Source organism: Shewanella sp. BJSY2023SW001 (assembly GCF_047314685.1).
Classification (GTDB): Bacteria; Pseudomonadota; Gammaproteobacteria; order Enterobacterales; family Shewanellaceae; genus Shewanella; species Shewanella indica.
The window spans coordinates 1-51,611 of the sequence record NZ_JBKORF010000038.1 but is presented as its reverse complement, the minus strand read 5'-3'; the positions used below and the strand labels follow the sequence as shown (position 1 = coordinate 51,611).

Annotated in this window: 46 protein-coding genes; 27 read left to right on the top strand and 19 right to left on the bottom strand. The window is 51.8% G+C overall.

From position 1 onward, the window contains the following. Positions 1–477: 477 nt before the first annotated feature. The gene (gene fabR / locus ACMHXH_RS09245) at positions 478–1,092 is read right to left on the bottom strand and encodes an HTH-type transcriptional repressor FabR (RefSeq protein ID WP_025010659.1); all 615 of its coding nucleotides are present in this window, start codon (positions 1,090–1,092) and stop codon (positions 478–480) included. Between the two features lie 143 nt (positions 1,093–1,235). Between fabR and ACMHXH_RS09240 the strand changes: the two genes are divergently transcribed. The 3 genes from ACMHXH_RS09240 (at position 1,236) to mnmH (ending at position 4,630) form a co-directional block, all read left to right on the top strand. Beyond that, complete coding sequence (locus tag ACMHXH_RS09240) at positions 1,236–2,342, top strand: acyl-CoA desaturase (RefSeq protein ID WP_039035978.1); 1,107 nt, start codon at positions 1,236–1,238, stop codon at positions 2,340–2,342. A gap of 132 nt (positions 2,343–2,474) precedes the next feature. Beyond that, positions 2,475–3,518, top strand: coding sequence for a selenide, water dikinase SelD (gene selD / locus ACMHXH_RS09235; protein WP_071475699.1), 1,044 nt, complete (start codon positions 2,475–2,477; stop codon positions 3,516–3,518). Then, on the top strand, positions 3,515–4,630 hold the full coding sequence (gene mnmH, locus ACMHXH_RS09230) for a tRNA 2-selenouridine(34) synthase MnmH (protein ID WP_071475700.1): 1,116 nt from the start codon (positions 3,515–3,517) through the stop codon (positions 4,628–4,630). The genes selD and mnmH overlap by 4 nt, the downstream gene beginning before the upstream one ends. A gap of 86 nt (positions 4,631–4,716) precedes the next feature. Here the strand turns inward: mnmH and ACMHXH_RS09225 are convergent, their stop codons facing one another. From ACMHXH_RS09225 to ACMHXH_RS09205, 5 genes are all read right to left on the bottom strand, one after another. Then, positions 4,717–6,588 (bottom strand): MFS transporter, encoded by a 1,872-nt coding sequence (locus ACMHXH_RS09225; RefSeq protein WP_335912231.1) that lies wholly within the window; start codon positions 6,586–6,588, stop codon positions 4,717–4,719. Beyond that, positions 6,579–7,193 carry a TetR/AcrR family transcriptional regulator gene (locus tag ACMHXH_RS09220; protein WP_071475701.1) on the bottom strand — a complete coding sequence of 205 codons (615 nt, stop codon included), beginning with the start codon at positions 7,191–7,193 and terminating at the stop codon, positions 6,579–6,581. Before ACMHXH_RS09220 ends, ACMHXH_RS09225 begins: the two co-directional genes overlap by 10 nt. A 248-nt stretch (positions 7,194–7,441) precedes the next feature. After that, complete coding sequence (gorA, locus tag ACMHXH_RS09215; RefSeq protein ID WP_045283799.1) at positions 7,442–8,797, bottom strand: glutathione-disulfide reductase; 1,356 nt, start codon at positions 8,795–8,797, stop codon at positions 7,442–7,444. A 128-nt stretch (positions 8,798–8,925) separates the two neighbouring features. Next, positions 8,926–9,462, bottom strand: a complete 537-nt coding sequence (locus ACMHXH_RS09210) for a hypothetical protein (RefSeq protein ID WP_162206839.1) — start codon at positions 9,460–9,462, stop codon at positions 8,926–8,928. Positions 9,463–9,542: 80 nt separating this feature from the next. Continuing rightward, the gene (locus tag ACMHXH_RS09205; protein ID WP_162206838.1) at positions 9,543–10,250 is read right to left on the bottom strand and encodes a hypothetical protein; all 708 of its coding nucleotides are present in this window, start codon (positions 10,248–10,250) and stop codon (positions 9,543–9,545) included. Positions 10,251–10,640: 390 nt separating this feature from the next. Here ACMHXH_RS09205 and prlC point away from each other — a divergent pair, with 390 nt between their 5' ends. Together prlC and ACMHXH_RS09195 are read left to right on the top strand one after the other, a co-directional pair. Continuing rightward, complete coding sequence (gene prlC, locus ACMHXH_RS09200; RefSeq protein WP_234501408.1) at positions 10,641–12,680, top strand: oligopeptidase A; 2,040 nt, start codon at positions 10,641–10,643, stop codon at positions 12,678–12,680. 114 nt (positions 12,681–12,794) lie between these two features. Next, on the top strand, positions 12,795–13,325 hold the full coding sequence (locus ACMHXH_RS09195) for a thioesterase family protein (RefSeq protein ID WP_025009092.1): 531 nt from the start codon (positions 12,795–12,797) through the stop codon (positions 13,323–13,325). An 8-nt stretch (positions 13,326–13,333) separates the two neighbouring features. On the opposite strand, the gene ACMHXH_RS09190 is transcribed toward ACMHXH_RS09195, so the two are convergent. Beyond that, on the bottom strand, positions 13,334–13,987 hold the full coding sequence (locus tag ACMHXH_RS09190) for a glutathione S-transferase family protein (RefSeq protein ID WP_039035965.1): 654 nt from the start codon (positions 13,985–13,987) through the stop codon (positions 13,334–13,336). A 385-nt stretch (positions 13,988–14,372) separates the two neighbouring features. Here ACMHXH_RS09190 and ACMHXH_RS09185 point away from each other — a divergent pair, with 385 nt between their 5' ends. Further along, positions 14,373–15,062 (top strand): DNA-3-methyladenine glycosylase I, encoded by a 690-nt coding sequence (locus ACMHXH_RS09185; protein WP_162206836.1) that lies wholly within the window; start codon positions 14,373–14,375, stop codon positions 15,060–15,062. A 695-nt stretch (positions 15,063–15,757) separates the two neighbouring features. On the opposite strand, the gene ACMHXH_RS09180 is transcribed toward ACMHXH_RS09185, so the two are convergent. Continuing rightward, complete coding sequence (locus ACMHXH_RS09180) at positions 15,758–17,866, bottom strand: ATP-binding protein (RefSeq protein ID WP_039035394.1); 2,109 nt, start codon at positions 17,864–17,866, stop codon at positions 15,758–15,760. A 2-nt stretch (positions 17,867–17,868) separates the two neighbouring features. Then, positions 17,869–19,251 (bottom strand): sigma-54-dependent transcriptional regulator, encoded by a 1,383-nt coding sequence (locus tag ACMHXH_RS09175; RefSeq protein WP_039035395.1) that lies wholly within the window; start codon positions 19,249–19,251, stop codon positions 17,869–17,871. Positions 19,252–19,531: 280 nt separating this feature from the next. Between ACMHXH_RS09175 and ACMHXH_RS09170 the strand changes: the two genes are divergently transcribed. The 8 genes from ACMHXH_RS09170 to mutM are packed head-to-tail and all read left to right on the top strand — an operon-like array spanning position 19,532 to position 26,496. Next, positions 19,532–20,344 (top strand): substrate-binding domain-containing protein, encoded by an 813-nt coding sequence (locus ACMHXH_RS09170; RefSeq protein WP_039035396.1) that lies wholly within the window; start codon positions 19,532–19,534, stop codon positions 20,342–20,344. Further along, positions 20,341–21,048 carry an ABC transporter permease gene (locus tag ACMHXH_RS09165; RefSeq protein ID WP_039035397.1) on the top strand — a complete coding sequence of 236 codons (708 nt, stop codon included), beginning with the start codon at positions 20,341–20,343 and terminating at the stop codon, positions 21,046–21,048. The genes ACMHXH_RS09170 and ACMHXH_RS09165 overlap by 4 nt, the downstream gene beginning before the upstream one ends. Positions 21,049–21,056: 8 nt before the next feature. Next, positions 21,057–21,764 (top strand): ATP-binding cassette domain-containing protein, encoded by a 708-nt coding sequence (locus tag ACMHXH_RS09160; protein ID WP_039035398.1) that lies wholly within the window; start codon positions 21,057–21,059, stop codon positions 21,762–21,764. Then, positions 21,748–22,341 carry a molybdenum cofactor guanylyltransferase MobA gene (gene mobA / locus ACMHXH_RS09155; protein ID WP_039035399.1) on the top strand — a complete coding sequence of 198 codons (594 nt, stop codon included), beginning with the start codon at positions 21,748–21,750 and terminating at the stop codon, positions 22,339–22,341. Before ACMHXH_RS09160 ends, mobA begins: the two co-directional genes overlap by 17 nt. 9 nt (positions 22,342–22,350) lie before the next feature. After that, complete coding sequence (locus tag ACMHXH_RS09150) at positions 22,351–24,156, top strand: bifunctional molybdopterin-guanine dinucleotide biosynthesis adaptor protein MobB/molybdopterin molybdotransferase MoeA (protein ID WP_335912233.1); 1,806 nt, start codon at positions 22,351–22,353, stop codon at positions 24,154–24,156. 8 nt (positions 24,157–24,164) lie between these two features. Further along, positions 24,165–25,151 (top strand): GTP 3',8-cyclase MoaA, encoded by a 987-nt coding sequence (gene moaA / locus ACMHXH_RS09145; protein ID WP_335912235.1) that lies wholly within the window; start codon positions 24,165–24,167, stop codon positions 25,149–25,151. Positions 25,152–25,205: 54 nt separating this feature from the next. Continuing rightward, positions 25,206–25,664 (top strand): hypothetical protein, encoded by a 459-nt coding sequence (locus tag ACMHXH_RS09140; protein WP_039035402.1) that lies wholly within the window; start codon positions 25,206–25,208, stop codon positions 25,662–25,664. 16 nt (positions 25,665–25,680) lie between these two features. After that, positions 25,681–26,496, top strand: coding sequence for a bifunctional DNA-formamidopyrimidine glycosylase/DNA-(apurinic or apyrimidinic site) lyase (gene mutM, locus ACMHXH_RS09135; RefSeq protein WP_101096235.1), 816 nt, complete (start codon positions 25,681–25,683; stop codon positions 26,494–26,496). A 7-nt stretch (positions 26,497–26,503) separates the two neighbouring features. Here mutM and ACMHXH_RS09130 read toward each other — a convergent pair whose 3' ends face one another. The 5 genes from ACMHXH_RS09130 to coaD form a co-directional block, all read right to left on the bottom strand. Next, entirely contained in the window at positions 26,504–28,225 is a 1,722-nt protein-coding gene (locus tag ACMHXH_RS09130; protein ID WP_101096236.1) for an ArnT family glycosyltransferase, read from the bottom strand. Beyond that, on the bottom strand, positions 28,225–28,899 hold the full coding sequence (locus ACMHXH_RS09125; protein WP_335912239.1) for a VTT domain-containing protein: 675 nt from the start codon (positions 28,897–28,899) through the stop codon (positions 28,225–28,227). The genes ACMHXH_RS09130 and ACMHXH_RS09125 overlap by 1 nt, the downstream gene beginning before the upstream one ends. A gap of 1 nt (position 28,900) precedes the next feature. Continuing rightward, entirely contained in the window at positions 28,901–29,632 is a 732-nt protein-coding gene (locus tag ACMHXH_RS09120; protein WP_101096319.1) for a glycosyltransferase family 2 protein, read from the bottom strand. A gap of 198 nt (positions 29,633–29,830) precedes the next feature. Next, positions 29,831–31,324, bottom strand: a complete 1,494-nt coding sequence (locus ACMHXH_RS09115) for a capsule assembly Wzi family protein (protein ID WP_413737981.1) — start codon at positions 31,322–31,324, stop codon at positions 29,831–29,833. Between the two features lie 5 nt (positions 31,325–31,329). Further along, complete coding sequence (coaD, locus tag ACMHXH_RS09110; RefSeq protein ID WP_039035407.1) at positions 31,330–31,821, bottom strand: pantetheine-phosphate adenylyltransferase; 492 nt, start codon at positions 31,819–31,821, stop codon at positions 31,330–31,332. Between the two features lie 315 nt (positions 31,822–32,136). On the opposite strand from coaD, the gene ACMHXH_RS09105 reads away from it, so the two are divergent. The 5 genes from ACMHXH_RS09105 to ACMHXH_RS09085 are packed head-to-tail and all read left to right on the top strand — an operon-like array spanning position 32,137 to position 37,010. Beyond that, entirely contained in the window at positions 32,137–33,171 is a 1,035-nt protein-coding gene (locus tag ACMHXH_RS09105; RefSeq protein WP_144361650.1) for a glycosyltransferase family 9 protein, read from the top strand. A gap of 51 nt (positions 33,172–33,222) precedes the next feature. Further along, positions 33,223–34,176, top strand: a complete 954-nt coding sequence (gene rfaD, locus ACMHXH_RS09100) for an ADP-glyceromanno-heptose 6-epimerase (RefSeq protein ID WP_144361649.1) — start codon at positions 33,223–33,225, stop codon at positions 34,174–34,176. Positions 34,177–34,201: 25 nt separating this feature from the next. Continuing rightward, the gene (locus ACMHXH_RS09095; protein ID WP_226684949.1) at positions 34,202–35,062 is read left to right on the top strand and encodes a glycosyltransferase; all 861 of its coding nucleotides are present in this window, start codon (positions 34,202–34,204) and stop codon (positions 35,060–35,062) included. Positions 35,063–35,079: 17 nt separating this feature from the next. Beyond that, positions 35,080–35,856 (top strand): glycosyltransferase family 25 protein, encoded by a 777-nt coding sequence (locus ACMHXH_RS09090; RefSeq protein WP_413737979.1) that lies wholly within the window; start codon positions 35,080–35,082, stop codon positions 35,854–35,856. A gap of 8 nt (positions 35,857–35,864) precedes the next feature. Further along, positions 35,865–37,010, top strand: a complete 1,146-nt coding sequence (locus tag ACMHXH_RS09085) for a glycosyltransferase family 9 protein (protein ID WP_039035410.1) — start codon at positions 35,865–35,867, stop codon at positions 37,008–37,010. Between the two features lie 181 nt (positions 37,011–37,191). Here the strand turns inward: ACMHXH_RS09085 and ACMHXH_RS09080 are convergent, their stop codons facing one another. The 3 genes from ACMHXH_RS09080 to ACMHXH_RS09070 form a co-directional block, all read right to left on the bottom strand. After that, positions 37,192–38,292, bottom strand: a complete 1,101-nt coding sequence (locus ACMHXH_RS09080; RefSeq protein ID WP_039035411.1) for a glycosyltransferase — start codon at positions 38,290–38,292, stop codon at positions 37,192–37,194. Then, positions 38,285–39,358 carry a glycosyltransferase family 9 protein gene (locus ACMHXH_RS09075; protein WP_082014341.1) on the bottom strand — a complete coding sequence of 358 codons (1,074 nt, stop codon included), beginning with the start codon at positions 39,356–39,358 and terminating at the stop codon, positions 38,285–38,287. Before ACMHXH_RS09075 ends, ACMHXH_RS09080 begins: the two co-directional genes overlap by 8 nt. Before the next feature lie 154 nt (positions 39,359–39,512). Next, positions 39,513–40,559 (bottom strand): glycosyltransferase family 9 protein, encoded by a 1,047-nt coding sequence (locus ACMHXH_RS09070; protein WP_039035413.1) that lies wholly within the window; start codon positions 40,557–40,559, stop codon positions 39,513–39,515. Between the two features lie 85 nt (positions 40,560–40,644). Here ACMHXH_RS09070 and ACMHXH_RS09065 point away from each other — a divergent pair, with 85 nt between their 5' ends. After that, positions 40,645–41,361: a 3-deoxy-D-manno-octulosonic acid kinase gene (locus ACMHXH_RS09065; RefSeq protein ID WP_039035414.1), complete on the top strand. Its 717-nt coding sequence runs from the start codon at positions 40,645–40,647 to the stop codon at positions 41,359–41,361. On the opposite strand, the gene waaA is transcribed toward ACMHXH_RS09065, so the two are convergent. Next, complete coding sequence (gene waaA / locus ACMHXH_RS09060) at positions 41,347–42,618, bottom strand: lipid IV(A) 3-deoxy-D-manno-octulosonic acid transferase (RefSeq protein ID WP_144361648.1); 1,272 nt, start codon at positions 42,616–42,618, stop codon at positions 41,347–41,349. The genes ACMHXH_RS09065 and waaA overlap by 15 nt on opposite strands. A gap of 119 nt (positions 42,619–42,737) precedes the next feature. Between waaA and ACMHXH_RS09055 the strand changes: the two genes are divergently transcribed. The 5 genes from ACMHXH_RS09055 (at position 42,738) to glpG (ending at position 47,039) form a co-directional block, all read left to right on the top strand. After that, complete coding sequence (locus tag ACMHXH_RS09055; protein ID WP_039035416.1) at positions 42,738–43,382, top strand: TetR/AcrR family transcriptional regulator; 645 nt, start codon at positions 42,738–42,740, stop codon at positions 43,380–43,382. 196 nt (positions 43,383–43,578) lie between these two features. After that, positions 43,579–44,772, top strand: coding sequence for a glycine C-acetyltransferase (locus ACMHXH_RS09050; protein WP_039035417.1), 1,194 nt, complete (start codon positions 43,579–43,581; stop codon positions 44,770–44,772). A gap of 23 nt (positions 44,773–44,795) precedes the next feature. Then, positions 44,796–45,821, top strand: coding sequence for an L-threonine 3-dehydrogenase (gene tdh, locus ACMHXH_RS09045; protein ID WP_039035418.1), 1,026 nt, complete (start codon positions 44,796–44,798; stop codon positions 45,819–45,821). A gap of 78 nt (positions 45,822–45,899) precedes the next feature. Next, entirely contained in the window at positions 45,900–46,202 is a 303-nt protein-coding gene (gene glpE, locus ACMHXH_RS09040) for a thiosulfate sulfurtransferase GlpE (RefSeq protein ID WP_039035419.1), read from the top strand. A gap of 3 nt (positions 46,203–46,205) precedes the next feature. Further along, a complete protein-coding gene (gene glpG / locus ACMHXH_RS09035; RefSeq protein WP_039035420.1) occupies positions 46,206–47,039 on the top strand; it encodes a rhomboid family intramembrane serine protease GlpG in 834 nt (277 codons plus the stop codon). A gap of 111 nt (positions 47,040–47,150) precedes the next feature. On the opposite strand, the gene elbB is transcribed toward glpG, so the two are convergent. Next, a complete protein-coding gene (gene elbB, locus ACMHXH_RS09030; protein ID WP_039035421.1) occupies positions 47,151–47,804 on the bottom strand; it encodes an isoprenoid biosynthesis glyoxalase ElbB in 654 nt (217 codons plus the stop codon). A gap of 385 nt (positions 47,805–48,189) precedes the next feature. Here elbB and polA point away from each other — a divergent pair, with 385 nt between their 5' ends. Beyond that, positions 48,190–50,958 (top strand): DNA polymerase I, encoded by a 2,769-nt coding sequence (gene polA, locus ACMHXH_RS09025; protein WP_162206833.1) that lies wholly within the window; start codon positions 48,190–48,192, stop codon positions 50,956–50,958. 120 nt (positions 50,959–51,078) lie between these two features. Continuing rightward, a partial coding sequence (locus ACMHXH_RS09020; RefSeq protein ID WP_413737976.1) for an IS4 family transposase occupies positions 51,079–51,611 on the top strand: 533 nt, incomplete at its 3' end.

Below are 51,611 nucleotides of genomic sequence, written 5' to 3'. Positions count from 1 at the left end.
AAGACTGGGTATGCCTGTTCGCCAGAAAATCTCGTAAAGCAGCTGAAAGCCTAGGGGTAGTTGCGTTCAAGCGAATGATTTGATCAACAACGCCTTTCTAGACTGTTACTAATGCAGTCTCCGAGTATGACGGAAAATAATCCTCTGCATTGAGAGCTGTGGAGCACTGCGTTATCCGATTTCGACAGACTCCGGCATACCTTCAGGCAGATGCCTTGAATGCCAATTGCTGTGCAAGCCACTCTCTACAAAAGAGAAGGCCACAAGGACTTATTCTCACCTTCCTTAAACGCTTACATTCAAAAGGTCTCTATCTACTAATAAGCACTTGCTGCAAAAATTAAAAGTATCAGGAATTTAGAAACCGATGTAATTGGGGAAAGGCACGATAAGGTTCACCAAATCTAAATAGGTCAGATTGATCTATTTAGATTTGGTTGACCGTTATTTTTTACCAGAAAAATTTACATCATCAACTTAGCGGCTATCGCGCTTTTGCTGCAACGCTTCGGCGCCCGTTGCCACCATTCGCAGTTGAGTCACCAGTCGGTCGGCCAGAATCTTGCGATCGGCCCGTTTCATATCCAGGGCGGCGGCGCCGGCATTGAACACCAGAGTCACCAATGCTTCGGCCTGTGCCCTGGCCAACTCAGGGCTGCGGCCGGCGGTGTCCTCGGTGTAGTGCGCCAGTTCCGAGATAAAGTGTTCAATCTCCCGCGCCACAGCGGCACGAAAGGCGGCCGAGGTGCCTGAGCGTTCATGCAGCAGGATCCTGAATACGTTGGGGTTGGATTCCAGTACTTCCATAAAGGTGTCGACCGAGATGCGGATAACACTGCCGCCGGCCTCGGCGCGCTGACGTCCCTTACGCATCATCTGTCTCAGCGTCAGGCCACCTTCATCGACCATGGTCAGCCCTAGCTCATTCATATCCTTGAAATGACGGTAGAAAGAGGTTGGCGCTATATTGGCTTCCCTGGCCACTTCCCTAAGACTCAGGCTGGAAAAGCTACGCTCGGCACTCAGTTGATTGAATGCTGCATCCACCAAGGCGCGGCGGGTTTTCTCTTTCTGCTGTGCTCTGATACCCATCTTTATTCCATTCACTGGATCTGTTGCGCAAATAATACAGGCTTTACTCAATAATCACATCCTCGGCTGGTGTCACTGTGATTGTGCTCCAATAGCAACTTAGCATACACTTGTTAGCTTAAAGCGTTTTGGAAGTCATCATAATGAAAAAACCTCCCCTCATCTGGACCAACCTGATCCTCTTCCTGCTGACGTTTGCCGGTGCCTGTATTCTGGTGCCTTGGCGAGGCATCAGTCATGGTTTTGAGCTCAGCGAGTGGCTCACCTTCGTACTGTTGGCCTTCGCCAGTGGTTTGTCTATCACCGCCGGTTACCACAGGCTGTGGTCACATAAGGCTTATAAGTCTCACCCTGCCGTGCGTTTCCTGTTTGCCCTGGGCGGTGCGCTGGCTTTGCAGAACAGTGCCTTGCATTGGGCTTCGGATCATCGTATCCATCACAAGCATGTGGATGACAATGACAAGGATCCCTATTCAGCGAACATGGGTTTCTGGTATAGCCATATTGGTTGGATGCTCAGGGAATATCAGGCACAGCGTTATCACGACTATAACAACGTCAGAGACCTGCAAAACGATACCATAGTCATGTGGCAGCATAAGCATTATCTGCTGCTGGCACTATTGATGAATGTGGGCCTCCCCGCTCTGCTTGGTTGGTTGAACGGCGATATCCTGTCGATGTTGCTGCTGGCCGGTCTGCTGCGCCTGGTAGTAGTGCATCACTGCACCTTTTTTATCAACTCGTTGGCGCATATCTGGGGCAAACAACCCTATACAGATCGCAACAGTGCCCGAGACAACGGCGTGCTGGCACTGTTTACTTATGGTGAGGGTTACCATAACTTCCACCATATCTTTGAAAACGATTACCGCAATGGTATCCATTGGTGGCATTACGACCCTACCAAGTGGCTGATCCGTTTCCTGTCCTGGTTTGGCCTGACCAAAGATCTGCGCAAGAGCCCCCAGGAGCGCATCGAAGCCGCCAAACTGCAGATGCAACTCAAGCGCGCCCAGCATAAGGTGGCCCATCTGCCCAATTGCGAGGAAATCCTGGAAAAGCTGCAGGCAGAATACGAGGAATTGAAGAGCCACTTGCTGGCCTACTTTGAAGCCAAGAAGGCGCTGCTTGAAGCACGCAAGCAGCAATTGGCCGATAAGCATCTGCTGTCTCAGGTGACGGAAATGCGCTTACGTTTTCGCGCCCAACGAAAACAATGGCGCCAACTGCAAGCCAGCATAGCCTAAAACCTTGTCGTAGCCACCCAAGGCCTGGCGATCGGCTTAACAGAATTTACCTGAGTTGTGAAACGGTCGGCTTGTACTGCGGCCGTTTCTGTTTATGATCAGGGGTTATTTCAATCACTCAGGGACCCGGCTATGTCAGATCAGTCAGTCAAACTCACGGAGTACAGCCACGGCGCAGGTTGCGGTTGCAAGATTTCTCCCAAAGTCCTCAGCACCATTTTGGCCTCTCAATTGCCGGACTTTAAAGATCCCCGCCTGTTGGTCGGCAACCAGAGCCGGGATGATGCGGCCGTGTATCAGTTGGATGATCACACGGGCATTATCAGCACCACAGACTTCTTTATGCCGATAGTCGATGACCCTTTCACTTTCGGCCGTATCGCAGCCACCAATGCCATCAGCGATATCTATGCCATGGGCGGCAAGCCTATTATGGCGATTGCTATTCTGGGCTGGCCGGTGAACAAGCTGTCACCCGAGATTGCCCAGCAGGTAGTGGATGGCGGACGCCAAGCCTGCATGGATGCCGGGATCATGTTGGCAGGAGGCCATAGCATAGATGCACCCGAGCCTATTTTCGGCCTGGCAGTAACCGGCACAGTGGCACTGGAGCACCTCAAGCAGAACGATACCGCCAAGGCGGGTGACAAGCTCTATCTCACCAAACCTCTGGGAATTGGCATACTGACTACGGCACAAAAGCAGAAAAAGCTGGCACCGCAGGACGTCAATATCGCCCCCGAAGCCATGTGCCAACTCAATAAAATAGGTGCCGAAGTCGCCAAGATAAGCGCGGTTCACGCCATGACAGATGTGACGGGCTTTGGTCTGGCGGGCCACCTGCTGGAAATGTGTCAGGGCTCCAACCTCAAGGCCAGCATAGATACCGCCAAACTACCACTGCTGGAAAAAGCCTCCGAGTATCTGGCTGTGGGTTGTATCCCGGGCGGCACCCACAGAAACTTTGACAGCTACGGTGAGCACCTTCCCGAGGTTTCCGAGCAACAAAAGGCCTTACTGTGCGATCCGCAAACCAGCGGCGGCTTACTTATCGCTGTCGGCGCCGAGGGTGAGGCAGAACTGCAGCAACTGCTGACCAGCCAAGGGCTGGAGCTACACTGTATAGGTGCGCTCGACTGCCGCGACGACAGTCAGCAGTGGGTGGAGCTTATATGAGTCGACAGATAATCGCGCCTGCAGAATACCGGGAGATCTTCCTATCCGATCGTCCCCTGGTCGATCTGCGGGCGCCGGTTGAGTTTGCCAAGGGTGCCTTTCCTGCCAGCACTAACCTGCCATTGATGAACGACAGCGAAAGGCAGAAGGTAGGCACCTGTTATAAAGAGCATGGGCAGGCCGCCGCCATAGAGCTCGGCCATTCGCTGGTCAAAGGCAAGATCAAGGCCGCGCGTATTCAAGCCTGGCTGGATTTCTTCAGCGCCCACCCAGATGCCAACCTCTACTGTTTTCGGGGTGGTCTGCGCTCTCAACTGACCCAGCAATGGATCCGCGAGGCTGGTCTTGAAGTGCCCTATATTCAGGGCGGCTACAAGGCGATGCGCCAATACCTTATCGATACCATAGATAACACCCCGCAGCAGCAACAGCTGTTGATCCTCAGCGGTATTACCGGCTCAGGCAAGACAGAGTTTATTCTCAGTCGCAGCGAGTCTGTGGATCTGGAAGGTACAGCCAATCACCGAGGCTCAAGCTTTGGCAAAAATGTTACTCCGCAGCCCAGTCAGATCAATTTTGAAAACAGCTTGGCTCGGGAGCTGTTGAGGCATCAAGAGAGGCAAGAGTCCTGCCTGCTGCTGGAAGACGAAAGCTTCCTGATAGGACGCCGCGCCATACCCAAAGTCTTTTTCAGTGCCATGCAGCAGGCGCAGGTTTTGGTGTTGGAAGAGCCACTGGAGGCCAGGCTCCCCCGCCTTCTGGATGAGTATGTGCACAAGATGCAGCGAGGTTTTGAACAGCATTATGGCGCCGAAGAAGGCATGGCGGCGTTCGGTGCCTATCTGCGTCAGAGTGTCGAGGGCATACGCAAGCGTATGGGGCACCAACAAACTGAGCAACTGCTGGAGCTGGTCGACGCAAGCTTGCAGACACAGCAGCAACGCAACACTACAGAACAACATCTGGAGTGGATCTCACTGCTGCTGGAGAAGTATTACGACCCCATGTATCAGTACCAGCTGGAGAAAAAGGCCGAGCGGATCATCTTCCGCGGTGACCGTCAGGCCATTCATCAGTGGCTGGATGAGAGGCGATCAAACCGCCAGCAATGAGTGTAACGACGGGCCATCAAGCTTAATTGGCTCTTCGGCAAACAAAATGAGCCCGGCTGCGACCGGGCTCTTTCGTTGACATGACCTTAGCTATCAGATTTAGCCAGCAGATCGGCTACCCGCTGCTGCAACGAGTGACGGCTCTCTTCTGCGCCGGGTACCTGAGCTGCGATATTGACCTTAAGCCTGGACCAGAAACGTCTTGGCCGGGTCGTCAGGGCATGGCCATCTTTGTGGCTGAAATAAGATCCCCACAAACCTTTGAGCGCCATTGGCACCACAGGCACAGGATCCTTTGCCAGTATCTGTTCGATACCGGGCCGGAACTGATGCAATTCACCGTCGGGAGACAACCTACCCTCAGGGAAAATACACACTAACTCTTCATTGGTCAGCGCCTGGTGGATACGCTCAAAGGCCCGGGTATAGGTATCAATGCACTTTTTCGGTGAGCAGATAGGGATCACCCCGGCGTGGCGGAACAGATACTTGAGCAAGGGCATTTCACTTATGCTCTTATCCATCACAAAGCGCACCGGGCGAGTGGATGCTCCCAGCAGCACCAAGGCATCGACGTAACTGACATGGTTACACACCAGCACGGCAGCCCCCTGCTTGGGGATGTTTTCCCGGCCTTCCACCTTGAGACGATACAACAAATGGCTCAGCAGATAACTGATAAACCTCAGCGTAAACTCAGGCACCTGGCTATAGACATACAACGCTACCACGGCGTTGAATACCGCCAGCAGAGTAAATAACTGAGGAATCGACAGGCCCACCAGCTCCAGCAATATTATCGACAATATCGCCGAGCACACCATAAACAGAGCATTGATGATATTGTTGGCGGCTATGGCTTGGGCACATTCACCCGGGGCCGAGCGCGACTGAATAAAGGCATACAGAGGCACAATAAACAGGCCGCCACTGACCCCCACCATAAACAGTGCCAACATCAGCCTGAAGTGTTCACTGCGGCCGACAAACTCACTTATGTCGTAGAGATATCCCGCCGGCAGTTGGCTGTAGTCAGGAATGGCCCACAGCAGATCCAGGCCAAAGAAGGTTAACCCGGCGACCCCGAAAGGCAGCAGCCCCAGCTCTACATGACCAAAGGAGAAGCGCTCACAAACAAAGGAGCCGACCGCAATACCTATGGAAAACAGCGCCAGCAGCAGTGACACCACAGTGGCGTCCGAATGCAGCGAGCCTCTGGCAAAATTGGGGAACTGGGTCAGGTAGGTGGCACCCAAAAACCAGAACCAACTGATCGCCAGAATCGCCATCCAGATTGACGGCGTTTGCCGTACCCGCTTGATACTGGCCAAAGTACCGGACAAGGGTGCAAAGCGTACCTTGTCTATCGGCAGCGGCGCCGGCAATGATGGAATCGCCCGGCTGGAGAGGAAACCGGCCAAGGCCAGCACACATACGGTTATTGCGGCCCACATCAGGCCGTTATCACTGGTTACCAACAGCCCGGCACTCAGGGTGCCTATCAAAATAGACAGAAAGGTGCCCATTTCCACCCAGGCGTTACCGGTGACCAACTCATCTTCTCTAAGCGCCTGCGGCAAGAGCGAGTATTTTACCGGGCCAAAGTAGGCCGATTGGGTGCCAGTGAGAAACAGCAGCAGCAACATCAACAGATAGCTTTGCGCCATAATCGCCGCGGCGGCGCAGGACATGATGATAAGCTCCAGCAGCTTTAATCTGCGGATCATCAGCGCCTTGTCCATATTGTCGGCCACCATGCCCGCATGGGCAGAAAACAGAAAGAAAGGCAGAATGAAAATCCCCGCCGCCAGATTGACAAACAGATCCACACTCATCGGCAGGTTCTCGACCTGGCTGTAGGTCACCAGCAGCAGCAACACATTTTTGTAGATGTTGTCGTTAAGCGCCCCCAGACACTGAGTGGCGAAATAGGGTAAAAATCGTTTGCTCAGGAACATACGCCATCCTCCTGTTGCATTGCTGTCCACCACAAGTGCACCTGAAATGTCAGTAACTGCAACCAAGAAGCCTGACTGAAGAGCTTATCGTCCAGCGCCAGGCCGGTCAGCCCATGGATACTGCTCCAGAAGCTGCGACTGGCGAGTGCCAGCTTGGATGAGGGCAAGTTTGGCAACAAGTCACCGAGTTGCAGCTCGAGCAAGCCTATCAGCTCGGCAATCAGCTGTTGTTGCGATTCCGGCAGAGGTTCTTCCGGCCCCAGATGTAAGGCAAACACCAAACGAAATGCCTGGGGTTGGCTATGGGCAAACTCGGCATAAGCCTTGGCCAGTGCCAACAGCTTCTGCTCGCCGGTTGCGAATTTTTGTTCACACACCAGCTGTATTTGCTCAAGCAGACGCTCCAAGACCCTGGCGGATACGCTCAGGAGCAGATAGTTGTAGCTACCAAAGAGGTTGATTAGGGTACTGGGGGCATAGCCCACTTGGGAGGCGATCCGCCTAAGACTCAGGCTGGTATATTCCTCCTGCGTCAACAACTGCTCGACGACATCCAGTGCCATGAGGCGGATCTCTTGATGACTGTGTTCCTTACGTCTTGCCATAGTGTCCATTCCTGAAAAGAGATGGCAGCAGACTAACAGCCTTTAAAATAAAAAACAATGTTCACAATGTGACATTTTTTAATCAGAATTACGAAAGGCAATTGATATCTTCTAAGGTAATCACTACCTAAAAGTACACCAAATAATATGACTTCAGCTTACTGCCTCTAGTTCTAATAGGGTCAAAACGACAATAGGCCAGAAGCACTGCTTCTGGCCTATTTTACCTGTGATATGCATCCACTTGTTTAACGCATGGTAACAAACTCTTCTGCGCCTGTTGGATGGATAGCAACTACGGCATCGAAGTCAGCCTTGGTGGCGCCCATCTTGATGGCAACGCCAAAGCCTTGAAGGATTTCATCCATGCCAAAGCCGATACCGTGGATCCCGACAACTTTTTCATCGGCGCCGGCACAAACCAGCTTCATCTTACAGGCTTGACGGTGCGCAGTAACCGCTGTGTACATGGAGGTAAAGGATGAAGTGTAGACTTTCACCTGATCCTCACCGAAACGTTCTTTGGCCTCAGGCTCTGTCAGCCCCATGGTGCCAATTGGCGGGTGGCTGAAGACCACTGTCGGGATGCAGTCATAGTCCATCTTGGCATCCGGCAAGGCGCCAAAGAGACGCTCTGACAGCAAGCGACCCGCCTTGACGGCAACCGGTGTCAGCTCTACTCCGCCAGCCATGATGTCACCGACACAGTAAACCCCTTTGGCGCTGGTGTTTTGCTGGGCATCTGTTATCACATATCCCTTGGGATCCAACTGCACATCGGTATTTTCAAGGCCGATATTGCCTGTGGCCGGTGCCCGACCTATGGCCCAGATCAGGCAGTCCACTGTGTACTCTTCAGCGTTTTCCAGCACCAGAGTCAGGCTGCCATCGGCGTTTTTACGCACTTCCTTGGGAATGCTCTGGGTATGCAGCGAAGGCCCTTCGCTGGCCATGGACTCCATCAGTGTTTCATAGAGCATGGGGTCGAAGTTACGCAGCGGCGCATGTTTGCGTACAAACAGATGGGTTTCACTGCCCAGGGCATGCAATACACCGGCAATTTCCACCGCGATATAACCGGCACCCACTACGGCTACCCGCTTGGGCTGTTCACGCAGGGCAAAGAAACCGTCCGAGTCTATGCCATATTCAGCCCCGGGAATGTCGGGAATGCTGGGCGCGCCGCCGGTAGCGATCAAAATATGCTCGGCACTGTAGTGTTCGCCGTCAACCTCAATGGTGTGGTTATCAACAAAGCGGCCATAGCCGTTAACCACTGTCACCTTGTTGTTGGCCAGACCGCGTTCGTAAGAGCCATGGATCCGTTCGATATAGGCTTCACGACTGGCCACCAAAGTGTTCCAGTCAAACTGGTTGACGCTGACATCAAAACCGTAATCTTTGGCATAGAGATGCATGGCTTCGGCCACTTGGGCGCCATACCACATGACCTTCTTGGGCACACAGCCGACGTTGACGCAGGTACCACCCAGGTGTTTGGCTTCAATCAGCAAGACCTTGGCGCCACGCATAGCGGCTCTGTTGGCTGACGCAATACCACCGCTGCCCGCACCCAGGCAGATATAGTCAAAATGTTGTGCCATGTTTATCTCCGTAGATTGATACTGACTCACTCGCCCAACAGGGCGACCTCCCGTCTGGCGGGATACTTGTGAGCCATTGTAGGGGGATTCAGATCAAGTGACCAGACCAGAGTCTGCCGGTAAAAATTTCAGTGGTACAAGCTGCAGCGGGAATAATCCTGGGTCTCTGGCCCTGAGCCTGAGCACTTGAGGCAACGAAACTGCTGTTGATGCTCGCCGAGTTCAGCCTGCAAATATCTGGCAGTGTGGGAATCTTTCTGCCTGAGGCGCCGCTCCAGCTCTGTCATTCGCTTATCCAACCAGCGACAACCGGGATCATCGGCGATTTGGCGGCGAGGCTTGGATGGCTTCTTTTTTCGGGATTTGGTTGGTTTACTGTCGCGCGAGGCCTTGGGCAGGGGCGCAGACTCATATTCAAGTGCGGCTTCAAACTGCTGTGGAATGGCAATAGGATTGCCCTCGCTGTCGAGCACCCACCCCAGAGGGAGCGAACCAGGCTCTTTGCCCGGGTCGCTGAGTTGCTTATCTATTGAGGGCTCTGAACCCGACACTGGATTCAGGTCTGGATTCAGGTCTGAGCTTGATTCGGCCTGGGATTCAACCAATGGGGCGACTCCCAACCAAAGGAGCAGGCAGCAAAGCCCACCGATTCTGTAGGTTAACATTCCCTGTCCCTCCGCATCGATCCGTCGACGCTGTTTGTCTTCACATCAGAGTCTAGAAGCTGCGGTGAATGTTAGCCAATTTAAAACTGCCACTCTAGATGCAAGCCGGCATAAGACTGAGCCAGATCGCCATGCCAACCCTCCTCTTGCGCCTGCTGCTTGATATCGTCCTGCGCTATGCTGTGGCTCAAATGCAAGGAAGCCACCAAAGAAGGGGTTAATGAGTAGCATGCCTCTACACCAAACTGCAGATGATTGGGGCCATCATGAGTCTGGCTGGCATAGCCAAAGTCGAATCCCTGGGTCACATAAGGGGTCAGAGTCAATTGCTCGTTCACTTGCCAGTGGCTGTGCAGGCTCAACTCAACAAAATAACCAGAGGCTTCAGTAGCATAGGTATAGTTAATCGATGGCGTCAGCCAGCTCAGCCCCTGATAGGCGAGATAGGCGTACACCTCATTGTCATGGCCGCGCTCATCACCGTAAAACTCCAACCGCTGCATGCCGACACCGGCTTCCACTGATTCGAGTGGGTTGAAACAGTATTCCACCCCGGCATTGAGCTCGGCGTAGTTCACACTGTCGGCTCGGCCAAACAACACGAAGGCCCCCAGGCCATCACGGCTATGGTGAATGCCACTCCAGGCAATCCCGCCCGCAGACAAGTTGTCACGCCCCTCGGAAATATAGCGGCTGTCCCACCCCAGCATGAGTTGGGTTTCAGTGGCCTCATCGGCCAATAATGGATTGCAGCACAGGAGTGTCAGCAACAAGAGCGGATAGCGCATAAAACGTACCAAACTTACAAAGTAAAGTTTATTTTATTCCACCACCCTATTATGTAAATGATAACGAATCGTGTTTTAGATCCAGTTATCATTTATGATTTTTTTGTGCATTGACGGTAGGCTCTCTTCCTCGGTAGCAGTGACTCGTGACTCACGGGTATTTCACTGCCGAGTTTGGCGGCTATGTTTCACTGCTATGTTTCACTGCTATGTTTCACTGCTGTGTTTCACATCTGTGCCACTGCTATGGCACCAATCGCTTTTATCACCTTGATAAATCACAGCGGAACCCTTATCTATTAGCCACGCCCCTGAATATTCGCCGCCATGGCGGCAAGACCAGGCACCCAATGCAGGCCCTATGGCCCACGCCCAAAGAGAGGACAGACAATGACCAATCCGCTGCTGACAGCACAGGAGCTGCCACCCTTTTCCAGTATCAAGGCCGAGCACATTCAACCGGCGGTCGAACAGGCCATAGCCAAATGCCGCGATAAGATAGAAGCCGTGCTGGCCGCAGGAGGCCCCTTCACTTGGGAGAACCTGGTGGCCCCCCTGGAGCAGGTGGACGATGAGCTGAGTCAGATCTGGTCGCCGATTTCCCATATGAATTCAGTACTCAGCAATGAAGAATGGCGCGCTGCCCACGATGCCTGCCTGCCACTACTGTCTGAGTACAGCACCTTTGTCGGCCAACATCTGGGCCTGTATCAGGCCTATAAAGAGCTCAAGGCCTCGGCGGAATTTGCCCAGCTCAGCCAGGCACAACAGACTGTGATAGAACATAGCCTGAGAGACTTCGAACTGTCGGGAATAGGCCTCAATGATGAACAAAAAGCCCGCTATGGAGAGATTGTAAAGCGTCTGTCTGAACTCAGCAGCACCTATTCCAACCAACTGCTGGATGCCACACATGCCTGGAGCAAGCTGGTTACCGATGAAGCCGAATTGGCCGGTCTGCCAGAGTCTGCCATTGCCGCCGCCAAGGCGATGGCAGAGGCCAAAGAGCAGCAAGGTTGGCTGTTCACCCTGGATTTTCCATCCTATCTGCCGGTCATGACCTACAGCGACAACCGCAGTCTGCGTGAAGAGTGCTACCGCGCCTTTGTTACCCGCGCTTCGGATCAAGGCCCCAATGCCGGTGAGTTCGACAATGGCCCGCTGATGGACGAGATCCTGAGCCTGCGCCATGAGTTGGCACAGTTACTGGGCTTTGATACCTATGCCGATAAGTCTCTGGCCACCAAGATGGCGCAATCGCCCGAGCAGGTTATCGCCTTCCTCAATGAGCTGGCGCTGCGCTCCAAGTCTCAAGCCAAGGCCGAGTTGGCCGAACTCAAGGAGTTTGCCAAGGAGCATTATGGTGTAACCGAGTTGGCGGCCTGGGATCTGGGTTACTACGGCGAAAAGCTCAAGCAACACAAGTATGAGATATCTCAGGAAGAACTACGTCCCTTCTTCCCCGAAGACAAGGTGCTCAGCGGCCTGTTCTACACCATCAAGCGCTTGTTCGGCATGGATGTCAAAGAGCAGCAGGATTTCGACAAGTGGCATAAAGACGTGCGCTTTTTCCACATATTGGATGCCGAGGGCGAACACAGAGGCAGCTTTTATCTGGACCTCTATGCCCGTGAAGGCAAGCGGGGCGGCGCCTGGATGAATGATTGCCGTACCCGGCGGATGACGGCCACTGGCCTGCAAAAACCGGTAGCCTACCTCACCTGTAACTTCAATCGCCCTGTGGGTGACAAGCCGGCGCTGTTTACCCATGACGAAGTCACTACCCTGTTCCACGAATTTGGTCATGGTATTCACCATATGCTGACCCGCATCGATATCGGTGGGGTTTCCGGCATCAATGGCGTACCTTGGGATGCCGTGGAGCTGCCAAGCCAGTTTATGGAGAACTGGTGCTGGGCCGAAGAGGCGCTGGCGGAGATCTCCGGCCATTATCAGACCGGGGAGCCGCTGCCCAAGGCGATGCTGGACAAGATGCTGGCCGCCAAGAACTTCCAGTCCGGCATGATGATGCTGCGGCAACTGGAGTTCTCCCTGTTCGACTTCCGCCTGCATCAGGAGTTTGATCCGGCCAAGGGCGCCCATATTCAGCAGATGTTGGATGAGGTTCGACGCCAGGTGGCAGTGGTCACACCGCCTGAATTCAACCGCTTCCAGAACGGTTTCGCCCATATCTTTGCCGGAGGTTATGCCGCCGGCTACTACAGCTACAAATGGGCCGAGGTGTTGTCTGCCGATGCCTTCTCCCGCTTCGAGGAGGAAGGTATTTTCAACGAGAGCACAGGACGCGACTTCCTGCATAACATACTTGAGATGGGCGGCAGTGAGGAGCCTATGGTGCTATTTACCCGCTTCCGTGGCCGCGAGCCCAGCATAGACGCACTGCTGCGTCACTCAGGGATCCAAGCCTGAGACTGAAGCAATTGATTAGGCGCCTTAGGGCGCCTTTTTTGTGAGCCAGTTCTCGCTTGCCGTCTGGTATGACCTTTGGTAGCCTTTAATGCCTCTCAACTCTTGGACCCTTTGATGAACCTCTACTTTCGCCTGTTTTGGCTGCTGCTCTGGCGAGTGCGCCGGGCAAACGATATCGGTTTTCTCGGCACCAGCCGCATCCGTTATCGGGCTTTACCGAGTGACTGTGACATCAACCTGCACCTGACCAACTCCCGCTACCCGGCATTTATGGATCTGGCCCGCACCTATATGATGGCCGAAATGGGCTTGCTGAAGCGCTTTCTAAAACTGAAATGGATGCCGATAGTCAATGCCGCCGAATTCACTTATGTAAGGGATATCAGGCCATTACAGCAGTTTGAAATTGCCTCTCGCGTGGTTGGCTGGGATGAAAAGTATTTCTACATAGAGCAACGTTTCCTGTCGGACAGAGGCCTGCATGCCATAGTGCATGTCAGAGGTTTGTTCGTCTGCAAACGCAAACCTGTACCCACGGAAAACCTGTTGACGGAAGCCGGGTTCGATGAGACCACGCCCGAGTTACCGGCGGAGATCATCAAGTGGAAGTCATTCCTGGATCTCAAAAAGGCCCGCAACAGCTGAATTCTTGTTCAGGGGATGGGTCTGAGCCCGCTGCTGGCCTCCTCCTGAGCCAGAGTTACTTCATCCTGCACCAACATCCAGGAACCTCGCAATTGCGCCTGCAGCCAGTAGCGCCCCAAATGCTGGTAATCCAGTAAATTGAAACTGCGCTGCAGGTAACCAAGACAAGGAATTAAGGCACAATCGGCCAAAGTGAACCCATCTCCGCACAGCCAATGATGCTCAACCAGGCGCAAGTCCAGCGCCCGCAGGCAAAGTCTGAGACGGTTTTCAATTTGACGCTGCACCAGAGGAAGTTGCTGTTCTTCCGGTAAGCTATATTGCTGTTCCAACTGATAGAGGCTGTTGTTAAGGTCGTTGTCGGCAATTCTGTCATAGAGACGTACTTGCAGATTGAGCTCGGGCTCCTTGGGCAACAACCGGGTGCCGGCGGCCATTTTATTGTCCAGATACTCTATGATAATGCTGGATTCAGGCAACAGGCTGCCGTCCTGACACACCAAAAGTGGCAGCTTACCGGATGGATAGAAATGCAGATAGTGTTGGCGCTCCAATGGATCCTGCAGATCCGTTACCCGGGGAAAGAAGTTTGCCTGCTTTTCATAAAGTGCCAGCAGCACCTTTTGCGAATAACGCGACAATGGATGGTAGTAAAGCTCCATAGACAGGGATCCCCATGGTTACCAACTTTAACTTTAGTTGCTGGCTACCGCTTAGGGAAGGCGTGAACAGTTACCATGAGTGCCGCGAGCAGTTATCCGTCCTCTGTTTAGCCCTACTTCTGCTTGAGAAAGTCCCACATGTAGAGATGTGATGAGCACCTTTTCAGTCGGTAAACTTGCTAGCTGATTTCAAAGTCTCCACTTTGTTCTTAATCGCCATTTATGACATCAAACGTCTGTTGGGGCTGAACGTTCACTGAAAAAGCCCCGCTTGATCAGTCTTGAAACCAAGCCTCAAGTATGACTGTTAATCCGCTGCCATCTTTACCCCGATTGGTATTACACTGGTGCGGCAGCAACTGAGCCAATCAAAAGGGAAAAGCACATGATCAAGCCGGAAGATTTTGCCACCATCTATGCCAGAGCCTGTGAGCGTAAAGGTGGCGCCGAGCAACTGGAGAGCCTGTTACCCAAAGTCTGTTCCACAGAAGAATTGCTGGAATATACAGATGCCGAGTTGCTTTCAGCACTCAGCAAACAGGTATTTCAGAGTGGTTTTGTCTGGAAGGTAGTGGAACACAAATGGCCGGCCTATGAAGAGGCCTTCTTTGGCTTTGAACCCATGAAAGTGTTGATGCTCTCCCCTGAGCAGCTGCAGGCCAGAGCTGAGGACAGTCGCCTTATTCGCCACCAGAAAAAGACCCAGGCCATTTATGACAACGCGCTCATGGTGCAGGATATTGCCAGAGAACACGGCAGCCTGGCCCGTTACATCGCCCTCTGGCCAGTGGAGGAGATCACCTCACTGTGGCAAGAGCTCAAACGCCGTGGGGCACGCCTGGGTGGCAATACCGGCCCCTATTTTCTGCGTGGTATAGGTAAGGACTGCTTCCTGTTGACCGCTGATGTCCAAAACTATCTCAAGAGCCACAAACTGGTAGATGCAGGCTTCAGCTCAAAGAGCGGCCTGGCCCAGGTACAAGCTGTATTCAATCATTGGCAGCAGAGCAGCGGCAGGAGCATGGCCGCCATCAGCCGCATCCTGGCTTGTAGCACAGGGGATAATCGTATCTGAGGCCTGAGATAAATTTGACTTAAATACAAACAAAATAGTTGCAATCGAAAATGAGAACCATTATCATCTGTTTTGCGTTCCAAAACTCATCCTTAACTGAGAGTCAGTTAACCGCTAGTCGACTGAGATTTGCTTGAAGTTATGGTGTTCCTGAGTTTGCAAAGCACGACATTGCTCACACACTCTTTTAGGCCGGGTTAACTACCCGGCCCTTTTTTGGCTGATTGTTATTGTCTAAGCTTTATGCCCCTTATCCCCACTAACTATTTCTCCCTCTCACTGCTATTCAAACGTTTGATGCCCCTCTCTACAAACCAATATTGGGAGAATCAGGCACCAAGAAAGGGGCCGAAATCTGGATTTAGCCGCGCAACTGCCAATGGTTTTCGACCAGTGATTTAGATTCTAACGCATCAAAAAACCACTTACTAATCAAATATTTTTGATAAACACCCAAGATGAGAACAATTAGGCCGGAAAGATTTTATCTTGAAAGGGCAAAAAAACAGTTGCAAACATAAATGAGAATGATTATTGTTAACTTGCGTTCCAAAACTCATCCTTAGCTTTAGGCCCGCAGTACCCGCTGAGAGTTATGGTGTTCCTGAGTTTGCAAAGCACGACATTGCTCACACACTCTTTGTGGCCGGGTTAATTACCCGGCTCTTTTTTTGTTTACACGCCAAGCCTATAACCTACCCGAACAGCAGACCATCATAGGGGCCTGACTGATCCTCTTTAGCTATATGATAAATACTGACAGTAAACTGCGTCCCCTTACCCAGAGTCGAACTGACCTCTATGGTGCCGCCTATACGCTTGATAATACCGTAGCTCAACGACAAGCCCAGCCCGGTACCATCCTTACGGGTGGTATAGAAGGGATCGAATATCCGGCTCAATTGCTCCTGCGGGATCCCTGAACCTTCATCTTCAATCTCTATCTTGATCCCCACAGGTTCATCCTGTTCCACCCAATCATAGGTGCGGATCCAGATCCGCCCCTTGCCATCCATAGCATGAGCGGCGTTGACCACCAGATTGATCAACACCTGCAGTAATTGTGGACGATTCACCTGCACCGGATAACTGGCGTTCAGCTCAGGCAACAACACCACTTCCTGCTTACCCAATGAGTGACGCACCAGCAGCTGCATCTCTTCAATAATAGGTGTGATTTGATGCATCTCCAGCGGCGCATTGAATTCACCGGGACGACTGTACTGCAGCAAGCTGCGAATAATTGTACTAATACGGCCTACCTGCTGGATGATGAGGTCTATTTCCTCCTCAACGACCTCAGCGTTGTCACCAAGCTCCACCCGCAGCAGTTCCATATTACCGAGGATTACGGCGGTAGGGTTATTGATCTCATGGGCAATCCCAGCGGTCAATTCCCCGAGGGCGGTCAGTTTTTCATTGGTCACCAACTGCTGACGGGTTTCGTTCAGCAATTGTACGTTGCGCTGCAACTCTTCGGTTTTTTCCTGCAGGCTACGGGTACGTTCCTCGACCTTCATCTCCAATTGCTCGGCTGCCGCTTGAATTTGCGCATTGCGGCGCTGCAACAAATCGAGCATACGGTCAAACTGCTCTGCCAGGTTGGCCAGCTCATTGTCTCTGTCCAGTCCCAGCTCGCCGATACGCAGGTTACGCCCGGACTGCACCGCCTTAACCACTTGATGAATTCGTTCAATCGGTTGCAATAAACTGTAAGCGCCGCGATAAACCAAGAGTCCGGAAACCAGCAACACCAACATCAAAATGGTGCCCAACTCTATGATATTAAGAAGATAGTTGTGGATAAAAGGCGACTCGGAAAACCCGGAATAGATCATGCCTATCCGTTGACCGCGGATATCGGTCAACGGCGCATAGGCCGAGATAAACCAGTCGTTGTAAACAAAGGCTCTATCAACCCAGAGTTGGCCTTTGACCAACACCTGCTGACGTACCTCCTCCGACACCAGTGTGCCCAATGCCCGGCCGCGATTCTCATCTTCTTTGGGGAAGAAATGCAGAGGCACATTGGTGCTGATGCGGATATTGTCGAGGAAGATGGTCACAGTGCCTATGGAACGTTCCGGCAGTGTGCCCTTGTCATAGACCAGATCGCGAATATGATCGACGATGCGAGTGTTGCGATTAAACAGGATCCCACCATCCAGATACCAGCCGATCTTGCCGTTTTCATCGGCTACCGGCAGCAGGCTGCGGCTGAGCATGCCCCGCTCTTCAACTTCCCTATCGGGATTTTGTGCCCTCAAGGTCATTTTCACCGGGATCTTGGCACGTTCGGCCAACTCGGGATCGATTCGCGCCAGCCGCGAGCTGGAGAGTACCATCAACCCGGAATAGGCGCTTTGTCCCTGAACCAAGGGCAGCATCTGCCGCAAGTCCGGATCGGCCGCCGCATCGGCGATTCTAACCAGACGCAAAAAATCGAGATCCAATGCTTTGCGTTGCTGATCCAGAAAAACATTGAGCTCTTTCTGCTTCAGCTGTTTACCTTCGAGTATCGAGCGAAAGTGGGTCTGGAAATCGAAGGACTGCATCACATGTTCCAGCTGTTTTTCCTGGCGCTCCTGCACGGCATCCAAGGTGTTATTGGCCACGGTCAGGTCTGCTTTGACCTTCATAAACAGCTGTTTGCCTGTATAGCTGATGTTCCAGTAAATGGTGATAAACACCAGGCTCACCAGTGTCAGCAAGATGGGCAACAGAGTCAGGATCAGAATGCGATAACGCACCTTTGCCTGTAGCTGCTGCCAGCTCAGGCCAAAGAGCCGTTTGAACAGTGACAAGCTCAGACCTCCGACTCGCAGTCAAACCACTCTTTGTATTTACGATCCAGTGTCTTGCGAGACACTCCCAGCACCCGGGCTGCCGCCGACTTGTTGCCTCCGTGGGAGTCAACGACGGCGGTGACATGGTCTTTCTCCACATCCTTGAGCGCCCAGTCGTGGGGATAGCCAGGCTGAGCATTCAGTTCGGCCTTGGGCTGTTCTTTCCAGTATTCCGCCGGTGGCTTACCGAGCAGAATGCAGCGCTCTATCATGTTACGCAATTCGCGGATATTCCCCGGCCACTGATGTTGCTGCAGTTTGAGCAGGTCCTCATGGCTCCAGACCACCTCTTTCACCCCGAGCTCTGCGGCCAACTGACGGGTAAAATGATGGGTCAATTCCACCACATCATCCGGCCTTTCCCGCAATGGCGGGATCACTATGTCGAGCACATTGAGACGGTAAAAGAGATCGCGGCGAAAATGCCCGGCTTCAACCTCTTCGGCCAGTTTACGGTTGGTTGCCGCTATCACCCGAACATCAATATTGACTTCTTTCTCGCTGCCAACCGGACGAATCGCTTTTTGTTCCAGCACCCGCAGTAAGGCCGTCTGCATTTTCAGCGGCATTTCCCCGATCTCATCGAGGAAGATGGTGCCGCCGGAGGCAAAACTAAATAAGCCTTCCCTATTGCCCTTGGCGCCGGTAAAGGAACCTGCAGTATGACCAAAGAGTTCACTTTCCAGCAACTCTGGGGCAATGGCGCCGCAGTTAACCGGTACAAAGGGGCCCTGACGACCACTGAGCAGGTGAAGTTGCCTGGCCACCAGCTCCTTGCCCGTGCCGGACTCGCCTTCGATAAGCACTACGGCATTGGTCGGTGCCACTCGCTCAATCACCCGCTTGACCTCCATCATGGCATCACTGTTGCCTATGATGGTGGAGGAGTAGCCGCTGGACACTTCCCGGCGCAGCATCAGGTTTTCCCGCTTCAATAAGCGCCGCTCGATGCAGCGATCGACCGCCTTCATCATCTGCTCAAGATGAAAGGGCTTCATGATGAAGTCGGAAGCGCCGGCCCTAAGTGCCTGAATAGCCACTTCCATATCGGCATAGCCCGTCATAAAGATGATGTCGGAACGCCGCTCTTGATCATCCAGCGCCTCACGCCACTCAATACCTGAGCGGCCGGGCAGACGTATATCCACAATCAGCAGATCGAAGTGACAACGGCTTCGCAGTTGTTCAGCTTCTTCTATGCTGGCGGCGGTTTCTACCAGGGCAAATTTCTTTGCCAGCGCTTTGTTGAGGAAACTGCGCATACCGGGCTCGTCGTCGACGATCAACACGGACACGGCAGAAGGCATTGGCTTAGACTTAAGTGGCTTTTCTATCTGGCTCATATTGTCGGCTTCAGGACATTTTGACTCAATTGAAATAGATTCTATCATTGATACGGTAAAAATTGGTCACTATGAACCAGCGAAAAAGCCGATTGGGACAATTTGTCTGACACTTATTTACCAAGCTTGGGATCCAGTTCACATATTGGATCCCTCAATATCGGTTTATAGCTGACATTCATCTTTGGCACCCAAATTGCTTTATTGGGTGCGAGTACAAGGCCGTGGCCCGCTGGCTTATGGGTTCGGCACACTTATAAAATCATGCCAAGGAGCAATAATGTTGAACTTGAAACAACTGCTGGGTCTTGCCATTGCGGCAGGCCTGATGATCTCTGCCCCGGCTTCCGCTCAGGAAACCATCAAGCTGGCCACCACCACAAGTACTGAAAACTCAGGTCTGCTGGGTTACCTGCTGCCAAAATTCGAATCTGAATCAGGTTACAAGGTACAGGTGATCGCCACAGGTACAGGTAAAGCCCTGAAACTGGGTACCCAAGGTGACGTGGATCTGGTGATGACTCACGCTCCTGGCGCAGAAGCCAAGTTCGTTGCCGACGGTTTCGGTGTTGAACCTCGCGGTATCATGGAAAACGACTTTGTTGTCCTAGGCCCAAAGAACGACCCTGCCAAGGCTCGTGACAGCAAGAATGCCGAAGAAGCCTTCGCCAAAATCGCCAAGTCAGGCGTACCTTTCGTATCCCGTGGTGATGACTCAGGTACTCACAAGAAAGAACTGTTGATCTGGAAAGCCGCCAACGTGACTCCAGACTTCAAAGGCTATACTTCTGTAGGTCAAGGCATGGGTAAAACCCTGCTGATGGCTAATGAACTGCAAGGTTACACCCTGTCTGACCGTGGTACTTTCGTGGCTTACAAAGCCAAACTGGACCTGAGTATCGACTTCGACGGCGGCGCCACTCTGGCCAACCCTTATCAGGTTATCCTGATCAACCCTGCCAAATACCCTGATCTGAATCACAAAGGTGCACGTGCCTTCAGTGATTGGTTGATTAGCAAAGAAGCACAAAGCATGATCAACAGCTATAAAGTTCAAGGTGAACAACTGTTCAAGGCAACTTACGGCAAATGAGTGAAGGCTGGTTAGCCCTTATACAGCAGGCCCTCGGCCTGCTGTTTTCCAGAGACCCCGAAGTCTGGTCTATTATCTCCGTCTCTTTCTCGGTATCTTTCGCGGCACTGCTGATCACCTTGCTGCCGTCCATGATACTGGGGTTCGCCCTGGCGTTTGTTCAGTTTCCCGGTCGCTGGCTGGTAACCAACCTGGTGCAAACCCTGCAATCCATTCCCACTGTGGTGGTTGGCCTGTTGGCTTATCTACTACTGACCCGTAACGGTGCCCTGGGCGACCTGCGCTGGCTCTTTACCCAAAAGGGGATGATCCTCGGGCAGATGATGATCTGCGCCCCGGTACTGATAGCCATGAGCCATGCCGCCTTCACCAGTGTCGACCGCCGCGCCTGGGAAACCAGCCGCACCCTGGGTGCCAGTTGGAGCTCGGCTATCTGGGTGGTTTGCCGCGAGCTGAGAGTACCGCTGTTACTGGCGATTATCGCCGCGTTTTCCCGTATCATTACCGAAGTCGGCTGTTCCATGATGGTTGGTGGCAATATAGCCCATGTTACCCGTAACATACCCACCGCGATTTCGCTGGAAACCAGTAAAGGGGACTTCGCCCAGGCCATAGCCCTTGGCTTAGTGCTGCTGGTGCTGGCACTGATACTGAATTTTGCTCTGGGTACTCTGCGCGGCAGGGCCAATCCCAGAAGTCATTAGGACGCTTGATGATAAAGCTGATAGCCCAAGATCTTGAGATGCGTTTTGGTGAACGCCTGTTATTTCGCGCCCGGCAACTGGAGTTTTGCCAGGGCGAAGTCATCTATCTGCAAGGTGACAATGGCTGCGGTAAAACCACTCTGATGAAGCTGCTGGCCGGCTTACTCAAGCCCAGCGCCGGTACCATCTATACCCAAGGATTTCCAGCTGCGCCCTGGTGGCGAGGTGATACCTTGCTCGGCAAGGCTATTTACCTGCATCAGCACCCATACCTATTTGAAGGCAGTGTCAGCTACAATCTGCAACTGGCGCAGAAATACAGCAGCCTGGATAAAGCCGAGCAGCGCACTAGGATGCAAAGCGCGATAGAAAATGCCCAGTTGGGGAAACTGCTCAAGACTAACGCCTCAACGTTATCCGGCGGCGAACGGCAACGGCTGGCACTGGCCAGAGCCTGGCTGTTGAAACCCAAGTTACTCATGCTCGATGAGCCCATATCCAATATGGACAGGGCATCGCAGCAAACCGTTTTTGCTATGATTGCCGAATTAAAGCAACAAGGTACTGGGCTGCTGATCAGTAGCCACCAGCACTCAGAGCTGACCGCACTTTGTCACCAACATTGGCATATAGAATCACAACAACTGACAACCTCAGCCAATTTGAGACTGGCCACGGAAGAACTGCAGGAGGAGAACTATGTCGCAGCGCATTGATGCGGTAATACTCGCCGGAGGCATGGCCAGGCGTATGGGCGGAGAAGACAAAGGACTGGTAGATCTGCTGGGGCGTCCCATGATTGCCCATGTTATCGACAGGGTAAAACCTCAGGTGAATCAGATCCTGATCAACGCCAACCGCAATCAAACACGTTATGCTGAGTTCGGTTTTCCAGTCATTGCCGACCTGGAACAGGGCTATCCCGGGCCGTTGGCAGGGATGATCAGCGCCCTGGACAAAACAGACGCCGATCTGCTGTTAGTGGTGCCCTGCGACTGCCCTTTGCTGCCCAAAGACCTGGTTGAGCGCATGGCGCAAAAACTATTGGCATCAGAAGCGGATCTCGCCGTGGCATCCGACGGCGAGCGGGAGCAGCCAGTGGTTATGCTGCTCAAACCGACGGTGAGGGATTCGATGCAGGCGTTTCTCGATTCAGGCAGGCGCCGTATTGATCTCTGGTACAGTGAGCACCCGGTAGTGGTTGAATCATTCGCCGATCAACCCAACGCCTTTATTAACGTCAACACCAACGAACAAAAACAACAACTCGCGGCGGAAATATCCCAAGCTTAAGAGGTTTCTATGAGCACTGTCTTTACCAATCCCCTGTCCATTCCCGTGTTGGGCTTCTGTGCCTATAGCGGCACAGGCAAGACCACGCTGCTGAAGCAGTTGATCCCTGAACTGAATCGTCGTGGTTTGAGACTGGCAGTGATCAAACATGCCCATCACAACTTTGATATCGATGAGCCGGGTAAAGACAGCTATGAGATGCGCAAAGCCGGTGCCAGACAGATGTTGGTGGCCTCCCATGTACGTTGGGCCTTGATGACAGAAGATCCGCTGGACAGAGATCCGGATCTGCTGCATCTACTCGGCCAGCTGGAACAGGACAAGGCCGATCTGGTGTTGGTGGAAGGCTTCAAGAAACTGGCGCTGCCCAAGATTGAATTACACCGAGCCGCCCACGGCAAACCCTTTATCCATACCGAGGATCCCAATATCCTCGCAATAGCCTGCTGTGACGAAACCAAGCTGCCAGGGGAGATCCGCCGCCTGGATCTCAACAATGTGGCGCAAATTGCTGATTTTGTGCAGCAGTATGTTCGCGATTATCACCCCGAATCCAAGCCCTCTTCAGCAAGAGCCCTGCCCTTAAGCGCCTGTGAGCTCGGCAGTGAACAGAATCTGTCGGTACGTCAAGGCATTGACCATATCCTGGAGCAAGTCAAACCCGTCACAGAGACAGAGCTGTTGACGCTCGATGAGGCCGACAATCGTATTCTGGCCCAGGATGCAGTATCACCTGTGAATGTGCCACAGCAGACCAACTCGGCAATGGATGGTTACGCCTTCGCGTTTCAAGACAACATGTCACAACCCTTTGAGCTGAAAGGAGAAGTTCTGGCCGGTCATCAATATTCTGGCCAGTTGCAGCCGGGTGAAGCGGTGCGAATTATGACAGGTGCGCCGGTTCCTCTGGGTGCAGATACCATTCAACCCAGAGAGCTTGCCACCGAAACTGATGGCAAGGTCAGCTTCAGTGGCAAAATCTACCGCGGCCAGCACGTGCGTCTGGCGGGTGAAGATATAGCCCAAGGCGCCGTTGCCCTAAGTGGTGGTACACGTTTGGGCGCTGCCGAGCAAGGCCTACTGGCTTCGCTGGGACTGTTTGAGATGCCCCTCAAACGCCGCCCCAGAATTGCCGTATTCTCCACCGGCGATGAAGTCAGCCAACCCGGCACTGAGCTGAAGGCCAACTGCATTTACGACTCCAACCGCTATACCATCAAGGCGATGGCCAAGCGTCTGGGCTGTGAAGTGCTGGACTTGGGGATCATCGAAGACTCAGAAGCGGTTCTAAGCCAAACATTGAGCCAGGCGGCGACTCAGGCCGATGTGATCATCAGCTCGGGCGGGGTGTCTGTCGGCAATGCCGATTATATCAAGACAGTGCTGGCCAAGCTGGGAGAAATCAACTTCTGGCGTATCAATATGCGCCCGGGACGCCCATTGGCATTCGGTAAGATAGACCAAACATTGTTCTTCGGCTTGCCCGGCAATCCTGTGGCCGTGATGGTCTCTTTCCTGATGTTTGTTCAACCTGCATTGCGTAAACTGGCCGGTGAACCAAGCTTGCAGCCAAGACTATTGCCGGCGATTGCCGATGAAGCCATGCGCAGCCGCAGCGGCCGCACCGAGTTTAGCCGCGGCATCATGACCCTGGGAGATGACGGCCAATTGCACGTACGCACGACCGGTGCCCAGGGCTCAGGCATGCTCAGCTCCATGGTCAAAGCCAACTGTTTGGTGATTATCGGCGAAGCCGATGAACGCATAGAGGCGGGTGAAACCGTCTATGTACACCCGTTTGCAGACCTGCTCTGAGGCTGCCCTTGAACAGCCTGAGTGACGGCTTTGGCCGCAAAATAGAGTATCTGCGCCTCTCCATTACCGACAGGTGTGATTTTCGCTGCATCTATTGCATGAGTGAAGATCCCTGTTTTCTGGAGCGGGAACAGGTATTGAGCCTGGAGGAACTGGCTTTTATCGGCCGTGCCTTTACCGAGCTTGGCGTCAGCAAGATACGCCTCACCGGCGGCGAACCCTTGGTACGCAGCGATTGTGACCGCTTGGTGGCGCAGCTGGCGACATTACCCGGGCTCAAAGATCTTTCCATGACCAGCAACGGCTCCAGGCTGGCCAAACTGGCTCCGGCGCTGAAAGCCGCCGGCTTGAACCGCCTCAATATCAGCCTGGACACCCTAAAGAGCGAACTCTTCACCACCCTGACCCGCAACGGCAAGCTGGAGCGAGTGCTCAAGGGCATAGATGCCGCCAAGGCGGCCGGCTTTGACAGGATCAAGATCAACGCCGTGATCCTCAAGGGACGCAACGAAAACGAAATTATCGATCTGCTGGAGTATTGCCGTCAAAAGCAGCTGGATATCGCCTTTATCGAAGAGATGCCTCTGGGTGTGATGGAAGAGCGTTCTCTGCCAAGACACATGAGCAGCAGTGATGTCAGGGAAATTATCAATCAACGCTGGCCCTTGAGCCTGTCATCCAAGCGTACCGGCGGCCCGGCACGTTACTACAGCATGGCCGACAGCCCTATCCATATAGGTTTTATTTCACCCCACAGCCATAACTTTTGCCATGAGTGCAACCGGGTCAGAGTCACGGCCGAAGGCCGCTTGCTGCTGTGCCTGGGGAATGAACACTCGCTGGATCTGAAGCAGCTCATCCGCAGCCATCCAGGTGACATAGACGTGTTGAAGCAAGCTATCTTCGAGGCGATTCAGCGCAAGCCCAAGGAGCATCACTTCGACGATCCCAATCAGGTGCAGATCCTGAGGTTTATGAACAGCACGGGTGGCTGATACCTGCCACCGTGCTACACTGGCGATTCAACCTCAATCAAACTATTTTTGCCCATGGCACTGACCCGCAAACAGTGGAATAACATCATTATTCTGGCCTCCATTTTGATGGTGTCGGTACTGACCTTGCTGGATAAACGCATGAACTCGGTGCCCGATACCCGCGATCTGTTTGACAGCCATACTGAACTGCAACAGCTGCAACTGGACGGGATCTGGTTGGCACAGGCCGCCACTGGCCAATGGCAGTGTGATCCCAAGGTGCTCAATTGCGCCGACTGGAGTCAAGCCTGGCTCAGTATTCGGGTATCACCATTGGCCAGCAAGCCTGAACTCACCCAAGATGAGCGGCCACAAGAGTTGCTGCTGAAAGTCAGCGGCGCTGCCGAGCCACAACTTTGGCTGTTTTATCCCCATCAAGGACTGCTTAAATCTGCCGCCGGGAACTGGTATCTTATTCCCCCCAGCCTCAGAAGTGGTGTTGTACCTCTGCTGAGTGTATCCACAAGCTGATAGAGCAGAGAGCCTTATGCCAGAATTGCCGGAAGTGGAAGTGACCCGCCTCGGGGTTGCGCCGTATCTTGTTGATCAGACCGTCAGTAACCTTATCGTTCGGAATCCTTCACTGCGTTGGCCGGTACCTGAAACGGCCCGCAATATCATAGGACAGACCATCAGAGCCGTGCGCCGCCGCGCCAAATACCTGCTGCTGGATACAGATGCCGGTACCTGCATAGTGCATCTGGGGATGTCCGGCAGCCTGCGGATTTTGCCCCGTAGCACACCGGCGGAGAAACACGACCATATAGATTTGGAGCTGGAAAACGGCCGGGTGCTGAGGTTCAACGACCCGCGCAGATTCGGTGCCTGGCTCTGGTGCGAGTTGCCGGAAACGGCTCATCCACTACTGGCCAAACTGGGCCCCGAACCCTTAACGGATGCCTTCAATGTCGAGCAACTGCACGCGGCACTCAAGGGCAAGAAGAAGGCGATAAAACTTTGTCTGATGGACAATGCCATTGTGGTGGGTGTCGGTAATATCTATGCCAACGAAGCCCTGTTTGCCGCCGGGATCCACCCGCAGGCCGATGCCGGTAAAGTGGATAAAGAGCGGCTGACAGTGCTGGTCGCCGAGATAAAGCTGATCCTGGCTCAGGCCATCAAACAGGGCGGTACCACACTGAAAGATTTCACCAATGCCGAAGGTAAACCGGGTTACTTTGCCCAAAAGCTGCATGTCTATGGCCGCGGTGGGGAAACCTGCACCCAATGTGGCCATCTATTATCCGAAATACGCCTGGGACAGCGCAGCACAGTGTTTTGCAGCCTGTGCCAGACGCGCTGACCCAAGGCTATTCCCGCATCCACTGCCCCGGATGCGGGGTGTAGTAACTGACCATAGTCTTGGGCGACTGACATTCGGGCAGACTCGCCGATGCCGACAGTAAATACCAATCTTGCCTGTGGGCCGAGCCCATATTCTGCCCCTTACTCAAATCAAAGCATTCAAGGGTTACCCAACCGGGAACCAGGAGATAGCGTTGTTTACCTTGTTGCAGCCACTGCCAGGCCCGGCGCTCCTGCTCGGCAGTGGATGCCAGATAGCTAAAATGGGTAATACTTATGGGAGAAAACAGAATAAACTGCTCCTTGAAGCGGATTAATCCAAGCTCAGCTTCCTCACCTATCACCTCGGCAGTATGTTGCATCAAAGCCTTGGGAGTACGTATTTCATCGAGTAACAGATAACCCCAGGTGCTGACCAGGAGCCATCCCAGAATAGTTACAGCGCCGGCCCTGAACAGCGAAGGCTGCTTCCTTAGCCACCAAATCAAAATTAGCCAGGAGGAACCCAGCACCATAAACAGGTAGCCGATACCTGTAAGATCATCGGTATAGTCCGCCAACCTCTCAAGCAACTTAGGATGATGCAGCAATGCCAGCACCCCAAGAGTCAGCAGCAAGCCCCCCAACAACCACAACAGGGCGGACACCAAGCGCTCAAACCATAGACTCAACTGTGCTCCCTGCAATGCAGCCGCAATGGCCAGCGCGGCCATCGGCAGTGCCGGTAAAATATAGAGATTGCGCTTACCTGGGCTGATACTGAAAAACACCACCACCAACAAGACCCATAACAGCAAGACGGCAATGCCTGGGTCTGCCTTAATGGCCGCCCAGAGGCGCTTTCCGTAAGCCAATGCCAATAAAGGCAGAGGGAACCAGAGCCAAGGAATGACACTGAAAACAAAGAAATACCAAGGTTTGATATGATCCCAGGCGTTGACGTAACGTTCACCCGTTTGCTTAAACAAAATATTGTTCATGTAAGCCAGGTGATCCGGGCTCGCGGATGCTTGAACCGTCAGTATCATGGGAACCAACCAGAGCGCAATTACGGCCAACATGGCGACCGGCCCCAATAGCGCCCGCCAGCGCCAGCTCTCTCGCCATAAGCCTCGTTGCCAGCTGTAAAATGCCAACGGCAACAGCAACAGCAGAGGCAGAAAGCCAACCCCCTTGGTGATAACCCCCAAACCCATAAAGCCCCAGGCGGCGAAATACCAGCCCCAACTCGGCCCTTTGAGGAAATGGCGCAAGAGGCCATAACACCCTAAAGTAATCCAGCACATCACCATGGCATCTATCTGGGCATTCTTGGCCTGCATCAAAAATTGCGGCACCAATAGCAGCAGCAGAGCAGCATTGCGGCCAGTGCGAACATTCCAAAGTCTGGCGCCCAGATCGTAGACCAGCATCACGGTCAACAAACCACACAGAGCATTGGGCAGCAAGAAAGCCAGCTTGAGGTCACCAATCAAGGCGTAGCAAAGTGCTATGGCCCACATGAAAACCGGCGGTTTATCAGGATAAAATTCGCCGCCGCGACTGGGAAACAACCACTGACCGCTACTGACCATTTCTCTGGCGACTTCGACAAATCTGGGTTCGTCAGCAGGCCAGGGAGAGCGGAATCCAATTCCCAGCAACATAATAAACAGGGTCAGCCAGAACAATGCCCAAAACACCCTGGTGTAACTATCACTGTCAAAGTAGCTACGCAGCCAATTCATCAAAGCTCCTGTTTTTCTGTGACCAAATCATCCACCTGACGACTCAGGCGATTGCGGTAAAGGTAAGTTCCTATAAAGCTGGAAAGAAGCAATAGCACCAGGCTGATGCCAAGTTGATACTGATCAGACAAGCCCAAGCCGGCCCCGGCATAGGCAAAGATCAGCATCTGCGGTAAATAACCAATGAAACTGCCAAGCAAAAAACCGCCGACAGGAACCCGGGTTGCCCCGGCGAAAAGATTGGTCAACAGGTTGCTGCCCACAGGTAACAGCCTAATCATTAATACTTTAAGCCAGGTGCGATGGATGATCATCCGTTCAAAACGTTGCAGCCGTATACCAAAACGTTTTTGCAAGAATTCGCGTACCGTCAAACGGGCACAGTAAAAGCTGAGAAGGCAACCCGCCAAGGCGGCAAAGGTAGAAAACAGGGCGCCAACAGTCCCCCCAAGCGCGAAGCCGAAAACAAAGGCGATGATCTGTCTCGGCCCCCCCACGGCAGTAAACAGGGTGCCCACAGCAAACAGTAACGCCAGTCCACCACTCCCTTGGCGCTGAATAAAGTTGGCGACCCAGTTGCTGTCGGTGAGATGCTCAAACCAGCCGGCCTGAACGGCCAACATCAGCCCAAGCAAAACAGAGAGCAACAACAGTGTCTTTAGCAAACGCTTCAACTTAATCCCGGCGGCTGTGTTCAATGCTGTCTATCTCGGCAATTTTGGCCCGGCGGATCAACCACATCACCCCCAAGATATCGACGATTCCCACCCAGAGTCGATTCCAGGCAGTATATTTTGAAATACCGGCTTGTCTATCTCTGTGATTAACCACGGAAATACGCACATCTCCCCCCATACGGCGGATAAGCGCCGGAATATACCTGTGCATATGGTTGAAATAGGGAAGTTTCAGAAAACTGGCTCGTGGAAACAGTTTAAGGCCACAGCCGGTATCCGGAACGCCATCGTGCAACAAAGCATCGCGTACCCGGTTGGCAAAACGGGATTGAAAGCGTTTCCAAGCCGTGTCTTTACGGTGCTTTCGATAACCTGCGATACAAAAATCAGCACTGTTCATTTGCGGGATAAGCCGGATCATGGCGGGGATATCTGCAGGATCATTCTGCCCATCGGCGTCCAGGGTCACTATATATTCCCCCTTGGCCTCGCGCACTCCCGTGCAGATAGCCGTGCTCTGACCTGTACTGCGTTTATGACGAATAACTCGGGCATCACAGCCATTTTGCTCTGCGGTTTGTAACACTTCGTTGGCAGTGTTATCGCTGCTGCCATCGTCCACAACCAGAATTTCAAATGGAGTTGTACTTGCCAAGGCCTGACAGATTTCATTAATGAGAGGGCCTATATTGCCGGCTTCGTCTTTGGCGGGTATTACGACTGAAATCAAAAATAAGCTCCCGGGATACTGACCTAAAAACAGTTCAAGCCTATGTTCCATAGGCTTGAACTGCAGCATAGAAGTCGTTTCTTAAGGTTAAATTATGTCAACGCCGCTTTTTACGCAACCATCAAAACCAATACTGATAACATTTTAATTACAGACATAAAAAAGCCGGCTAAGCCGGCTTGGGGAAGGTGTTATTTCTCAGAATCTGTATTCGTAACTGCCAAATAGGCTGGCATCTGTATCGTTATCAGTATCGAATTCTGAACGGGAAGCAGTTCCCCCAAAAGTCATCATCCCCTTCAACCAGGGCATTCGATAGCTGAGCTCCAACATCAATAGGTCTTCCTTGGCAGGCTGAGGTGCCCAACCATGAGAAAGAGACTTGCCGTCTTTATTGAGTTGAGCATAACGCAGGTAAGCGTTGATGCCGTGGCTGTCGGCAAATTGCCCAACCAAACCCAACACATAAACCTTGGCATCGCTGTCATAGGTGGATCCCAAAGAACGTTGATAGTAACGTGAACCACTCAGGTAAGTGCTATGTTCATAGAAACAGTTAAACACATTAGGGTCGCTACCACAGGCTACCATTGTATCCGTATACTCAAAGAACAGCTTATATTGTTGCTGCGCCAGGTTGAAGCGGGTATCAGCGCCCACCAACACGGCACAGTCGGCAATCTGCCATGGCGCCGAACCGCTGGAGTCTTCACAGGTGCGCTCCAGATAAAGGCCGAAAGGCACGTTAAACAGAGTGTCGGCATAACGAATATCGAAGCCCGCCATCTGGTTGCCTAATCTGGTATTCATTGAAGGATCACAGTTGGGATCTCCATCGGCACACTCGGTTCCACCGGAAATAGCATCCCAGAATGAACCAAAACCGCAATCCTGTCCCTCACCACAGAATTGCGTGGTCCAGGAAAGGCCTATTTCCAACTGTTTGAAGGGTCTGACACTGCCACGCATATTCCACAGCAGGGTATCTTCGATGGCCCTGTCGTCGTTCATCCAACTAATACCAGTAGTCAAGGTCCAGGGACCAATCCAGGATAGCCAAGGGGTTTCAAAGCCAGCGGCATTGTTGCGACTGAGCATCACAGACGGCATGGGCCTGGCATTATTTGATTTATGCAAGGCCGAATCAAATCCTGGTCCCCACCACTGCTGCACAGCGCCTGCGGTCACTATCCAATTGCCCAATACCACAGCCATGTAGGAATCATCCGGACGAGCGTTCTCATCATCCTGAGCATCATATGCCCCGGTTCCTGCAACCTTGAAGGCAAAACGTTCTCCGACATATTCATAGGAGGCACTCAGTTGTCCCTTCTCACGATAGTCAGAACCAAAATGTTGAAATCTGGCAGCATCGGTTGCCGCCGTTGCCTTGATGGCCGCACTACCGCGACTGTCTATCGCCTGACGATAGTAAAAATTCACCCTGGAAAAGGCGTCGGTCAACGCCGGGGTCAGGGTGGCCGGCTCAACTTTGGCCAAGTCGGCACCGATACCTGCCCACATCAAGGGATAGGTATTGACCGGAACCGTGATTACCCCGGCATCGGCCAGCGCTTGTATATCGGCTCTTAAATAAATGTCAGAACTATCGACCCAAGGCGCCGCTTGACTCATAGTACTCATTCCCAGGCCAATGCCCAGCACCAAGCTTTTGTACAAAAAACTTCTCATTGAAATTAACTTCCTTGCTTTTTGATTCGGGTAACCAAGGCCTTGGCAACATCCGGATGAACAAATTGACTGACATCGCCCCCGTGCAGCGCGACTTCCTTGACCAAGGTCGATGAAATAAAAGAGTTTTCTTCCGCAGGGGTCAAAAAGACACTCTCCAGCTCAGGGTGGAGCCGACGATTCATATTGGCCAGTTGGAACTCATATTCAAAATCAGACACAGCGCGCAGCCCCCGCACCAACACATTGGCACTCTGTTCTTTGGCAAAGTCCACCAGTAGCCCGGTAAAGCCAACCACCTCGACATTATCCAGATGTGAGGTCACCTTGTTGAGCATGGCGACCCTTTCTTCCAGAGTAAAACAAGGCTGCTTCGATGGACTGGCTGCCACACCTATCACCAAGTGAGAAAATAGCGCAGCGGCACGTTGGATAAGATCCGCATGCCCATTGGTGACAGGGTCGAATGTTCCGGGATAGATGGCTTTCGTGTACATGACTCTGTGCCCTAAATTGATGGTGTAATCGCGCCTAGTTTAACGAGTTCTCTCCCTGGATTGAACCATTGACATCGAATCAGCTTGGTTAACCGCTTAACAGCGGTTGTACCCAAAGAGTCTGAGTTCAAGGCATTTGGTGACCCATGCAATTCTTTCAGACATGAAACCTGGTTATGAAAGACGAAAACACAGATCTATGGAATTTAAATTGGTATACTGACACGCCTTTTTTCGTGAGTGATCCATTGATGTTCACGAGGATGTAGACATCAATGGATCACTTAAGTTTTTACAATGAGTTGATTTTTTCATATGTTAAAAAGAGTATTGGTCATCAAACACGATAAAATTGGCGACTTTGTCCTCATGTGGCCTGCACTGTATCTACTCAGGCATGCTTTACCGCAAGCCAGTATTGAAATGTTTGTCTCTCCAGCCGTAAAGCCATTTGCTGAAGTATGCCCTTATGTTGACCATGTCATTGTCGATAACGGCAACGATGAAGAGATTGGCGAAGCCATCAGCGCCAGGCAATATGACGCAATTCTCATCTCTCAATCCGAATACCGTATCTACAAAATCTTACGTCACATAGATGTTGCCTATAAACTCGCTCCTAAGCATAACTGGTACCAATATCTCTATAAACACAGAGCCAACGTTCAGTATCGTAAGGGAGAGCCTTGTTGGCGTGGTGCTTGCTTACTGGTAGAGCACTTCCTTAATCATTTTGGATACAGTATCCCAGCGCTTCCCAAACAATATTGGGATAAACAAGCCGTGCGAGACAAATGGCAAGCCTATTACGGACATTCTTCAGGTGAAAAGTTGATCTTTGCTCATCCGGGTACAGGTGGGTCATCCGGTGCGCTCGCCCCAAAGGACTTTGCCTACCTATTAACACAGATAAACGCCAATACTAAAATCGACTGTAAGTTTGTACTCACCTTTAACGGTGACGAAGAAGCATTAGCGCAAATAATCAATAAAGACTTACAAGCTAACGGAGTCAAAGTGGTGATGGCCAAACCTTTAGCCGGCCTTGCCGACTTTGCCGAATCACTGGTCGCTGCCGACATGTTTATCGCAGGTTCAACAGGCCCATTACATATCGCTGGGCTCCATGATGTGCCGACTGTAGGCTTTTATGCGGGGAGGCGTTCAGCGCCCAAAATTCGCTGGCAAACTTTGACCCAGAGCCACAAGCGTCTAGCCTTTACTCCACCGATAGGCAAAAAAACTGGCCGAAATATGGCACTAATCGATTTTGACGCTGCGGCACAGGAAATTGCTCAGTTCCTAGATACCTTTTATGGTGAGCCCCAACCACTCACCTCGGATTTATAACATTTAGCGACTCGACATTTATACGAGTCACACGAAAATTGGAAAATACTTATGATAGTAGTCACAGGTGCCGCAGGCTTTATTGGTAGCAACTTAGTTAAAGCGCTCAATAACTTAGGGCGTAGTGATATTATTGCCGTAGATGACCTGACCGACGGCACCAAGATGTTTAATCTCGCCGACTGTGAAATCGCCGATTATCTGGATAAAGCAGACTTCATCGAACAGATCAACCAGGGACAATTCGATAACAAGGTTGAAGTAATCTTCCATCAAGGCGCCTGTTCGTCAACCACTGAGTGGGACGGCAAGTTTATGATGGCTAACAACTACGAGTATTCCAAAACCCTGCTCCACTTCTGTGAGCGTACCGGCAGCCAGTTTATCTATGCATCCTCGGCCTCTGTTTACGGCGGCAGCGATAAGTTTGTCGAGCAGCGGGAGCTGGAAAAGCCGCTCAACGTCTATGCCTACTCCAAGTTCCTGTTCGATCAATATGTCAGGCAACATAGCTTCACGACTCAAGTGGCCGGACTACGTTACTTCAACGTTTATGGACCAAGGGAACAACATAAGGGCGGCATGGCTAGTGTAGCTTTCCACTTCAACAATCAGATTAAGGCGAATGGTATCTGCCGCCTGTTTCAGGGCCACGACGGCTTCGAAGATGGCAAACAACTGAGAGACTTCGTGTATGTCGAAGATGTAATCAAAGTCAACCTCTGGCTATGGCAAAATCCAAGTGTCTCAGGGGTGTACAACTGTGGTACGGGTCAAGCACAGAGCTTCAACGACGTGGCCAATGCGGTGATCGCTTATCACGGTAAGGGGGAAATCGAATATATTCCTTTCCCGGATAAGCTCAAAGGCGCCTATCAAAGCTATACCCAGGCGGATCTCACTCGACTTAGGGCTGCTGGATATACTCAGGCCTTTAAAACAGTCGAGCAAGGAGTACCCGAGTATCTGGACTGGCTGGCCGCGCAACACTTTATCGGTCAGTAATTAAGCCTTGAGGAGCCCATTTGTAATGAAAGACAATCAATTGAAAACAGCTATTTTTACGCTTGCTATTGGTGATGAAAATCCCATGTACCGTGCCGCGTTACTCAGTTTCGAAAGATATGCCGAAAAAGTCGGTGCTGATCTTATCGTTTCAAAGGAGCTCCATTACCCAATCACCATCACAAATCCAAAACATACCGCCAGCCCTGCGTGGACAGAGAAGTTATATATCAAGGAGTTATTGAAAAAATACGATAGGGTACTGTACCTGGATGCCGATATCATTATTACTCCAGATGCTGACAACATTTTTGAAGTTTATAATGAACTGGATACTATTTATCTATTTAATGAAGGACAGTTGCTAGAGCGTCAACCTGTGATAGACAAAATCTCTGCTATCATGGGTGAAATAAAAGACTGGCCCAAAGAAAATGGACGCCCTGTCTACTATAACTTAGGCTGCATGCTAATTTCACGCCAATGTCCATTATTTGATATTGCCTCATTATCTGATCTTCAGAAACTTTGTAATCACATAAAGTACTATGAACAAACTTATGTAAACTACCTGATACAACGTGATAATCTCAAAAATAAGAGCATATCCTCACAGTTTAACCGCATGGATGTTTTAGGGGCAGATAATTATAAACAAGCCAGCTTCATCCATTATGCTGGTAGAGGCTATACTAACTCTTCCTTAAAACGTGAAGTCAGATTTGTAAACGACTTTTGCGACATCTTTGCTAACCAAATAGATGCTGACACTTTAAAAGAAATCAAAAGCGACGGCTGGGAATTGTTTATCGACAAAGCACATAAGCGTTATAAGCTACCGAGATCGATCATCAGTGCCTTGGCCAAAGCCTTCGTCACCATTTAAGGAAATAGCTAAAACTCATGATGAAGTATAAGGTTTTCGTTATCAATCTAGCCCGCTCTAAAGAGCGGATGGCCCATATTACCGAGCAACTCAATCGTGTTGGAGTCCCCTTCGAACGCATAGAAGGCGTTGATGGCAACCTACTAACAGATGAAGAAATTGAACAGGTTTCTCCTGCCAAATTAGTGCAAAAAAACTATTACAGGGCGCTAAGTAAAGGAGAGGTCGGTTGCAGTCTTAGCCACAAAAAAGCATGGCAAAAAATTATCGATGATGACTTGGATTTTGCCTTCACTCTTGAGGATGACATCTACCTAGAAGACAATTTCTCAGAAGTGGTCGACTTAATGCGAAACCTACCCACAAAAGAATGGGACTTCATTAAGCTTTATCCACTCCGCAAGGGTGGCCAGAGCAATATTAGGAATGCTTATACTTACCATAAGCACAAATTTATTAGTTATCATAAGTTTCCAATTAGCGCTGTAGCACAGGTAGTGAGTAAAAAAGGAGCTAAAGCACTTATCAAAAACATGCCTTATGTGGTACAACCAGTTGATGGACACCTAAAATCCTGGTGGACGCTAGGTATTTATCCTTTTGGACTCATCCCATACTGCGTTTCAGTCGATCTGACGGGCCTATCGGACATCAACCCTCATGGGGGGCTTGAAAAGATGAAGCAACGCAAATTAACCAAGCTATATCTTAACTGGCAACGCGCTCTGGCGCGGCTTTTTGCAACGCCTAAGCTTGACAAAAAATTCACACAGTTTACCAACTATCTAAAATAGAGATTCTTGTGTCTGTCATAATTGAACATTCAAGCATACTGAAAGCTAAGCGTGTCTTGTACATGACACACTTGGCCATTGGTGATTTTGTCTACCAAGGTGTTTGGTTACGCGCCCTTAAAGCAAAATACCCTCATCTTAGTATCGATATCTGGTTTGACGACTGTCGCAGTAAGCCCCACGATTGGGCCAAAGGCCGCAACAAAATTCTATCGGAATGGATAAATGCAATAGGGGATTTCGACGACGTTTATCCTATTGTGAGCAATTTGGATCAACGTCAAGCAGCAATCCAAACAGCTCGAGAAAAAAAATACGATATCATCATTTTCGTAGGGAAAAATCGTAGCGAACAATTTGCAAAGATTGCACGTCAGATCTCATCGACAGCCATAGTTGTCGCCACCATGAACTACACCCTAAAAAATCTATTTACCAGTAAAATCTATGCTGGCAAACTCGATGGTACTCTCAACTACCGTGACATAGCTAAAAAAAGCTCACATATTACTGACTTCTATGGTCACTGCTTTAATCAATTTCTAGGATTAGATACCACAGATCTCATTAACGGCAGCAAACAACTCGATATTTATATTAGTCCTGAGTATCAATCAAGTGTCCAACCCGTGATAACCTCACTCACACAGGGTGACTCAAATAAACTCATTATTTTTATCAATCACCTATCAACGGCGACGAAAAAAGACTACCCCTGGCCTCAAGTAAAACAACTGATCCAGCTGCTTAATTCAAAATATGCCAACCTAGTATTCATAGTCAATACACCGCCAGATAAGCTTGAATCTGTCACTGCAGAGATAAGAGCAGATAAAGATTTAAATCCAAAGCAGATCACGACCTTTACTGCACTGAATAATTTCTTTGAACTTCCAGCTATCATAGGTCTTTGCGACCTGAGCATAAGCGTCGATACTGCTACTGCTCATCTCGCTGTATGCATGTCGAAGCCTCAAGTAACCCTAATGGCCAGCGACTTTAAGCTCTGGCAACCACTGGGGGATAGCATCATCCTTGAAGGTACAGGTAAAGCAAGCTCTATTGCCCCTCACCAAGTCGCCAATGCAGTGGAAAAGCAAATCCTAAACTTCTATGGTGAAACAGAAAAATTTCAGCCTTTAAACAACAATTGAGTATATGTTGAACATAAACCTGGGCAGGGGAAACTTAATAATGCATTATTTATTAATGCTTTATATTTAGCCCACCAACACCGAGGCTTTAATATCAGGGCTTGTAAAACGATTAAACAAGCAAGAGCTTAAGTAATTGGGCTGCAAGTGGTAAAAGTGGTGAAGTTTTATTCCATTCCCCTTAAGAGGACTCACAGAGGCTCAGATAGTCGGCAACAATTTTGTCGATGGTCACCTGCGTAAGGATCTGACTGTCGGCAAAAGGCGGATAATACTCCAAGGCTTGCTCCAACTTCCGACTTAAAGCCTTACTATCCCGTCTCGGAACCAGATATTTAGCCAGTTCACCCGTTAAAATCTCATCAGGTCCATGGGGGCAGTCGGTACTGATCACAGGAGTGCCGCACAATAATCCCTCGACCAGGACATTACCAAAGCCTTCATAATCGGAACTGAGCACCAAGAGACTCGCACCCTTTATCCAGGGAAAGGGGTTGGCCTGAAACCCGGGACAGATGATGCGATCGGCCACACCGTATTTTCTGGCCAGTTTCATCGCCTTCTTGGGATTGTTACAAAGTAGCACCAGCGGCAAAGGCTTATGCATCTTGGCAAGAGCCTGAAATAGTATGTCATGACGTTTTTGCCGTGCGACGCGACCAACATGGATCAGATAGTCACCTTTGGGAATATCCGGGTGTTCCTCTACAGCTTTTGCCCTTATCGCTTCTATATCGAATGGGTTATATATAGTACGCATACTGCGGGGAGAAATTCGCCCGCTCTGGCGAATTTCCTGAGCGATCCCCTTGGAGACTGTGATCAACGCCTGGCCGTTTAGTGCCAGCTTGGTTCTGAGCATTGTAAGGTAAGCTAATAGTCCGAGTTTACGCTCACGCTTCAACTCCTCTTCAATAGAGTTATGCACCACAATATAGAGCTGTGATACACCGGCACGAGTTAGCAATAAATTGCTCTTGTCCAAATTAGACAAAATAAGGTCAAAACCACCATAAGTCTGTTCGAGTTCATCGAACCATTGCTTGACCCTGGCAACCGAGCGCCCCAACCGCCACCAGGCAATGATATGCCGCTCACCTTCATCGAAGCAGACATGCAAGGGAATTTCCTCAGGGACTGCATAATCATAATGAGGGGTCAGCACCAAAAGATGCGGCTCGTGTCCCAAACGTTTCAGTTCAGTCGCCAGAGTTAGGACTATCTTCTCTGCACCGCCACCGGCGAGGCTGTCTATAGCTAAGCCGATCCGTTTACTACTCATAATCAAGCCCCAATAGTCGTGCAATCTCCATTATGCAGATATCCAGCCCCTTGGCCTCCCCCTCTTTATCCATATTGGCAACTAACTGCCCCACGGTTTGTGGTTCCAACAGACGCTGTACCTGAGTACACATAGCATCTGTCTCGATATCGCTGCTGATGGCTAAGCCCCGCTGCACACAGCTATCAATCCGCTTGGGTTGATCCTTGGAAACTGCCACCGCCAACGTCGGCACCTTAAGAGCTATCGCCTGCAACAGGGTATCACCACCGCTTAGTACAGCGCCCACTGCGCCATCAAGCAGATTGATAAACTCCATGCTGGAGAGCCGCTCTATGCTCACTACCCCCTCTAACCTAGGTAGGGCTTTAGGATAATTAGGACCAAACACCATGACGCTGGGTATCCCCATCTTTTGATAACAGACCTGCGCTACTTGGGCAAAACGTTCAGCCGCAAGAGTTGCGCCGACATAATGACCGCCAGATCCTGCGCTATAGAGGAGATATCCCTTTGGCTTTAAGTTATATGCTTGCTGCAACTGCTGTTGCAACGCTTTATCGGGTCTTGCGAAGATAGGACCGGTAAAGATGGGCTCGGCCCGTTTGATCAGGTTTAACTTGAAGCGATCGAAACGACTAATATCGCCAATCACAAACTCAGGCTGCACTACCCAATGACTGTCAGTGACCAATGCCCGTACAAGCTTCATGCCTCGAGCACGTTTGCGTTTGTGCTGGCTGATAAAAACCACCTTGGCGCCACTGCGATAAGCATGTTTCAGCTGTGCTTTACGGCCGGCCGCATCAAAGATTACCAGGTCAGGCTTGAGCTCTGAGATCAACTGGTTCACCTCTTTCACTCGCTTGGTGGGAGTGTCGTCAACCAGATGCGTTGGATAGGAGCAATACTTGGCGTAGGGGGCGCGACTGTTAAGCACAAATTCAATCTGTGCTCCGGGCCAACGCTGCATGATCTCGTCGGCCACTATGGTGGAACGCATATATTCACCTATTCCCTCTTCACAGGAGACAGGTACAAATAGAAATTTTGGCGCCACGGACATCGACATTATCCCTAAAATTAAATGGAAAAACCCCATCCTCCCTCATTGCTTCACTCAACTGATGTTTGTCAGCAGATGAGCCTATCAAGCCTGAAGTTTACCATTAATCGGCAGCTCCTTACTATTGACCGGAGTATTGTTGAGGATCGCTCGATTAAGCGCTTTCGCTCGCTGGCAACAGACGATCAAATTGGGCTATTACAGATGCCACCGGGATCATCTCCATCAGATGCGCGCCCTTGGCGCGTGTCCCCCAGGGAACCTCGCCTGGATGTTGCAAGGCGATTACCTCATCATAGACACTGACCACGCTATCCAAACAGGTATAAGGCCCAGTGCGTCCAGGATTGGAATGGGCGTATAGGCCGATCACCGGCGTTCCTTGGGTCACAGCCATATGAGCAGGACCGGTATCCGGCGCCAGGACTATGCTCGCCTGTTTCAAAAGCGCCAAAAGCTGCGTCAGTGAAGTCTTACCCACCTGGTTTTCGATGCGGGCATCGCCATGTTCAATAATGGCCTCGGCAAGCTGATACTCCATAGGAGCGGGGCCGCCGCAAAGCAACACACGATAACCTCTTTCCAGCGCATGGTTGGCTACTTGAGCATAACGTTCGGGCAACCAATTTCGCTCTGCCTTACTGGCGGCAGCGCAAATAATCAGTGCCTTATCCCCATCAGGGATCAACTGACAGGCAAACTCAGTATCAGCGGCGGGCACAGGAATGTCCCACTTAGGCTGAAGATCTGTCACCCCCACAGCCTTAGCGAAGCCCATAAAGCCTTCCAATACATGGGGCGTGGCCAACGGGGCAACCTGCTCATTGGTCACCAACCATTGTCCCTCTTTGGCCCTGGCCCGGTCAAACCCTATGCGCACTTTGGCGGGGATCATCAATGAGGCTATGGTAGCCCGCAGCGCCACCTGCATGTGCAACAGCACATCGAAACGACGCCCCTTGAGCGCCCGCCGCAAATTGAGGTAACTCTTCCAGCCTTGACCTTTGTCAAACACCACAAACTCCACCCCGGGCAGGTGCTTGAGCAGCTGATATTCTATCTTGCCTACCACCCAGGTGATGGCCAGTTGCGGGTACTGGCGCTGAATTGCCTGCACCATGGCAACGGCATGACAAACATCACCAATCGCCGACAGGCGCAGCAAACAGAGAGATTGAATTTTCGCGGGGTCAAAACTCATGGACAGAATCGGCTTCTTGGGTGCAAACCCCAGATCTTAATGTAGAATAGACTCAGGTTCCACGCTTATAACGAACAAATAGCCGATGCAGATTAAAAACACCGCCAAGGGTTGCCTGGCGCTGAGCCTTGCCGCCCCACAAGCCCTGGATGAAACCTGGTTTGACGAGTCTTTTTGGCGGCAACAGCAAGCGATTGTCGGCTCATCCAAGGGGCGTTACACCACTTGGTTTGTCGAGCATGAAAAACAGCAGTGGGTATTGCGCCACTATTGGCGCGGCGGCTTGATGGAAAAGTTCAGCAAAGACGCCTACCTGTTCACCGGCCTCACCAAAACCCGCGCCGTGGCAGAACTGGCGCTCTTGGAGCAACTCTTTGAAGAAGGTTTACCTGTACCCGAGCCCATTGCCGCCAAAGTGGAACGCTTCGGGCTCTGGTACCGGGCCGATATCCTGATCCGTCGCATTCATGGTGCCGAGGATCTGGTGGCTCTGCTGCAAAAACAGGCCATGTCACGCCCACAGTGGCAACAACTCGGCGCCTTGATTGGCCGTTTTCATCAGCGCGGTGTCTACCATGCCGATCTCAACGCCAAAAATATTCTCAGCAGCGACCAGGGCTTTTATCTGATTGATTTTGACCGAGGAGAGCTGCGAACCCCGGCCGATGGCTGGCAACAGGCCAATCTCAGTCGGCTGCTGCGCTCCTTCAACAAGGAAAAACGCAAACAGCCCCAGCTGCAATTTACCGAAGATAACTGGCAGTGGTTGCTGGAAGGCTACCGCGGCTCAGCGAGTGCCTGACAACAAGGCCTGAGCCAACTGCAACTGCTTCTGCAGTGCTCCTCTGTTGCTGCTAACCACTTCCAAGCCGGCTTGGGCGGCGCGGCGTCTCGCATCGCTGTCCTGTAACAGTGCCGCTATGCCACTCGCCAGCGAGGCGGCATCCTCAACTTGCTGTAAGGCCCCGGCACCTTGCAGCAGGTAAGTTATCTCGGCAAAGTCCCAATGATGAGGGCCGACAAATACCGGCAAGCCCAAGGCCGAAGGCTCCAGCGGATTATGCCCGCCATTGGTGATCAGGGTGCCGCCGACAAAGGCCAGATCGCCGCAGGCATATAACCCGAGTAACTCCCCCATGGTATCCCCGAGCAGCACCTGAGTCTCGGCAGCTAGCCCTTGGCCGCTGCTGCGCCGCACATAGGCAAGCCCGGCCTGCTTGATTGCCGTGGCGGCATTATCGAACTGCTCCGGGTGTCTCGGTACCATGATCAACAAGGCCTCTGGCCACAGTGCCAATAGGCGTTTATGGCACTCCAGCATGGCGGCAAATTCCCCTGGATGAACACTGCCGGCAACCCATACCGGGGACGAGGCGCGTCCCCACAACTGCCTTTCGCCCCTGGCCCTGGTTATCTTGTGCTGATCCAACTGCAGGTCGAACTTGAGGCTACCGCAAACACTCAACTTGTCGCTGGCAACGCCGAGAGCGATAAAGCGTTCGGCCTCGGCTTGGGTCTGCACGGCTATCTTATCCAACAGTTGCAACATCGGCAGGCTAAGTCCGGCCCACTTCTGGTATTTGGCGGCCGACTTGGCCGACAACCGGGCATTGGCCAACATGATGCCTACGCCCTGTTTTTTGGCCTGATGCAGTAAGTTGGGCCAGAGTTCAGTTTCCATCACTATCAGGTTCGAAGGCTTGAGCCTGTTAAGAAAACGTCGCACACACCAGGGAAGATCGAACGGCAGGTAACAATGCTGCACTGTGTCACCAAACGCCTTGCGCACCTCACGGGAACCTGTGGGACTGGTGGTCGTTACCGTGACAGATAAGTCAGGGTTGGCTTGCATCAATGCCTTGATCAGCGGCACTGCGGCCAGGGTTTCCCCCATGGAAACAGTATGGATCAACAGGTCTGTCGGTTTGGCCTTGAACAAGCCGAATCGCTCACCCCACCTGCCGCGGTAATCCGGGCTCTTCAATGCCCTAAATGCCAGATACAGCAGTAAGAGTGGCGACAACAGATACAGCAAGAGTGAGTAACGACTAAGGTTCATTGGCGGGATAATTGAGTTTTGCCTGATGGATTGTCACAATGCTAGCATAATACCCGAAGCAGCATAACCAAGAGCCATTCGCCGGATTGCGGATGATGCCGCAACCATTTAGGACTCAGATGAAAACCCGCGATAAAATCATCCAGGCCAGCCTGGAACTCTTCAACGAATACGGCGAACGCTCCATCACCACCAACCATATCGCGGCTCATCTGGGAATAAGCCCGGGCAATCTCTATTACCACTTCCGCAACAAGGAAGATATTATTCGTTGTATCTTCGACCAGTATGAAAATCATCTGGAACTGGGGTTTCAGCCCTATGAAGACAGGCAAGTCGATGTCGAGTTGTTGATTGGCTATTTCGATGCCATGTTCTATACCCTGTGGCAATTTCGCTTTATGTACGCCAACCTGGCCGACATCCTCAGCCGCGATGAGGCCTTGAAAAAGCGCTATCTGGAAGCCCAACAAAAGGTGTTGACCCGCTCTAGCCACGTACTTCAACAGTTGTGTCAGGATGGCTTTCTGCAGCTGGAGCAAGACAAGATCTCCAGCCTGGCCGATACCATCAAGATGATAGTCAGCTTCTGGATCAGCTATCAGCTGACCCAATCCAGCATAGCCAATATCACCAAGTCTTCACTCTATGAAGGCCTGCTCAGGGTGCTGATGATCTTCAAGGCCTACGCCACCCCCAGTTCCACCTCGACCTTCGAGCGTCTGGAGCAACACTACCAAAATTTGGCCCACCAGCAAGACTAGCTCACCGTCTTGGGCATCTGACATTCAGGTGCCTTGCTCTCTCAGCTTCCTTAGTTTTTCTCATCTGAAACAAGCACTAGCCCTAATCTGATTTATCCCTGACGGCCCAGCTCAAAAAAGAGTGTTGAGCCATTGGCTTTAGGGTTAAAATGCCACCACTCCAATAAACAGAATAATCCAATCAAGGAGACTTAAGGTGGCATCTACCTCATTCTACGATCAGATCAACCAACAGCTTGCCGACGTCAAGGCCGAAGGTCTGTACAAGAGCGAACGTGTAATAGTTTCTCCACAGCAACCAGCCATTCGCGTCAACGAAGCAGAAGTTATCAACTTCTGCGCCAACAACTACCTGGGTCTGGCCAATCACCCTGAATTGATCAAGGCGGCACAGGCCGGGTTGGCAGACCATGGCTTCGGCATGGCCTCGGTACGTTTTATTTGCGGAACCCAGGATATTCACAAGCAACTGGAAGCCAATCTGTCCGAATTTCTCGGCATGGAAGATACCATCCTCTACTCCTCCTGCTTCGATGCCAACACAGGTCTATTTGAAACCCTGTTAGGCCCGGAAGATGCCATAGTGTCAGATGCCCTGAACCATGCTTCTATCATTGACGGTGTTCGCCTGTGTAAGGCCAAGCGTTTTCGCTACGCCAACAATGATATGGCCGACCTGGAAACCCAACTGATCGCCGCCCGCGATGCCGGTGCCCGCCATATCTTGATAGCGACAGATGGGGTGTTTTCCATGGATGGGGTTATTGCCAACCTCAAGGGTATCTGTGACCTCGCCGACCAATACGGCGCCCTGGTCATGGTCGATGACTCCCACGCCGTTGGCTTTATCGGCCAGAACGGCCGCGGCACCCACGAATATTGCGATGTGATGGGTCGCGTTGACATCATCACGGGCACCCTGGGTAAGGCGCTGGGCGGCGCTTCCGGCGGCTTCACCGCGGCCCGCAAAGAAGTGGTCGATTGGCTGCGTCAGCGCTCACGTCCTTACCTGTTCTCCAACTCACTGGCACCTTCTATCGTCAGCGCCTCGATTCGGGTGCTGGAGATGCTCAAAGAGGGCCAGGAACTACGCGAAGCGGTATGGGAAAACAGCCGTTATTTCCGTGAAAAAATGGCTGCAGCCGGATTCACCCTGGCCGGAGCAGACCACGCCATAGTGCCGGTCATGCTGGGTGATGCCAAGTTGGCCAGTGACTTCGCCAACCGCCTGCTGCAGGAAAATATCTATGTTATTGGCTTCTCCTTCCCGGTAGTACCCAAGGGACAGGCCCGTATCCGTACCCAGATGTCGGCGGCTCACAGCCGTGAACAGCTGGACAAGGCCATCGAAGCCTTCACCCGAATCGGCAAGGAGATGGGTATCATCTGATACCTATCCCATGGAGTAACATGATGAAAGCACTGAGCAAACTCAAGCCTGAACAAGGCATCTGGATGGTAGACGCACCCAAGCCGGAAATGGGCCATAACGATCTGCTGATCAAGATCCGCAAGACCGCCATCTGTGGTACCGATGTGCATATCTACAACTGGGATGAGTGGTCACAAAAGACTATCCCTGTTCCTATGGTTGTCGGCCATGAATATGTCGGCGAAGTGGTGGACATGGGCCAGGAAGTGCGTGGCTTCAATATTGGTGACCGGGTGTCAGGCGAAGGCCATATCACCTGTGGTCACTGCCGTAATTGCCGTGGTGGCCGTACCCATTTGTGCCGTAACACTGTGGGGGTTGGGGTCAACCGCGAAGGTGCCTTCGCCGAATATCTGGTAATCCCGGCCTTCAACGCCTTCAAGATCCCCGATGATATCAGCGACGAGCTGGCTGCTATCTTTGACCCCTTCGGCAATGCGGTACACACTGCGCTATCTTTCGATCTCGTCGGTGAAGATGTGCTGATCACCGGAGCAGGTCCCATAGGCATTATGGCCGCCGCCGTTTGCCGCCATGTGGGTGCACGCCACGTGGTCGTTACTGATGTCAACGAGTACCGTCTGGAGCTGGCACGTAAGCTGGGGGCTACCCGAGCCGTCAATGTGGCCAAAGAAAAACTCGAAGATGTGATGAGCGAGCTCGGCATGACAGAGGGCTTCGATGTCGGCCTGGAAATGTCCGGTGTACCGTCTGCCTTCCACTCCATGCTGGATACCATGAACCACGGTGGCAAAATTGCCATGTTGGGGATCCCGGGTGGCGATATGGCGATAGACTGGAGCAAGGTCATCTTCAAGGGGTTGGTGATAAAGGGCATCTATGGCCGGGAAATGTTTGAAACCTGGTACAAGATGGCCAGTTTGATCCAGTCCGGATTGGATATTGCACCTATTATCACCCACCATTACAAGGTGGATGACTTCCAGCAGGGTTTCGATGCCATGCGTTCGGGTCAATCCGGCAAGGTCATTCTCAGCTGGGATTGATCCTCAAACAGGGCGCTGTACTCATGCAGCGCCCTGATGCACACTGTTAATAAGCACTACCTCTTTTACAGGCAAACTATGTCCAGTTACCAACACCTTTCTGTCGTTCAACTCCAGCAAATGATGGCCGAAGATGCCGAGCTGCAGATAGTCGATATTCGCGATCCTGCCAGTTTCGAGACGGCCCATATTCCCGGCGCCATTCGCCTCGGCAATGACAATCTGGCCGACTATCTCAGGGACGCCGATATGGATAAGCCCTTGGTTGTCTGCTGTTATCATGGCATCAGTAGCCAAAGTGCCGCGGAATATCTGCAACATCAAGGATTCGATGAGGTCTACAGCCTGGATGGCGGTTTCGCTGCCTGGCCGAGGGACTGAGACATGGAAATCGGCCGCCTCCCCAACGAACGCGCCGCTCAGGCGCTGGTAGACTACCTCAAGGGTGAAGGGATCCCCTGTCGCATCATGCATCTGGAACAGGGAGTGGCTATCCATGTCATCAAGGACACCGACCAAGCACAGGGGCGCAAAGCGTTTCTCGACTTTGTTCAGGATCCGTTAAACCCCAAATATCTGCAGGCTTCCTGGGACCATGGCGACAACCGCATCCGCTTTGACTATGGCGCACCATCACTGCAACTGCTGAGTCAATTTATTACCGGCGCCGGGCCGCTAACGCTGGTCATTCTGCTGGTCTGCATAGCTATCTTCGCAGCCATGAACCTGGGTTACGGCAATCAGGTTTTCGAAGCCCTGGCCTTCTTTGGCGCCACTTCAGATGCCGGTTTCAGCCAATTCTGGCGCTTGTTTACTCCGAGCCTGCTGCACTTCTCGGCGCTGCATATCACCTTTAACCTACTCTGGTGGTGGGTCTTGGGTGGCAAGATAGAAAACCGTATCGGCATTGCGCCGCTGCTGACGCTACTGCTGGTCGCCGGCACATTGCCCAATCTAGTGCAGTACTACCTCAGTGGCCCCAACTTCGGCGGTCTTTCCGGGGTTGTGTATGGCCTGGTGGGTTATACCTGGATCAGCGGCCGCATGAGCCCAGAGAAAGGCATAGGCCTGCCACCTGCCATGATGGGCTTTATGCTGTTGTGGCTGGTGCTTGGCTTTATGGATATGTTTGGCCTGTCGATAGCCAACGGCGCACATCTAGGTGGGCTCTTGGTCGGTCTGACCCAAGGCTGGCTCGACAACCGCAGGAAAAGATAATCCTATGTAGCTCGGCTTTGTAGACGCCAAAGTCATTCTGCACAGCAAGCAACAGTAAAAAGAGGGAGCTCAGGCTCCCTCTTGAATAGGAGCTAAGTAACTTGGACGGGCTTAGGCCAGCTCCAACACCTTGGTCACCAGCTTTTCAATGCCGCTATTGGCCTCGGCAATGGAACCTGCCAGCATATAAGCCGGGGTGCTGACAATCTTGCGCTCACTGTCGACCACAATTTCATCTACCTTGGCATTTTGATGTTCACCGCCCATGGCAGTAAAGGCCGCTGCGGTTTCGGCGTCCGTCCCTATGGTGCCTTTGGCCCCCTTACCATAGAGGCCCGGGATCATCACAGGTGCAATACAGATAAAGCCCACCACCTTACCAGCGTTGATAAAACGGCTGATAAATTCACGCACCGGGGCGGCGATCTCACTATTGCTGCCATTTACGGCAAAGTTACAGAGGTTTTTGGCAGCTCCGAAGCCACCGGGAATGATCAGACCGTCGAAATCGGCCAGATTCAACTCGGACGTCGCCTTGATATCACCACGGGCAATTCGAGCTGCTTCTTCCAGCACGTTACGCTGCTCAGTCTCCACGACTTCACCCTTGAGGTGATTGACCACATGCATTTGAGGAATATCGGGGGCAAAACATTGGTACGCTGCGCCGGAGCGAGACAGGGACAGCAGGGTCAACACTGCCTCGTGAATTTCACTGCCGTCGAAGACACCACAACCACTGAGAAGAACTGCAATTTTTTTCATTAAAAAATCCCTCTTATGTCATTTAGGTTTAACAAACCAATTACAAACTGGTTGATCTGATTAAAAAACATGCTAACTTAATTCATCGTCTCTGCTAAGAGGCGATTTTTACTGCTACCAAGGTGCAAATCTGGAAAAGGAATTTAAAAAATCCACAACCGATAAGATTTGGTAAAACTTTTACCTGACTCACAAAAAAACAAATAACAAATAAATATCAACAAGTTATAAAAACAACTTCGAGTTGTTCTCTACAGCATTTCTCTATGTTGATTTTTTCACTCACAGACTTATCCACAGGCTGAGGGTGATTTTGTCATGGCCGAAAATGCCTTGGTATGGCATGCTTAGCAGCACTTAAGACAGCTTAGATTGAAACAAAACTATGCCAACAATAGCAGAAAACCCCCTCGTCCTTGTGGATGGTTCTTCCTACCTCTATCGGGCCTACTATGCGCCGCCTCACCTGACCAACTCCAAGGGTGAAGCAACCGGGGCGGTTTACGGCGTAGTCAACATGTTGCGCAGCTTGCTGGGTAAATACAAGCCACAGCAAATGGCGGTTGTGTTTGATGCCAAAGGCCCCACATTTCGTAACGATATGTATGCAGAGTATAAGGCTCACAGACCTCCAATGCCTGATGATCTACGTAGTCAGATAGCGCCTCTGCATGCCATCATCGAAGCCCTGGGTCTACCACTCCTGTGTATTCCCGGCGTAGAAGCCGATGACGTGATAGGCACTCTGGCCTCACGGGCCAGCAAAGAAGGACGTGCCATTCTGATCAGCACAGGCGATAAGGATATGGCTCAACTGGTGGATGACAATGTCACCCTGATCAACACAATGACAGACACCATAATGGGGCCCGAAGAGGTCACCAACAAGTTTGGTGTCGGCCCCGAGCTTATCATCGATCTGCTAGCACTGATGGGCGACAAGGCCGATAACATCCCGGGACTGCCTGGTGTGGGTGAGAAAACCGCGTTGGCCATGCTGATGGGCGCCGGAGGAGTCGCCAAGCTGTTGCAGCAACCGGATTGCGTCACAGCTCTTGGCTTCCGGGGTGCCAAGACCATGGCCAAGAAAATCATCGATAATGCCGAGATGCTACAGCTCTCTTACGATCTGGCGACTATCAAGACAGATTGTGATCTTGATCTGGACTGGCACCAACTCAATATTACGGCCCCCAATAAAGACCAACTGACACAGCTTTATGGTGAGATGGAGTTCAAACGTTGGTTGGCAGAAGTTCTGGATAACAAGATGCCGCATCCGTTAGCGGTCAATACTGCAACGGCTGAAACCCAGGAAGAAACTCCACCCCAACTCGCCATAGAGACAGAATACGAAACCATACTGACCGAAGCCGCCCTGGAAAAATGGCTGAAAAAACTGGTCAAGGCTGAACTAATGGCGATAGATACCGAGACCACCAGCCTCAATTATATGGATGCCGAGCTGGTGGGTCTGTCTTTTGCAGTCAAAGCCGGAGAGGCGGCCTACCTACCTCTGGGGCACGATTACCCGGAAGCCCCTGAGCAACTGCCCCGGGAAAAGGTATTGGCCAAGCTCAAACCGATACTTGAAAACCCTGAGATAAAAAAGGTCGGTCAAAATCTAAAATATGATATCAGTATTCTGGCCAATGCCGGTATCAAGCTGACCGGTGTTGCCTTCGATACCATGCTCGAATCCTATGTCTTCAACTCAGTGGCATCCAGGCACGACATGGACGGGCTGGCACTCAAGTACCTGGGGCACAAATGTGTCAGTTTCGAAGAGATCGCCGGTAAAGGCGCCAAGCAGCAGACATTCAACCGGATCCCTTTGGAAACGGCATCACCCTATGCCGCCGAAGATGCCGATATTACCCTTAGGCTGCATCAACACCTATGGCCCAGGCTCGAGCGGGAACAAGAGTTAGCCAATGTTTTCACTGAACTTGAGTTGCCGCTTATTCAGGTATTGTCACAGATGGAACGCGACGGCGTGCTGATCGACAGTATGCAACTGTCGCAACAAAGTGATGAGCTGGCGCAAAAAATAGATGCGTTGGAGCAAAAAGCCTATGAGATCGCCGGAGAGAAATTTAACCTCAGCTCCCCCAAACAACTGCAGGCACTATTCTTCGAAAAGCTGGGTTATCCGGTGATCAAGAAAACGCCGAAAGGCGCCCCCTCCACCGCCGAGGAGGTATTGATAGAGTTGGCGCTGGATTATCCATTGCCAAAGATTATTCTCGAACATCGCAGCCTGACCAAGCTCAAGAGCACCTATACAGATAAGTTACCGCTGATGATCAATGGCAAAACCGGCCGGGTGCATACCAGCTACCATCAAGCCAACGCTGCCACCGGCCGTTTGTCATCCAGCGACCCTAACCTACAGAATATTCCTATCCGCACCGAAGAGGGGCGTAGAATTCGTCAAGCCTTTATCGCACCTTCAGGACGCAAGATTCTGGCCGCCGACTATTCACAAATTGAGCTCAGGATCATGGCTCACCTATCCCAGGATGCCGGCCTGCTGGCGGCATTCGCCGAGGGTAAAGATATTCACAGAGCAACAGCGGCTGAAGTCTTTGATGTGGCGTTTGAAACTGTCACCCCAGAACAGCGTCGCCGCGCCAAGGCGGTAAACTTCGGTCTGATTTATGGCATGTCGGCCTTTGGCTTGGCGCGCCAACTGGATATTCCTCGCACTGAAGCACAAAGCTATATGGATACCTACTTCAAGCGTTATCCCGGCGTGCTCAAGTATATGGAAGAGACCCGGGCACTCGCCGCCGAGCAAGGTTATGTCTCCACACTCTTTGGTCGGCGCCTGTATCTACCGGAAATCCGCGACCGCAACGCCATGCGGCGTCAAGCTGCGGAACGGGCGGCTATCAACGCTCCGATGCAGGGAACAGCAGCCGATATCATCAAAAAAGCGATGATCAAAGTTGCCGACTGGATAGCCTCTGACACTAAGGGGGAAATCACCATGATCATGCAAGTTCACGATGAATTGGTGTTTGAGGTTGATGAAACGAAAGCCGAAGAGTTGCAACAACAGATCTGCAAACTCATGGCTGAAGCGGCTACCCTGGATGTCCCTTTGCTAGCCGAAGCGGGCCTGGGTGATAGCTGGGATCAGGCACACTGATAACCCACCTACTTCATCAAGAGCCATCCTTCGGGGTAATGCCGATCAGTTAAGACAGATCGCTTGACGATCTCACTGAAAGGATCAAAATCCGATGACCTCATGTCATCGGATTTTTTTATGCAACTTTCAGAAGCTTTGGCGCGTACTCATATCAATCGTCTTACCGAATTCACCTGTCTGGCCGATGTGCTTGAGCCTGAGTTAATTCAGTCGTGCCTTGATTCACATGGTGTTGCCAGTTTAAGGCGACGTAAGTTACCTATGGATGCCATGATTTGGGCGGTGATTGGTATGGCTCTATTCAGAGGCGAGTCCGTCCGCTCTCTCATCAATAAGCTTGATATCGTCTTACCTCAAGAGGTGGATTACGTTGCGCGCAGTGCTGTCACTCAAGCGCGCAAGCGGCTGGGCTCTGACGTTGTTCAGGATGTGTTTAAGCGAAGTGCCAAGACCTGGCATGAGAGAGCTGAGCATCCGCATTGGTGTGGGCTCAACCTCTATGGGGTCGATGGTGTCGTGTGGCGAACACCTGATAGTGAGCAAAACAATCAGGCTTTTGCCAAAACTGCCAACGCTTCTGGTGATGCTGCCTATCCTCAAATTCGCATGGTTTGCATGATGGAGTTAAGCAGTCACTTGGTATTGAACAG

What these genes read in the sequence shown, in the direction of transcription:
- selD (WP_071475699.1), top strand. Translation starts at nt 2,475, where the DNA reads ATGTCAGATCAGTCAGTCAAACTCACGGAGTACAGCCACGGCGCAGGT.
- mobA (WP_039035399.1), top strand. Translation starts at nt 21,748, where the DNA reads ATGTCGCAGCGCATTGATGCGGTAATACTCGCCGGAGGCATGGCCAGG.
- glpG (WP_039035420.1), top strand. Translation starts at nt 46,206, where the DNA reads ATGGAAATCGGCCGCCTCCCCAACGAACGCGCCGCTCAGGCGCTGGTA.
- ACMHXH_RS09170 (WP_039035396.1), top strand. Translation starts at nt 19,532, where the DNA reads ATGTTGAACTTGAAACAACTGCTGGGTCTTGCCATTGCGGCAGGCCTG.
- ACMHXH_RS09150 (WP_335912233.1), top strand. Translation starts at nt 22,351, where the DNA reads ATGAGCACTGTCTTTACCAATCCCCTGTCCATTCCCGTGTTGGGCTTC.
- ACMHXH_RS09240 (WP_039035978.1), top strand. Translation starts at nt 1,236, where the DNA reads ATGAAAAAACCTCCCCTCATCTGGACCAACCTGATCCTCTTCCTGCTG.
- waaA (WP_144361648.1), bottom strand. Translation starts at nt 42,618, where the DNA reads ATGAACCTTAGTCGTTACTCACTCTTGCTGTATCTGTTGTCGCCACTC.
- ACMHXH_RS09065 (WP_039035414.1), top strand. Translation starts at nt 40,645, where the DNA reads ATGCAGATTAAAAACACCGCCAAGGGTTGCCTGGCGCTGAGCCTTGCC.
- tdh (WP_039035418.1), top strand. Translation starts at nt 44,796, where the DNA reads ATGAAAGCACTGAGCAAACTCAAGCCTGAACAAGGCATCTGGATGGTA.
- gorA (WP_045283799.1), bottom strand. Translation starts at nt 8,797, where the DNA reads ATGGCACAACATTTTGACTATATCTGCCTGGGTGCGGGCAGCGGTGGT.
- ACMHXH_RS09080 (WP_039035411.1), bottom strand. Translation starts at nt 38,292, where the DNA reads ATGAGTAGTAAACGGATCGGCTTAGCTATAGACAGCCTCGCCGGTGGC.
- ACMHXH_RS09195 (WP_025009092.1), top strand. Translation starts at nt 12,795, where the DNA reads ATGAACCTCTACTTTCGCCTGTTTTGGCTGCTGCTCTGGCGAGTGCGC.
- ACMHXH_RS09140 (WP_039035402.1), top strand. Translation starts at nt 25,206, where the DNA reads ATGGCACTGACCCGCAAACAGTGGAATAACATCATTATTCTGGCCTCC.
- ACMHXH_RS09205 (WP_162206838.1), bottom strand. Translation starts at nt 10,250, where the DNA reads ATGCGCTATCCGCTCTTGTTGCTGACACTCCTGTGCTGCAATCCATTA.
- ACMHXH_RS09165 (WP_039035397.1), top strand. Translation starts at nt 20,341, where the DNA reads ATGAGTGAAGGCTGGTTAGCCCTTATACAGCAGGCCCTCGGCCTGCTG.
- ACMHXH_RS09095 (WP_226684949.1), top strand. Translation starts at nt 34,202, where the DNA reads ATGAAAGACAATCAATTGAAAACAGCTATTTTTACGCTTGCTATTGGT.
- rfaD (WP_144361649.1), top strand. Translation starts at nt 33,223, where the DNA reads ATGATAGTAGTCACAGGTGCCGCAGGCTTTATTGGTAGCAACTTAGTT.
- fabR (WP_025010659.1), bottom strand. Translation starts at nt 1,092, where the DNA reads ATGGGTATCAGAGCACAGCAGAAAGAGAAAACCCGCCGCGCCTTGGTG.
- mutM (WP_101096235.1), top strand. Translation starts at nt 25,681, where the DNA reads ATGCCAGAATTGCCGGAAGTGGAAGTGACCCGCCTCGGGGTTGCGCCG.
- ACMHXH_RS09090 (WP_413737979.1), top strand. Translation starts at nt 35,080, where the DNA reads ATGATGAAGTATAAGGTTTTCGTTATCAATCTAGCCCGCTCTAAAGAG.
- ACMHXH_RS09185 (WP_162206836.1), top strand. Translation starts at nt 14,373, where the DNA reads ATGATCAAGCCGGAAGATTTTGCCACCATCTATGCCAGAGCCTGTGAG.
- ACMHXH_RS09105 (WP_144361650.1), top strand. Translation starts at nt 32,137, where the DNA reads ATGTTAAAAAGAGTATTGGTCATCAAACACGATAAAATTGGCGACTTT.
- ACMHXH_RS09070 (WP_039035413.1), bottom strand. Translation starts at nt 40,559, where the DNA reads ATGAGTTTTGACCCCGCGAAAATTCAATCTCTCTGTTTGCTGCGCCTG.
- elbB (WP_039035421.1), bottom strand. Translation starts at nt 47,804, where the DNA reads ATGAAAAAAATTGCAGTTCTTCTCAGTGGTTGTGGTGTCTTCGACGGC.
- ACMHXH_RS09225 (WP_335912231.1), bottom strand. Translation starts at nt 6,588, where the DNA reads ATGTTCCTGAGCAAACGATTTTTACCCTATTTCGCCACTCAGTGTCTG.
- mnmH (WP_071475700.1), top strand. Translation starts at nt 3,515, where the DNA reads ATGAGTCGACAGATAATCGCGCCTGCAGAATACCGGGAGATCTTCCTA.
- ACMHXH_RS09075 (WP_082014341.1), bottom strand. Translation starts at nt 39,358, where the DNA reads ATGTCCGTGGCGCCAAAATTTCTATTTGTACCTGTCTCCTGTGAAGAG.
- coaD (WP_039035407.1), bottom strand. Translation starts at nt 31,821, where the DNA reads ATGTACACGAAAGCCATCTATCCCGGAACATTCGACCCTGTCACCAAT.
- polA (WP_162206833.1), top strand. Translation starts at nt 48,190, where the DNA reads ATGCCAACAATAGCAGAAAACCCCCTCGTCCTTGTGGATGGTTCTTCC.
- glpE (WP_039035419.1), top strand. Translation starts at nt 45,900, where the DNA reads ATGTCCAGTTACCAACACCTTTCTGTCGTTCAACTCCAGCAAATGATG.
- ACMHXH_RS09160 (WP_039035398.1), top strand. Translation starts at nt 21,057, where the DNA reads ATGATAAAGCTGATAGCCCAAGATCTTGAGATGCGTTTTGGTGAACGC.
- ACMHXH_RS09210 (WP_162206839.1), bottom strand. Translation starts at nt 9,462, where the DNA reads ATGTTAACCTACAGAATCGGTGGGCTTTGCTGCCTGCTCCTTTGGTTG.
- ACMHXH_RS09220 (WP_071475701.1), bottom strand. Translation starts at nt 7,193, where the DNA reads ATGGCAAGACGTAAGGAACACAGTCATCAAGAGATCCGCCTCATGGCA.
- ACMHXH_RS09115 (WP_413737981.1), bottom strand. Translation starts at nt 31,324, where the DNA reads ATGAGAAGTTTTTTGTACAAAAGCTTGGTGCTGGGCATTGGCCTGGGA.
- prlC (WP_234501408.1), top strand. Translation starts at nt 10,641, where the DNA reads ATGACCAATCCGCTGCTGACAGCACAGGAGCTGCCACCCTTTTCCAGT.
- ACMHXH_RS09175 (WP_039035395.1), bottom strand. Translation starts at nt 19,251, where the DNA reads ATGAGCCAGATAGAAAAGCCACTTAAGTCTAAGCCAATGCCTTCTGCC.
- ACMHXH_RS09190 (WP_039035965.1), bottom strand. Translation starts at nt 13,987, where the DNA reads ATGGAGCTTTACTACCATCCATTGTCGCGTTATTCGCAAAAGGTGCTG.
- ACMHXH_RS09055 (WP_039035416.1), top strand. Translation starts at nt 42,738, where the DNA reads ATGAAAACCCGCGATAAAATCATCCAGGCCAGCCTGGAACTCTTCAAC.
- ACMHXH_RS09130 (WP_101096236.1), bottom strand. Translation starts at nt 28,225, where the DNA reads ATGAATTGGCTGCGTAGCTACTTTGACAGTGATAGTTACACCAGGGTG.